The organism is Collinsella tanakaei YIT 12063 (genome assembly GCF_000225705.1).
GTDB lineage: Bacteria > Actinomycetota > Coriobacteriia > Coriobacteriales > Coriobacteriaceae > Collinsella > Collinsella tanakaei.
The window spans coordinates 1-57,671 of sequence record NZ_JH126469.1; the positions used below are offsets into that span (position 1 = coordinate 1).

Annotated in this window: 40 protein-coding genes and 1 tRNA gene (1 of these 41 running past the window's edge); 29 read left to right on the forward strand and 12 right to left on the reverse strand. The window is 58.3% G+C overall.

Features of this window, described 5'->3' with window-relative positions:
• Both HMPREF9452_RS05145 and HMPREF9452_RS05150 read right to left on the reverse strand, forming a co-directional pair.
• A partial coding sequence (locus HMPREF9452_RS05145) for a hypothetical protein (RefSeq protein ID WP_009141069.1) occupies positions 1 to 440 on the reverse strand: 440 nt, incomplete at its 3' end.
• A gap of 424 nt (positions 441 to 864) precedes the next feature.
• Complete coding sequence (locus tag HMPREF9452_RS05150) at positions 865 to 3,717, reverse strand: RICIN domain-containing protein (protein WP_009141070.1); 2,853 nt, start codon at positions 3,715 to 3,717, stop codon at positions 865 to 867.
• Positions 3,718 to 4,617: 900 nt separating this feature from the next.
• Here HMPREF9452_RS05150 and HMPREF9452_RS05155 point away from each other — a divergent pair.
• The 10 genes from HMPREF9452_RS05155 to HMPREF9452_RS05200 all read left to right on the forward strand — a co-directional run bounded on the left by HMPREF9452_RS05155 (position 4,618) and on the right by HMPREF9452_RS05200 (position 20,880).
• Positions 4,618 to 5,958: an FAD-dependent oxidoreductase gene (locus tag HMPREF9452_RS05155; protein WP_009141071.1), complete on the forward strand. Its 1,341-nt coding sequence runs from the start codon at positions 4,618 to 4,620 to the stop codon at positions 5,956 to 5,958.
• A 138-nt stretch (positions 5,959 to 6,096) separates the two neighbouring features.
• A complete protein-coding gene (locus tag HMPREF9452_RS05160; RefSeq protein WP_009141072.1) occupies positions 6,097 to 7,140 on the forward strand; it encodes a winged helix-turn-helix transcriptional regulator in 1,044 nt (347 codons plus the stop codon).
• 179 nt (positions 7,141 to 7,319) lie between these two features.
• The gene (locus HMPREF9452_RS05165) at positions 7,320 to 8,621 is read left to right on the forward strand and encodes a C4-dicarboxylate ABC transporter (RefSeq protein ID WP_009141073.1); all 1,302 of its coding nucleotides are present in this window, start codon (positions 7,320 to 7,322) and stop codon (positions 8,619 to 8,621) included.
• A gap of 146 nt (positions 8,622 to 8,767) precedes the next feature.
• Complete coding sequence (locus HMPREF9452_RS05170; RefSeq protein WP_009141074.1) at positions 8,768 to 10,915, forward strand: hydantoinase/oxoprolinase family protein; 2,148 nt, start codon at positions 8,768 to 8,770, stop codon at positions 10,913 to 10,915.
• Between the two features lie 7 nt (positions 10,916 to 10,922).
• Positions 10,923 to 11,504 (forward strand): hypothetical protein, encoded by a 582-nt coding sequence (locus HMPREF9452_RS05175; RefSeq protein WP_009141075.1) that lies wholly within the window; start codon positions 10,923 to 10,925, stop codon positions 11,502 to 11,504.
• Complete coding sequence (locus HMPREF9452_RS05180) at positions 11,491 to 12,870, forward strand: FAD-dependent oxidoreductase (RefSeq protein WP_009141076.1); 1,380 nt, start codon at positions 11,491 to 11,493, stop codon at positions 12,868 to 12,870. Before HMPREF9452_RS05175 ends, HMPREF9452_RS05180 begins: the two co-directional genes overlap by 14 nt.
• 28 nt (positions 12,871 to 12,898) lie before the next feature.
• Positions 12,899 to 13,858: an ROK family protein gene (locus HMPREF9452_RS05185; RefSeq protein WP_009141077.1), complete on the forward strand. Its 960-nt coding sequence runs from the start codon at positions 12,899 to 12,901 to the stop codon at positions 13,856 to 13,858.
• 380 nt (positions 13,859 to 14,238) lie between these two features.
• Entirely contained in the window at positions 14,239 to 17,868 is a 3,630-nt protein-coding gene (locus tag HMPREF9452_RS05190) for an S-layer homology domain-containing protein (RefSeq protein WP_009141078.1), read from the forward strand.
• Between the two features lie 428 nt (positions 17,869 to 18,296).
• Positions 18,297 to 20,042, forward strand: coding sequence for a dihydropteroate synthase (folP, locus tag HMPREF9452_RS05195; RefSeq protein ID WP_009141079.1), 1,746 nt, complete (start codon positions 18,297 to 18,299; stop codon positions 20,040 to 20,042).
• Between the two features lie 169 nt (positions 20,043 to 20,211).
• Entirely contained in the window at positions 20,212 to 20,880 is a 669-nt protein-coding gene (locus tag HMPREF9452_RS05200; protein ID WP_009141080.1) for a hypothetical protein, read from the forward strand.
• A gap of 7 nt (positions 20,881 to 20,887) precedes the next feature.
• Here HMPREF9452_RS05200 and HMPREF9452_RS05205 read toward each other — a convergent pair whose 3' ends face one another.
• From HMPREF9452_RS05205 to HMPREF9452_RS05210, 3 genes are all read right to left on the reverse strand, one after another.
• Positions 20,888 to 22,201 (reverse strand): ATP-binding protein, encoded by a 1,314-nt coding sequence (locus HMPREF9452_RS05205; RefSeq protein WP_009141081.1) that lies wholly within the window; start codon positions 22,199 to 22,201, stop codon positions 20,888 to 20,890.
• Positions 22,202 to 22,405: 204 nt separating this feature from the next.
• On the reverse strand, positions 22,406 to 22,555 hold the full coding sequence (locus tag HMPREF9452_RS11805; RefSeq protein ID WP_156786182.1) for a hypothetical protein: 150 nt from the start codon (positions 22,553 to 22,555) through the stop codon (positions 22,406 to 22,408).
• 392 nt (positions 22,556 to 22,947) lie between these two features.
• A complete protein-coding gene (locus HMPREF9452_RS05210; protein WP_009141083.1) occupies positions 22,948 to 23,715 on the reverse strand; it encodes a type III pantothenate kinase in 768 nt (255 codons plus the stop codon).
• A gap of 132 nt (positions 23,716 to 23,847) precedes the next feature.
• On the opposite strand from HMPREF9452_RS05210, the gene HMPREF9452_RS05215 reads away from it, so the two are divergent.
• The 4 genes from HMPREF9452_RS05215 (at position 23,848) to HMPREF9452_RS05230 (ending at position 28,382) form a co-directional block, all read left to right on the forward strand.
• On the forward strand, positions 23,848 to 24,525 hold the full coding sequence (locus HMPREF9452_RS05215) for a cytochrome c maturation protein CcmE domain-containing protein (RefSeq protein WP_009141084.1): 678 nt from the start codon (positions 23,848 to 23,850) through the stop codon (positions 24,523 to 24,525).
• A 110-nt stretch (positions 24,526 to 24,635) separates the two neighbouring features.
• Positions 24,636 to 26,855 carry a heme lyase CcmF/NrfE family subunit gene (locus HMPREF9452_RS05220; protein ID WP_009141085.1) on the forward strand — a complete coding sequence of 740 codons (2,220 nt, stop codon included), beginning with the start codon at positions 24,636 to 24,638 and terminating at the stop codon, positions 26,853 to 26,855.
• Positions 26,848 to 27,645, forward strand: coding sequence for an ABC transporter ATP-binding protein (locus HMPREF9452_RS05225; RefSeq protein ID WP_009141086.1), 798 nt, complete (start codon positions 26,848 to 26,850; stop codon positions 27,643 to 27,645). The genes HMPREF9452_RS05220 and HMPREF9452_RS05225 overlap by 8 nt, the downstream gene beginning before the upstream one ends.
• Positions 27,645 to 28,382, forward strand: coding sequence for a heme exporter protein CcmB (locus HMPREF9452_RS05230; protein ID WP_009141087.1), 738 nt, complete (start codon positions 27,645 to 27,647; stop codon positions 28,380 to 28,382). Before HMPREF9452_RS05225 ends, HMPREF9452_RS05230 begins: the two co-directional genes overlap by 1 nt.
• A 102-nt stretch (positions 28,383 to 28,484) precedes the next feature.
• On the opposite strand, the gene HMPREF9452_RS05235 is transcribed toward HMPREF9452_RS05230, so the two are convergent.
• Together HMPREF9452_RS05235 and HMPREF9452_RS11285 are read right to left on the reverse strand one after the other, a co-directional pair.
• The gene (locus HMPREF9452_RS05235) at positions 28,485 to 29,348 is read right to left on the reverse strand and encodes a PDDEXK family nuclease (RefSeq protein WP_187116500.1); all 864 of its coding nucleotides are present in this window, start codon (positions 29,346 to 29,348) and stop codon (positions 28,485 to 28,487) included.
• A gap of 965 nt (positions 29,349 to 30,313) precedes the next feature.
• Positions 30,314 to 32,428 carry a S8 family peptidase gene (locus tag HMPREF9452_RS11285; protein WP_009141089.1) on the reverse strand — a complete coding sequence of 705 codons (2,115 nt, stop codon included), beginning with the start codon at positions 32,426 to 32,428 and terminating at the stop codon, positions 30,314 to 30,316.
• Positions 32,429 to 32,698: 270 nt separating this feature from the next.
• Here HMPREF9452_RS11285 and ccsA point away from each other — a divergent pair, with 270 nt between their 5' ends.
• Positions 32,699 to 33,625, forward strand: coding sequence for a cytochrome c biogenesis protein (gene ccsA / locus HMPREF9452_RS05245; RefSeq protein ID WP_232205027.1), 927 nt, complete (start codon positions 32,699 to 32,701; stop codon positions 33,623 to 33,625).
• A gap of 2 nt (positions 33,626 to 33,627) precedes the next feature.
• Positions 33,628 to 33,819 carry a heme exporter protein CcmD gene (locus tag HMPREF9452_RS05250; RefSeq protein WP_009141091.1) on the forward strand — a complete coding sequence of 64 codons (192 nt, stop codon included), beginning with the start codon at positions 33,628 to 33,630 and terminating at the stop codon, positions 33,817 to 33,819.
• Between the two features lie 197 nt (positions 33,820 to 34,016).
• On the opposite strand, the gene HMPREF9452_RS11290 is transcribed toward HMPREF9452_RS05250, so the two are convergent.
• Positions 34,017 to 34,514 (reverse strand): MarR family winged helix-turn-helix transcriptional regulator, encoded by a 498-nt coding sequence (locus tag HMPREF9452_RS11290; protein WP_009141092.1) that lies wholly within the window; start codon positions 34,512 to 34,514, stop codon positions 34,017 to 34,019.
• A gap of 242 nt (positions 34,515 to 34,756) precedes the next feature.
• On the opposite strand from HMPREF9452_RS11290, the gene HMPREF9452_RS05260 reads away from it, so the two are divergent.
• Positions 34,757 to 34,833 (forward strand) — tRNA-Met (locus HMPREF9452_RS05260).
• Between the two features lie 558 nt (positions 34,834 to 35,391).
• Here HMPREF9452_RS05260 and HMPREF9452_RS05265 read toward each other — a convergent pair.
• Complete coding sequence (locus HMPREF9452_RS05265; protein ID WP_009141093.1) at positions 35,392 to 36,300, reverse strand: MerR family transcriptional regulator; 909 nt, start codon at positions 36,298 to 36,300, stop codon at positions 35,392 to 35,394.
• Positions 36,301 to 36,464: 164 nt separating this feature from the next.
• On the opposite strand from HMPREF9452_RS05265, the gene HMPREF9452_RS05270 reads away from it, so the two are divergent.
• From HMPREF9452_RS05270 to HMPREF9452_RS11295, 3 genes are all read left to right on the forward strand, one after another.
• Complete coding sequence (locus HMPREF9452_RS05270; protein ID WP_009141094.1) at positions 36,465 to 36,662, forward strand: hypothetical protein; 198 nt, start codon at positions 36,465 to 36,467, stop codon at positions 36,660 to 36,662.
• 229 nt (positions 36,663 to 36,891) lie between these two features.
• The gene (locus tag HMPREF9452_RS05275; protein WP_009141095.1) at positions 36,892 to 37,851 is read left to right on the forward strand and encodes an ROK family protein; all 960 of its coding nucleotides are present in this window, start codon (positions 36,892 to 36,894) and stop codon (positions 37,849 to 37,851) included.
• 590 nt (positions 37,852 to 38,441) lie between these two features.
• Entirely contained in the window at positions 38,442 to 44,531 is a 6,090-nt protein-coding gene (locus tag HMPREF9452_RS11295; RefSeq protein ID WP_009141096.1) for a discoidin domain-containing protein, read from the forward strand.
• A gap of 213 nt (positions 44,532 to 44,744) precedes the next feature.
• On the opposite strand, the gene HMPREF9452_RS05285 is transcribed toward HMPREF9452_RS11295, so the two are convergent.
• A complete protein-coding gene (locus HMPREF9452_RS05285; protein ID WP_009141097.1) occupies positions 44,745 to 45,584 on the reverse strand; it encodes an ATP-dependent sacrificial sulfur transferase LarE in 840 nt (279 codons plus the stop codon).
• Positions 45,585 to 45,752: 168 nt separating this feature from the next.
• Here HMPREF9452_RS05285 and HMPREF9452_RS05290 point away from each other — a divergent pair, with 168 nt between their 5' ends.
• Complete coding sequence (locus tag HMPREF9452_RS05290; protein WP_009141098.1) at positions 45,753 to 46,400, forward strand: HAD family hydrolase; 648 nt, start codon at positions 45,753 to 45,755, stop codon at positions 46,398 to 46,400.
• 57 nt (positions 46,401 to 46,457) lie between these two features.
• Here the strand turns inward: HMPREF9452_RS05290 and HMPREF9452_RS05295 are convergent, their stop codons facing one another.
• Positions 46,458 to 47,555: a LacI family DNA-binding transcriptional regulator gene (locus HMPREF9452_RS05295; protein WP_009141099.1), complete on the reverse strand. Its 1,098-nt coding sequence runs from the start codon at positions 47,553 to 47,555 to the stop codon at positions 46,458 to 46,460.
• 881 nt (positions 47,556 to 48,436) lie between these two features.
• Between HMPREF9452_RS05295 and glmS the strand changes: the two genes are divergently transcribed.
• On the forward strand, positions 48,437 to 50,323 hold the full coding sequence (glmS, locus tag HMPREF9452_RS05300) for a glutamine--fructose-6-phosphate transaminase (isomerizing) (RefSeq protein WP_009141100.1): 1,887 nt from the start codon (positions 48,437 to 48,439) through the stop codon (positions 50,321 to 50,323).
• A gap of 115 nt (positions 50,324 to 50,438) precedes the next feature.
• Here the strand turns inward: glmS and HMPREF9452_RS05305 are convergent, their stop codons facing one another.
• On the reverse strand, positions 50,439 to 51,044 hold the full coding sequence (locus HMPREF9452_RS05305; protein ID WP_009141101.1) for a helix-turn-helix domain-containing protein: 606 nt from the start codon (positions 51,042 to 51,044) through the stop codon (positions 50,439 to 50,441).
• Between the two features lie 401 nt (positions 51,045 to 51,445).
• Here HMPREF9452_RS05305 and HMPREF9452_RS05310 point away from each other — a divergent pair, with 401 nt between their 5' ends.
• The 7 genes from HMPREF9452_RS05310 to HMPREF9452_RS05340 all read left to right on the forward strand — a co-directional run.
• Positions 51,446 to 52,066 carry a bifunctional 4-hydroxy-2-oxoglutarate aldolase/2-dehydro-3-deoxy-phosphogluconate aldolase gene (locus tag HMPREF9452_RS05310; RefSeq protein WP_009141102.1) on the forward strand — a complete coding sequence of 207 codons (621 nt, stop codon included), beginning with the start codon at positions 51,446 to 51,448 and terminating at the stop codon, positions 52,064 to 52,066.
• Positions 52,067 to 52,095: 29 nt separating this feature from the next.
• Positions 52,096 to 52,560, forward strand: a complete 465-nt coding sequence (locus HMPREF9452_RS05315) for a PTS sugar transporter subunit IIA (protein WP_009141103.1) — start codon at positions 52,096 to 52,098, stop codon at positions 52,558 to 52,560.
• Positions 52,561 to 52,621: 61 nt separating this feature from the next.
• Positions 52,622 to 52,909, forward strand: a complete 288-nt coding sequence (locus HMPREF9452_RS05320; protein WP_009141104.1) for a PTS sugar transporter subunit IIB — start codon at positions 52,622 to 52,624, stop codon at positions 52,907 to 52,909.
• 68 nt (positions 52,910 to 52,977) lie between these two features.
• Positions 52,978 to 54,357 (forward strand): PTS galactitol transporter subunit IIC, encoded by a 1,380-nt coding sequence (locus HMPREF9452_RS05325; protein WP_009141105.1) that lies wholly within the window; start codon positions 52,978 to 52,980, stop codon positions 54,355 to 54,357.
• Between the two features lie 73 nt (positions 54,358 to 54,430).
• Positions 54,431 to 56,071, forward strand: a complete 1,641-nt coding sequence (gene ilvD / locus HMPREF9452_RS05330; protein WP_009141106.1) for a dihydroxy-acid dehydratase — start codon at positions 54,431 to 54,433, stop codon at positions 56,069 to 56,071.
• An 18-nt stretch (positions 56,072 to 56,089) separates the two neighbouring features.
• A complete protein-coding gene (locus HMPREF9452_RS05335) occupies positions 56,090 to 56,917 on the forward strand; it encodes a Cof-type HAD-IIB family hydrolase (protein WP_009141107.1) in 828 nt (275 codons plus the stop codon).
• A 13-nt stretch (positions 56,918 to 56,930) separates the two neighbouring features.
• Positions 56,931 to 57,671 carry the 5' portion of a phosphoglycerate dehydrogenase gene (locus HMPREF9452_RS05340; protein ID WP_009141108.1) on the forward strand. It continues 240 nt past the right edge of the window, so the window shows 741 of its 981 coding nt (coding positions 1-741); it begins with the start codon at positions 56,931 to 56,933; the stop codon falls past the right edge of the window.

Below are 57,671 nucleotides of genomic sequence, written 5' to 3' on the forward strand. Positions count from 1 at the left end.
GAAGAGAGGCTCTTGCCGGTGACGGTGAAGCCCGCGTAGGCCTTGCCGCCCTTGTAGTCGCCGCCCTTGGCCTCGACGCACACGAAGTAGGAGCCAGGCTCCACGGCATCGGTGCGGGTGGTGGTGGGGCTGCCCTTCTCGTCGGCCTTGACGAAGTACACGCGGTAGTCGTCGTTGCCGGCGAGCTTGATTTCACCGGCGGACACCGGGGTCACGGAAGTGGCCGTGATCTCGGCTTTCTTGCCAGTGTACTCGAGGGTGGCGTCGGTGTCGTTAAGGACGACCTTGCCCTGATTGAACGCCTCGACGGCGCCCTCGGCGAGCAGGTTCACGTTCGCGGCGAGCGCGACCGCAGGGGCGCCGATGGAGAGCGCGCCCACGAGGGAGGCGGTGACGACCGCGGCTACCCTCTTGCTCTTCTTGTTGACGCAAGCTGTCATACGTCTTTCTCCTTCCAAAGGAACAGATAATCGCCAGTTATCGAGAGAAGCGCAGGTAGCGGTGTTTTACGGGTTTTGCGACCTGGCAAACCTTGGATGATCAGCGGGCGATCTTTGGGTTGCGCGTGCTTGGAAGGGCCGGTTGCGGCGTGCGGGGGTCTCACTTTGGGGGCTTATCGTCCAAAAAAGAGCGATACGGATGTGTAGGGGCTCTGTTATTTGGTATGGGCGGTTTCTGCACGCCGGCGCGTGCGGGGCGGATCTTTTCAGCCGTTCCTCGTCCAAAAAAGAGAGGGCAACCCCTAGTTGAATGGGGCTGCCCTCTCTTTGTCTTGGCTGCGCGCTGTGCGGCTGGCGCTATGCGAATGGTGCTGGGCGGACGCGGCGGGGCCGCGGATGATCGCGCTGCCGGCGCGTAACCGCGCTACCGGTACGTGACCACCTTGGTGCCGTAGGGAATGTTGTCGTAGATCCACTTGGCCTGGTCGATGCTCATGCGGACGCATCCGTTGGAGACGTGGACGCCCAGGCGGCCGTCCATTACGCGGAAGCTGTTGGCGTAGTACTGGATGGAGTGGATAAGGTAGTCGCCGTAGAACTGGGTGTAGTAATAGCAGCTATAGCCGTGGTTCTCGCCAAAGGAATAGCCCTTACCGGTGACGGTGAACTCGCCCACAACGGTGGGCGTGCTGGGCTTGCCGGTGCTGCAGGTCCAGTAGGCGTCCATGTTCCAGTACCCCATGCCGCCGGAGAAGATGCCCACGCGGCAGTTGGTGGTGTCTACCATGATGAGGCGGTTGGTGGCGCTAAAGCGTCCCTGCGCGCGCGTGTACATGGACAGCTGCGTTGGGGGCATGGGCGGCACGTAGGTGGTGGGCTGCAGGGTAAAACGCTGGGCGGCGGAGTTGTTGGACTGGTACACCTGCAGGTTTCCGCCGTTTGCGGCGCTTCCGTTGGAGGTGATGCCGCCGGAGACGTCGAGCACGCAGGCGCCGCCCGCGCCCGCCGCGCTGGCGATTTTGTAGCCGCCTGCATCGAACGTGATGCTCCAGCGCTGGGCGGCGCTGCCGTTGGGTTGGTACTGCTGCACGTTGGCGCCGGAGTATGCCGACCCGCCCGCGACGTCGAGCGCCTTGCCGCTGGCGGCGTTGACTATGGTGTAGGTTCCGTCTGCGTTGCGGGCGACGTTCCACTTCTGTGCGCCGGAGTTGTTGGACTGGAATACCTGCACGTTGGCGCCGCTGGCATAGGATGCGTTCGCCACATCGATGGCCAGGCTGGTGTTAGCGACGGTAAGGGTGTAGGTGCCGTTTGGCAGGGTGTCCGTGGTGGACGCGAGCGCGAAGGCCTGCGCGGGGCTGCCGTTTGCCTGCCACAGCTGCAGGCGGGTGCCGTTGGCGGTGCTGCCTGCAGTGAGGTCGAGCACGCGGCCGGGGTGGGCGACGGACTCGAACGCAATGCCGTGCGCGGTGATGACGGGGGTCCACTGTTGGGCGGGGTTCGCGGCGGTCGCGCCTGCTGCGGCGCTGGTGCCCGTTGCTGCGCCGGTGCCCGTTGCTGCGCTGGTACCCGCTGCTGAGCCTGTTGCTGAGCCCGACGCGGCGCGCTGGCTCACCGTGCCGGCGGAGTCCGCGGTAAGGAACTTGGCCGATCCCAGGTTCTGGATGGTGTAGGTGTTCTCCGCTCCCGGAACAAGCGCGATGCGCCAGCGTTGGGCCAGGGTGCCGTTGGATGCGTAGGCCTGCACGGAGGCTCCGGCCGCCTGGCTTGCGCCCGAGACCTCGAGCACGCTGTTGGTGGCCGCGCTTGCGCCCAGGGTGTAGATGCCCTCTGCCAAAAGGTTGGTCTGCTTGGCAAGGGTAAAGCGCTGGGCCGCGCTGCCGTTGGGGGTGTAGGCGTTGACGTTGGCGCCGTTGTAGGATGCCGCGCCATCGATGTTGAGCGCCATGCCCGTCGCTTTGTTGATAAAGGTGTAGCTGCCGTCCGCATTGGCTACGGGCGCCCACAGCTGCGCGGGGTTGACCTCGCTCGCCTGGTACTGCTGCACGTTGGTACCGGGAACAACGTCTGCCGTCTCGACGTCGAGCGCCTTGCCGCTGCCGGCGTTGACTATGAGGTAGTAGCCGTTGCAGTACTTAAAGGTGAACAGCTGGGCAAAGGTGCCGTTGGCGCTCCACAGCTGCGCGTTGGCGTTGTTGTTGCGCGACGCGTTGTAGATGTCCACGCCGCTTGCGGGGGCGCACTGCGGCTTGAGGCTGAACCAGCCCTGGGGCAGGGTGCCGTCTTCCACCGCGGCGGGTGCTGCGGGCGAGGCGTCGATAAAGGTAAAGGTTTGCGCCGCGCTGTGGTTGGAGTCCCAAATCTGCACCGGGGTGGTACTTGCGATTGAGCCTCCGCGCAGGTCAAGAGCGATGTTGGGCGCCAGGGCGGAGACAATGATGCAACGCGTTGGGAACGCGGTGGCGGTGGTGTCGCTACCGGATTCCTCGTCCAAAGAAATCACGATCCACTTTTGCGACCAGCTGCCGTTGGGGGCGTACTGCTGCACCGGGGTTCCCGCGGCGGAGTTGCCCCACTGCACGTCGAGCGCCAGGCCGGATGCGACGTTGATGAACGTGACGTAGCCCGCGTCATCATGCGTGACGCGCCAGCGCTGGGCCCCCGTGCCGTTGCTGGCGTAGAGCTGGATGGTCGCGCCACCTGCCGCGGATGCTCCCTGAACGTCGAGCACGCCGCGCTGGTTGGCTGCCTGCGACGCGGAAGACGCGATGGCGTAGGTGCCATCGGCCACGGCTGCGGCGTGCTGGGCGGCGAGGGCGTCCAGGGCGGCGCGGTCGTTGTCCGGCGCGGGGGTTTCTTCTGCGGGGGCGTCTTGGGTTGTGATGTTATTCGGGGTTGCGGGGGTGGTTACGTTGCCCGCGGTACTGTCGGCGGTACTGTCTGTGGCGGTGCCTGGGGCGGTGGGGTCCGTTGGATCCGCGGGGGCTGCGGTGTTGTCGGAGTCTGAGCCGCCCGTGGAGTTGCCGGAGGTTGCGTCACCGCCGGTGCCGTCAGCGGTGCCGTCTGCATTGGGCGTGCTGGGCGCTGCGGTGCTTTGGTCTGCGGTATCCGCGGCTGCTGCCTGCGAAGGCGCCGGCGAAGACGTTGACGACGTGGTTTGCGCCATGGCGACCAGGGCGGGCGGCATGGCCAGCGAGCACACCAGGGACGCGCAGGCGAGTCCGGCCATAACGCTTGCCCGGGCACCGGGGCGCCAGGTGCGGGAGAGTTTGTTCATGGTATCGACCATCCTATTGCAGGGGTTGCATACAGGTTGAATGATACCGTTGCGGTGGCCGCACTTTTGCCTGGTATCTGCCAGCGGTTGGGTGTTAACAGAGGCAGCCCGCGCCGCACGGATTTCAATCGCTGAAAACGCCCTCTAGTTGGGCTTGGCACTCTGCTAAAAAACGCCTCCAGTTTGACTCGATTGCTAAAAATGAGCTTCAGTTGGAGTTACGCAAGAAGGCCCTTGGATGCGCCGGGCTATCTACCAGCTGCTTCCCCGAGGCGTCTCTTCGTGCGGGGTGGGGCAAGTCCAACTGAAGGCTAAAAGTAGCAGCGCCAAGTCCAACTGGAGCTCGAAAATAGCAACGCGATGCAAACGAAGGCTGATTTCAGCAGAACGCCAAGTCCAACTGGAGGTCAAAAACAGCAGAGAGCGCGATGGGGGTTACCCGTCAAGCAGGCCTACCTGTGCAACCTGCGCGAGCAGCGATCTGGTGACGTGGAGGTCAACGGTTGCGAGGTCACGCTCAAGCCGCTGGGTCACTGCAAGTTTGCAACCGTGTATATTGAGGCGTAGCCGTCGCGGCGTTGCTGCAAGGGGCGCGCAGGCGACCCCGGCCATAACGCTTGCCCGGGCGCCGGGGCGCCGGGTGCGGGGGAATTAGTTCATGGTAACGACCATCCTATTGCAGGGGTCGCATACAGGTTGAATGATACCGTTGCGGTGGTCGCACTTTAGTCTGGCATCTGCCGGCGGTTGGGTGTTAACAGAGGCAGCTGGCATCAAGTAAAAAAGTGGCTTTATTCTGACGCAGTTTTTCTTAGTGGGCTGCATCCATCGCTGGTGTATTATCGAGAGGCTTGCGGAATGCATCTATGGGCTTAATCCTATAAAAGGAAAGGTCTTAAGATGCAAACATACAATTATGCTGGGCGAGAGGTCTCGTCCTACGGTCGCTATGACACCGTCATTGTTGGTGGTGGCACTGCTGGTTCTTCGGCGGGAATTAGCTGTGCTCGTGGGGGTAACTCCACTTTAATTATTGAGAAGGGCCTATATCTTGGCGGAGCTGCTGTTGGCGCCCTGGTGACCCCCATGATGGAGTCGTTTGTTCCTCATGATGAGAATTTCCATTTAATAGAGAAGCGCTTGATATCTTATGGCGTGCCTACTCGCAGCAAACAAATGTCGGAGTATGTTTGGTCGACGCCTGAAAGTAAATCCAGGGCTTTGGAAGAGCTGTATCTGGAATCGGGTGGTGAGATTCTCTACGATGCGACGGTTGTTGATTGCATCGTAGACCGTAATCGTATTATTGCGGTCATAGTTCTTACATCGGGTGGCTTCGTGGCGGTGGAGGCGGAGCAATTTGTCGATGCTTCTGGTGATGCATGGCTTTCAAGGATGTCTGGAGTTCCCGTTGCCCACGGTGATGATCAAGGAAACGACCAGATGTCCTCCCTCAGATTCGAAATGGGCGGCATTGATGTCGAGAAGTATCGTGATTACTGTCTGAGCATCGATGACCATTTTTCTCCTTTGGTCGAAGGTCCTTTTTGGGAATCGGCTATGGTTGCAGGGAAGTCTTTTAAGCTCGAGCCTCTTTTTCGAAAAGGCGTAGAGGACGGCGTATTGAAAGAGCGGGACCTCGTTTACTATCAGTGCTTCTCGATTCCCGGTCAACCCGGTTGCATGTCCTTCAATTGTCCGCACCTTGTAGAGCTCAAGGACAATACCGATCCAAAGATGCGGTCCGTGGAAGTGACTGAAGCGCATAGGATGATTGATCGGCTCGTAAGATTCTTAAAGCGGTGTATGCCGGGATTCGAGGATTCGTATTTGATTCGGTCTGCATCGGCTCTTGGTGTTAGAGAGTCCTATCGTATAAAGGGCAAATACACGCTTACGGAAAACGACTATATCGGTCGAGCGAGGTTCGATGACGCCGTTGCAAGGGCAGACTGGTACATCGATGTCCATTCGGCTACCGACGGCCTTGTTCACATGGATAAGTTCAACAAGGGGGAGTATTACGAAATACCATATCGATGCCTTGTTAATGATTACGTATTAAACCTGATGACCATTGGTCGTTGTATCTCGACTACGTTTTTGGTGCAAGCCAGCATACGCATTCAGCCCACGCTTATCGATTTGGGCGATGCGGCAGGTCGCGCTTGCGCTGTCGCTTTGGGAGAGAAGGTTGATTTGGCGGAATATCGTCCAAGCAAAGTGGTGCAGGTGGATTAACGACTGGTTAACGTTCGCGAAAGTAAAACAACCGCTGAGCCGATTGGTAGGAGGGGGATCCTATAATTCAACTTGACGGAGATATACTTAACCTGCTTATTTCGAACTCCGTAAAAAGGTAGTAAGGGGTGATTGGGAATGCGCCTTAAGGACCTCAAAACAGCGAATCGGCGAAAGGTCGTCGACGTCGTTCTCAATCACGGCCCCTTGTCTCGAATCGAGATATCTAAAGCTGCTGGCTTGTCTCCGAGCACAGTGACTGGTCTTGTATCAAGTTTGCTAGAGGATGGCCTGTTTATTGAGACGGGTAACAAGGCTCTTACGGCAGGGCGTAGCAGGACTGAATTGTCGGTTAATCGCAATCTTGGAGTGATTGCAACTTTGGAGGTTGGCCGTCGCAGCGTTCTTCTGACGTTTTTCGACCTCATGCTTGAGCCCGTGCATTCTGAGGCTATTTCGCGCGATTCACTCGAGGGCAACGCGCTGCTTGTGGCGGTGTGCAATGCCGTGGACCGTGCGCTTGAAAACTCCTCCATGGTGGGTGACTTACTCGGCATGGGGCTACTATACCAAGAGGGCATTCGTGCCGAAGATTGCACGGTAATGTATTCCACCGGTATTCAGGATGCAACGATTTCTCTGAAAGATGCCCTGTTCACGCAGTATAAGATTCCAATCAGGGAAGAGCACTCGCAAGGCTATACCATTACTCAGGTCCTGGATGAGGCTGATCAGGACGTGTCGAATGCCGCCGTTATTTCTATTGGCTCTGAAGTTGTCGTTAGCGTCAAGGTAGACGATGCGCTTGTATCGCTAAAGGGTGGTGCTACGGCTGATATTACGCCGATGGTGTGCGGCGAGGCATATTGCGACAAATCGGATGAGTATGAGGGCGGATGCATCGAGTTCTTGCTATCGCTTGGCGAAGAAGACCGAATTGCTTGCGTATCGCGCGCGGTTGTGTCCCTGTGCTCCCTTTTTTCCTTGGATCGCATGTTGATTTTTGGCCCCGATGAAATTGTGACGGACAAGTTTGTCCAAGGAATCGAACACGTACTGACAGCCGTTTTTGGCCCGGAATCTCCGTGGCTAGAGTGGTTGCGAGGACGACAGCTTGCTTCTTCCGATGTATCCAAAACGTGCGCTGCCGACATACGACGAGCAACGCTTCTTCTAGAATGATGCTTGTTCAGATTATCTGCTCAGATTATTAACCAAGATTCAAATAAATATCTAAGCAGGCCGTTGGGCTTGCCCTCTAAACGTAGCAACGCTCACTAGCTGCATTCCGCAAGCATGCTGGTGTTCGTGGGAACGTAAGGGTCAACCTGCCTCTTGCGAGGCAGAGAAAGGAGGATGGCATGGTACAGGGGTCCCTGATTATCGTGACATTCGTCATCATCGCCGCGTTGATGATGACCAAAAAGCTACCGACTTTGGTGGCGCTTCCGCTTATGGCGGTGGCAATCTGCATCATTGCGGGTGTTCCCGCGGTGGGGGTAGACGAGGATGGAGTGGCGATAGGTTGGCTCGCGTCTGTGCTTGAAGCGGGCACAGTTCGAATGGGCAGCGCAATTATGGCCGTTATCTTCGGTGCATGGTTGGGCCAGTTGATGAATAAGACTGGCGTTACTGAAACGATTATTAAGAAGAGCGCTGAGCTTGGCGGCGACCGCCCTTTGATCATCACTCTTGTCATGGCTGTTGCATGCGCTGTTCTGTTTACAACTCTTTCCGGTCTCGGCTCCATCATCATGGTTGGCTCTATCGTGCTGCCGATTTTGGTGTCCGTTGGCGTTCCCGCAATGAGCGCTGCATGCATCTTCCTTATGGCATTTACAACGGGTCTTACGTTTAATATTGCTAACTGGAATACTTTTGCATCGATTTTCTCGGTTGATGTTGAGGTCATCAAGGGATTTGAGACCTATATGCTTGTGGCAACGGCAGTGGCCACGCTTGTCCTGATCTTTGTTGAGTTCAAGCGCAATGGTGTGAAGTTCGCATTCTCTGCTCCGGTTGAGTCTGCAAAGAGCGGCACTCAGATCGGTGGCGTACGTGGCGCTATGGCGATGTGCTCCCCGTTGATCTCTATCATCTTGGTTGCAGTTTTCAAGTGTCCGGTTTGCCCGGCTTTTATGGCGGGCATCATTTGGATTCTCGTTTGGACGTCCACGGGCTTCCAGAAATCTATGAACCTGCTTGTCAAGACTTGCTACGATGGAATTACCGACAGCGGCCCCGCAATTATCCTGATGGTCGGAATCGGCATTCTGTTCCTTGCGGTTAGCCATCCGATGGTGACGGCGGTGCTCAATCCGTTCCTTGAAGCCATTATTCCGTCCGGCAAGATCGGCTTCATCATTTTCTTCTCGCTGCTTGCTCCTCTTTCGCTTTACCGCGGTCCCATGAATTTGTTTGGACTTGGTAGCGGCATCGCTGCGTTGATTAGCGGCCTTGGAACCATTAATCCGCTTGCTGTTATGGGTGCATTCCTGTCGGCTGAGCGTATCCAGGGATGCGGCGACCCCACAAACACCCAGAATGTTTGGACGGCCAACTTTGTCGAGGTCGATGTCAATTCGATCACGAAGCGCCTCCTCCCGTATCTGTGGGCCATTTCCATCATCGGCGTTATCGTTTCTGCTGTTGTGTATTACTAGTCGTAAAGACGTTTCGTCAAAGTAGGTTCGCAGGCGCGGCAGGCTTGCTTTCTGCCGCGCCGGCGAGGGGCATTGCTTTGAGAATAATGTCCGTCGCCGGCGCAAGACAATCATCTTCGTCAGAGGAATGTGAATTAGGAGGAGCTATGAAGGTTCGCATTGGCATCGATGTGGGCGGTACATTTACAGACGCGGTTGCAATTGATAACGAGACATTCGAGCTGGTGGGTTCGGTAAAGGTGCCGACCACGCATAAGGCAGCGGAGGGGGTCGCCGCTGGTATCGTGCAGGCCCTTCATCGTGTTATGGATGAGTGCAGCATCAAGCCCGAGGATGTTGTGTTTATTGCCCACGGTACCACCCAGGCGACCAATGCTATGCTTGAGGGCGACGTCGCCAAAGTTGGAATCGTCACTTTGGGCAGCGGCCTTCAGGGGGCGAAGAGCAAGAGCGATACGGACATGGGCAAGATCGAGCTTGCTCAGGGTAAGTTCTTGCCCACCGGCAACGAGTATATCGACACAAGCGGCTCTGATCTGAGCACGCAAATTGATTGCGCGCTCGATGCCTTGCAGAAAGATGGCTGCACAAGTTTTGTTGCCGCTGAGGCATTTTCGGTTGATGACCCTGCAAATGAGAACGAGGTTGTTGAAGCCTGTCGCCGTCGTGGGGTGCCGGGGACCGCAACCAACGATATTTCAAAGCTGTATGGCTTAAAAATCAGGACGCGGACGGCGGTTGTCAACGCTTCCATCATGCCGAAGATGCTTGAAGCGGCAAACATGACCGAGGAGAGTATTAAGGGGGCCCATATCGAGAGCCCCTTGATGGTCATGCGTTGTGATGGCGGCGTTATGACTGTTGACGAGGTGCGCAGCCGACCTATTTTGACAATTCTTAGTGGACCTGCGGCGGGTGTTGCAGGAGCCCTTATGTATGAGAAGCTGACAGACGGCCTGTTTTTTGAGGTTGGTGGAACCTCTACGGATATCTCATGCGTTAAAGACGGCAAGGTGATGATTCAATACGCTGAGGTGGGAGGCCATAAGACGTACCTCAACAGTCTCGATGTGCGCACGGTGGGAATCGGCGGCGGTTCGATGGTCCAAATCGAGAACGGAAAGGCGGTGAGCACTGGTCCGCGTAGCGCGCATATTGCCAATCTGGATTACGAAGTGTATACGGATCCGAGCAAGATAGTGAATCCCCGTTTGGTAGCTGTGAGGCCGATGGAGGGAGACCCCGAATACGCTTGCATCGAGTGCGATGGGGGGCTCCGAGTATCGTTGACTATGGCGGGCGCGGCAAATATCGCGGGTTACGTTCGTCCTGAAGACTATGCTTACGGAAATGTAGAAGCCGCTAAGTTGGCGTGGAAGCCCTTGGCAGACAATATGGGCTGCACGGTGGAAGAGGCGGCGCGAAAGGTGATGGATTTCGCTGCCGAGAAGAACGCGCGCGTGGCCTCTCAGCTTATGAAAGATTATAAAATGGACACGCGTACGACGGTATTTGTCGGCGGTGGCGGAGGAGCTGCAAGTGTAGTTCCCCATCTGGCGGAATTCATGGGACATTCTCAGCATATCGCCAAGAACGGTGCCGTTATTTCCACTATCGGTGTTGCGCTGGCTATGGTTCGAGATATGGTCGAACGTAGCGTTTCTGATCCGACTCAGGACGACATTATTGCCGTGCGACGTGAAGCAGAGTTGAAGGCAATTGCTTCTGGCGCCGCTCCGGATTCCATCGAGGTTAGCGTTGAAGTTGACACGCAAAGGAACGTTGTTAGGGCAATTGCTGTCGGCACTACGGAGATGCGCAGCAAGGACCGACTTCAGAAGCGCCTGACGGAAGACGAGAGGCTTTCAATCGTTGCCGATAACCTAAATGTTCCGGTGAGCGAGCTGTCCATTGTTGCCAGAACCGAGCAGATGATGGCCGTGCGACACGAGCGCGTGGAGAAGCGGTTGTTCGGCTTGGTCAAAAAGAGTACGTCCCAAGTTAGACTTGTTGATTCTGAAGGGGTTATTCGACTCCAAAAGACAAACGCGCTTGTTTGCGAGGAGACGGTAGCCACATGGAAAAAGTCGCTCTCTTGGTTGCTCGATGAGCTGACTATTTACAACGACGGTGGCACAAACCTGCCGAATGTGTACATCGTTCTCGGAACGCGCATCATCGATCTCTCCGGGTTGCCTACACCAGAGCAGATTGAGGGCTTGGGCTCGGTAGAGCTATCAAGCTGCGGGGCGGATGAACGAGTGATTCTTGTAGGTACAAAACGAGTCGAATAGGCATAAGATGTCCAAATCAAAGTTCCCATTTCCGGGCAAGAGCTTGGCATTGCGCGAGCTCAAGGCCGATCCATGTTATGTAAAAATTCCTCCAAAGGAGAGAAGGGGCATTGTTGAGCAGGCTTGGAGCATAGGCGAGCTTGCGGCGTGCGACGAGTATCAAAAAACAATGGGATCTAATGATTTTCGAAGCATCTTTGAAGACCGTGGTGTGAGCGTTGAGACTCGGAACGTTGATTACGTGGTGGGAAAGCAGCGGTATTTCAGTGATTATTTGTCAGGGAAAAACCGGGTGACTCTATACGAGAAGTCTATTCGTCTTTGGGCGGAGGAGAACTCTCTTGAATATGAGAACGCCTGCAATCTCATTCTTAGTCACGAGTACTTTCACTACCTCGAATGTAATGGATTGGGCCTAACAAGCCGTATCTATCAAGTTCCGATGTTGCGTATCGGAAGTTTGTCTCTGGGGCGCACGGGAATTCATGCTTTGTCAGAAATTGGTGCGCATGCTTTTGCACGTACGTATTTTGATTTGGTGAACAATAGATCTTCTTGCAAGGAGGGACCTGCCCGTGAGCGTCGTTAACGAATACGATGTCGTTGTAGTGGGCGGTGGGCCTGCAGGCTCTGTGGCGGCAATAGCCGCGGCGCGCAGCGGGGCAACCGTGCTGTTGGTTGAGCAAAACGGCTATTTGGGAGGAGCCCTTACGGCGGCCGGCGTTGGGCCTCAGATGACTTATCATGCTGGAGACACGCAGGTGGTGCGTGGCATTCCAGAGGAAATAGTCCAACGTTTATGTGCCCTGGGTGCCTCGCCGGGTCATATGGCAGATTTTGTGGGATATGCAAGCAGCGTTACTCCATTCAATCCTGAAGGGATGAAGTATGTGCTTGAATCTATGGCTTTAGATGCTGGCGTTACCTTGCTTTACCATACCGTGTTCGTTGATTGCGAAGCAGATTCATGCGAAGGCGGAGAGATTGCGTCGCTACGCTTGTTGAGCAAAAAAGGCTTTATGCGTGTTCAGGCAAAAGTGGTGGTTGACTGTAGCGCAGATGCCGACGTCGCAACCAGTGCAGGCGTGCCTTCATGCTATGGAAGGGAGTCTGACCATCTCGCACAGCCAATGACCATGAACCTTCGAGTGGGGAATGTCGATCGAGACAGGCTGATGGATTTCGTTAAGAGCAATCGTAGCGACATGCTTCCGTCTATTCCGTTTGATGATCTGCGGATTATCCCACGCTCTGGTATCCAAGGTGCCTACTCCATAGTCAAGGCGGCACGCGGTGCTGGAGAGCTGAGCATTGATCGCGATATGGTTCTATGCTTCGAGACCAACACCTTGGGCGAGTACATCGTCAATATGTCTCGAATCATACATCGCTCTGCGGTCGACCCGATTGATCTTACCTATGCGGAGGTCGAGGGCAGGCGGCAGGCGTGGGAGATATACGCCTTCTTAAAGAAACACATCCCAGGTTTTTCCGAGAGTCATATTGTGTCGACTGGTCCCAACATCGGCGTCCGCGAGAGCAGAAAAATAGAAGGTGTGTATAAGTTGACCGCTGACGATCTTTTGAGTAACACGATGTTTGAAGATGCAATTGCCATGGGCGGCTATCCAATCGATGTTCATTCGCCTGATGGTGAGGAGACGAATCATCGATTCCTCAAGAGCGGGAGCTGGTATTCCGTTCCGTATCGCTGCCTGGTGACCCGCGAAGTCTCAAATCTGATCGTTGCCGGCCGATGCGTAAGCGCTACGCATGAGGCGTGTGCTGCGATTCGCGTTACGCCAATTGTTATGGCGATGGGGCAAGCGGCGGGTACGGCTGCGGCGCAAGCTGCCCTAAATAAGGAGCCTGCAAACAGTTTGGATACGAGCGCCCTGCGAGCTCAATTGCGTGCTGATGGAGTATTTTTGGACGAGTATCCATCCGAGAATTAGATGCTGCGCTTTGCGAAAGGGGTCAACCATGAACCAGGCAACCACCCGACAGAGCTCCGAGCCCGCTGCCGACCAGGCCACGGCCGCACCCGCTGCCGACCGCCCGCTCATAGGCGCGATTGAGGCCGGAGGCACCAAGATGGTGCTGGCCTGCGGTTACGCCGATGGAACCATAACGGAGCGCACGAGCATTCCCACGCAGGATCCGGTGCAGACCGTGCCGGTCATGGTCGAGTGGTTCGCCAGCAAGGGCATCGCGGCCCTGGGCATCGCCGCGTTTGGTCCCACGGGCGTCACCCCGTCCTTGTCCACATACGGCCATATTCTGCAAACGCCCAAGCTGGCCTGGCGAAACTTTGACTTCTTGGGTGCCATGAGCCGCGGCCTCAACGTGCCCTGCGGATACGATACGGACGTCAACGGGGCATGTCTGGGCGAGGTCATGTACGGCGCCGCCAAGGGGCTGGATTCGGCCATGTACATCACCGTGGGTACGGGCATTGGCGCCGGCATCTACGCGGGCGGCCAGCTGGTCCACGGCATGCTGCACCCGGAGGCCGGCCACATCACCTTGCCGCGCGTGTCCGGCGACCAGGACTTTAAGTGCGTCTGCCCCACGCATGACAGCTGCTTTGAGGGCCTTGCCGCCGGTCCGGCCGTGGTGAAGCGCTACGGCGTTGAGCGCGCGTCTGATATGGCGGACGATGAGGGCTTTCTTGAGCTTGAAGGCACCTACATTGCCCAGGGTATTCTCAACTACCTGTACGTGGCGTCGCCCCAGCGCATCATTCTGGGTGGCGGCGTGCCGGATCACGCTCCCAAGTTGATGGATCGCGTGCGCGCCAAGGTGCTACAGCTCAACAACGGCTACATCTCCACGCCGGAGTTGGACGATATCGACTCCTACATTGTTCCGCCCGCCTGCGACGGCAACCAAGGCGTGCTTGGCGCCATTGCGTTGGGAGCCCAGGCGCTGCAACAGGCATAGCGCCGCCGCCTGCCGCGGCTGCCGGTTTTCCGTCTTTAGTAGCCGCGCGTGCCGTTGTCGCCGCCCCGCCGCGGAAGCCCCCTCGCAGTTGCCGCGCTCCGCCGCGGGCGCTGCCAACGTTACATCGAGCTTGCTTTCAGGTCGCTTTCCACCACGGAAGGCGGCCGTTTTTGTTAAGAGGGGGCACTGGTTTTTGAAAGAAACGATAACGATTTTGGAAAGATATGGATAACCGTTCAGCGGAGAAACTGCAGCTAAACGGCCAATTCAAGATTGTAAAAAGTGATAGTGAGGGATAACCTAAAACTATGCGTGAAGGAATTGCCTTTCTAGAAATGGGAGGAACTATGAGCGTTTTGCAATTAGGAAGGAGCCGTCCAATGAAGAGTGCTGTTCCAAAGCTGTTGCTGGGAATTGCGCTTGCGTTGTTTGCTGCGCCTCTTTCGGCGTTTGCAGACGGGCAAGCCGAGCCAAGCGTTAGCGACAAATCGTTCTTTGCTAATGGAACCCCAATTTCCATTACCAAGGATGCTCCTAGCGATGCCACTCAGTCTACTATTAGCGGAACGGACAACATTGCTGGAACGAGTGCTTACGTCTCTTGGGAGTACGAGGGCGCTACTTATTATCTGGGGATTTCCAAGGACGCTACGGTTTACGGCGGTAGTGATGGCAGTGCCGGCAAGGTTGTTGTTCCCAATACGAATATCGTAATGACTGGCGGACGAATCTGGAACCTGTTTGGTGGCAACCTTGGTAAAAAGTCCAAGGTTGCGGATGAGTGCTCTGAGGTAACTGGAGACGTATCTATCAAGGTTTCTGGCAAAGATTCGTATGTGTCCAACCTGTTCCATGGAGGCGGCGCCTTTAATTCGTGCGTAAAAGGCGCGGTTGCCATGGAGTTCGATGATGTCGATTTCTGTGATGACAGCAATCCTGCCGCCTTGAGTCCTTATGTAAACGGCGGAGTTTACGGTAACGGCTCGGAGGGTTCTCGCGATATTGATAACGGGGCAATGCAGACCTATGCCGTTGCGAATGAGGTTGAGATAAGCGCAAAGGATAGCGAGTTCTATCTTTTGGGCGCGGGAGGATCTGGCAGCACCAAGGTTGACTCTGGGTCAGTAAAGCTGAATGGCTGCGGAGTTGATTCGCTGTATTTGGGTGGAATCAATGGCGAGGTTTGCCATTCCAATCTCGAACTAAGCGGTTGCACCGTAGCGAACCTAAGTGGCACCAACAGGGGTTTCGTTGGAAATGCGAACGTGGAGATCAGGAACACGACGATTTCGCAGCTGAACACCGGGGCAGAGCCTTATTGCATGCAAAGCGATTCTGGCACGCCTGATGCCGCCGGCGTAACTGGGAAGATGGCCATCTCTATCGATGCAGGCTCCACTGTTACCTCTGCTGCGCTGACCCCGCTTGTCACTCGTAAAAAAGACAGTACTACGGCGGTTTATCCTGGCCTTATCATTAAGGCGCCCGCCGAGAGCCCTTTGGCGCTCTCGATGAAGCCTTTCGAGGCGAATTCCACAACAAAGATCGCTGAGGCCGCACTTCCCGAGGGCAGTGTGCTCGATATGGAAAACGTTAAGCTGTCTATTGCGGCTGAATCTGTGTTTGTAAACGCCGGCACCATTCAGATGGATGGCTCCTCTTCTATTACCGTTGACGAGAACGCAACGTTCTCTGACGCAGGCGGAACCGTTAGTGGCGGAACCCTTACCGGAGAGGTGAGCAAGCCTGTAGTGAGGATTGGCAATCGGGTATTCAGCTCTCTCCAGAATGCGATTAATGCTGCAGTCGCAGGCGAGAAGGTTGTCCTGCTCGTTGATACCGAAGAGAACGTTGAGGTTGGTGCCAATTCCAACATTACAATCAATCTGAACGGCTGCACGCTCAATGGTAAAAAGGTCAATAAGAAGCCTGCCATAAAGAATGCCGGTACGTTGATCATCGAAGATTCCAGCGCTGATAAGACGGGCGTGATTAAGCGTGAGGAAAACGGGGAAACGAGTGCGTACTACGTAATTGACAATGCGGGCACTCTGACTATCGATGGCGGAACTATTTACAACAATTCTGGCGACAATGCGGGCGGCGCCTCGCTTATCAGGAACTGTGGTGATGCGAGTAAGTCCGCAAAGCTTGTTGTAAACGGTGGCAAGCTTCAGCAGGATAACTTCATCTGCATTAAAAATGATGATTTCAGCATTCTGGAGGTAAACGGAGGAGAAATTGTTTCTGCTTCCAATCAGGCCATCCAGAATTGGGATGAAGCTAAGATCACGGGCGGTCAGATTAAAGGCCAAGTTATTACCTGGAGCTACACGACAGTTCCAAACAATGCAACGATGGCAATAACGGGCGGGCATATTGACGGTCCTGTGCAGGCGATTAACTACTACGAAAATGGGACTGCCGCCCAGACGGCTCCGAAGGTCACCATTTCTGGAGAGGCCGAGATTCTGGGTCGGCTTGGGACATATACCCATAACGGTGGCAAAGTGACCGCGACGCAGGACGAGTCTCTTGCGAAGATGACGGTTTCTGGCGGACGGTTTGCCATTAGCGTTGCCGAGCGCTATCTGTCAGATGATATTAAGGCTGAACTGAAGAGCGCTGCCAACACCGTTACTCCCTATAGCTACTATACGGATATGAACCAGGCAATCGAAAAGGCGGCTCCCGGGGACAGCATCACTGCCGTCAATAATTCCGAAGATGCCGCCTTGGTTACGATCGCCTTTAAGTTCAATGACGGCAAAACACCTGACGCTGCGTATAAGGTGCTAAAGGGCGCTAGCGGGATAAGCCTTCCCATGCCCGAGCGTTCTGGTTATACGTTCGGCGGGTGGTTTGACGGCACAACAAAGGTAAGTGATCCGTATACCGCTAATGCAGATGTTGAGCTGACCGCAAAGTGGTCTTCTAATTCCGTTGTTGTTCCTCCGACCCCGTCCGACAAGACCGAGGTCGAGAAGAACCCCGACGGCTCCACCACCACCACGGTGACCAAGCCCGACGGCTCGCAGACCATCACCCACGAGACCGCGACCGGTACCTCGTCGACCGTGACCAAGGACGAGGACGGCAACGTCACGTCCACCGAGGTGACGGTCTCGAAGAAGGACGCCGAGTCCGGCAAGGTGGAGCTGCCGCTCGCCGACGCCAAACCCGCGACGGACGTCGACAAGGCCCCCGAGGTCGAGGTGAAGGTCCCCGCGACCGTCACCGCGGACAAGCCCGTCCAGGTGACGGTGCCCGTGGCCAAGGGCGATGACTCCGAGCCGAACTACGGCATCGTGGTGTTCGCCGTGGACGCCGAGGGCAACGAGACCGTCATCCCCAAGTGCGCCGTGGACGACGACGGCAACGTCGTCTTCGAGGCCATCGGCGACGTCACCATCAAGGTGGTCGACAACGCCAGGGACATGCCCGACGTGACCGACGCCGACTGGTTCGCGGGCGACGTCGTGGACTTCGCCACGGCCCGCGGCATCGTCAACGGCGTCGACATGCCCGACGGCACCAGGCAGTTCAAGGGTTATGACAAGACCTCCCGCGGCATGTTCGTCGCCATGCTGCACAACCTGGAGTCGAACCCCGAGGCGGCCTCCGAGGGCTCCCTCGCGGACGTCCCCGAGGGCGCCTTCTACGCGGACGCCGCCGCGTGGGCGCTGGGGGAGGGCATCCTCTCCGGCGTCGACATGCCCGACGGCTCCAAGCAGTTCCAGGGCGACACGGACGTCACCCGCGAGCAAGTGGCCGTCTTCCTGATGCGCTACGCCGACCACCTGGGCATGGACGTCTCCGAGCGCGCCGAGATCGACTTCCCGGACGCATCCGAGGTGTCCGGCTTCGCCAAGGACGCCATGTCCTGGGCCGTGGCCGAGGGCCTGTTCACCGGCGACGACGTGACCGGCGAGCTCAACCCCACCGACGGCGCCGCCCGCGCGGAGGTGGCGACGGTCCTCATGCGCTTCATCAACCTGATGTACGCGTAAGCGGCGGAAGGGCGCCGCGGGCAAGGCGGACCAGCCGGACCAGCAAGACCGGCTGGGCCAAGCAGACATGTTGATTGGCCGATAAACAATTGACCGCCACGCGGGGCCGGTGCCGCTGCAGGTGCCGGCCCCGTTGCATGGGGTGGTGGGCTTTCGCGTGTATTGACCAAGAAGGGCTTGCAGCAGGCCGGGGCGCCCACCGGCTTATCTAAGGGATGTTCTGAGCCGTGCAAAGCACGGCGAACACATCCCGTGATAAGTCCGGTGGAGCCCCGACCGAACGTCAGCCCCTCCTCGTCCAAATACTCGTCCAAACCCACCACACGCGAACCGCCCGTGCATTACTGGTGCACCCCGCAGACATGTGCCGCCAAACCCGCTCAGTCTGGATACAATAGGGGGAGCTGTACGCGCACGAAAGGGTACTCATGGCAAACGATTCGAAGACATGGCGTTGCGGTAAGTTCGAGCTCAAGTTCGATCGACCCCGCATCATGGGTGTTCTCAACGTCACGCCCGATAGTTTTAGCGACGGCGGCGAGCACTTTGACGCCGACGCCGCCATTGCATACGGCCTGCAGATGCTGGACGAGGGCGCCGACATCATCGATGTTGGCGGGGAGTCCACGCGTCCGGGCTTTACTCCGGTGAGTGCGGACGAGGAGGCTCGTCGCGTGCTGCCGGTGGTGCGCGCGCTGGCGCAGAAGGGCGCCATCGTATCGATCGACACGCGTCACGTGGACGTGGCCAAGGCCGCGGTACGCGTGGGCGCCTCGATTGTGAACGACGTCACCGGTTTTACCGATCCCAAGATGGTGGAGTTTGTTAAGGGCAGCAACTGCGGCGTGATCGTCATGCACGCGGGCGAGCCCACGGAGGAGGCTCCCAAGAGGCATACCGCGGTGCAGCTGGACACCAGCGCCGCCGCGTTTGTGGCCGAGAAGGCCCGCGCCGCTGCTGCCGCTGCTGAGGCTGAGGCCGCGGCAAAGGCCGCCAAGGCCGCGAAGGGTCGTCGCCCCGGCTTGAAGCTGGGCGGCCTGGTTCAGCCGCAGCTTCCCTTTGGCGACTTGCCCAATGGCAGCGAGGCTGCCGAGCAGGAGGCTGCTGCCAAGGCCGCCGCGCTGGCAGCCGCCGAGGCCGAGAAGAAAGCCGCCGAGGCCGAAGCCGCTGCCAAGGCCGCCGAGGAAGAGGCCCGCGCCGTACCCGCTAACGACGAGCTCGCCGCCATCATGGCCCGCAGCGCGCGCCGCGATGCCGCCACGGGGTCGACCTCGCAGCTGCGTCGTTTCACCCTGCCGGATTCCGCACCCATTATGCGCCGCGTCATGGGCTTCCTTTCTGACCAGGCCCGCGCGCTGGTTCACGCCGGCGTGGCCCGCGAGCGCATCTGCATCGACCCCGGCGCGGGTTTTGGCAAAGACGCGAACGAGGACATTGTTATCCAGCGCGAGACCGCCAAGCTGGCCTCGCTGGGCTATCCGCTGCTGTGCGCCGTGAGCCGCAAGCGCTTTGTTGGCGCGGTGTCCGGCGTGGGCGACGTGCACGAGCGCGACGCCGCCACCTACGGCGTGTGCCTGGGCGCCATCCAGCTTGGCGCCAACATTGTCCGCGTGCATGACGTGCGCGGCTTCTCGCAGTTCTTGAACGGCTTTTGGGCCATCGCCCGCCCGCAGCCCCGCCGCGCCTTTGTGGCCCTGGGATCCAACCTGGGCAAGCGCGCGGAGAACATCCGTGCCGCCAAGGCCCTGATCGCGGAGATCCCCATGACCTGCGTTAGCAGCTGCTCGCGCATTTACGAGAGCGAGCCTGCCTACGAGAACCGCCAGGACCCGTTCGCCAACGCGGTGATAGAGATCAAGACCGAGCTGGCCCCGCTGATCTTGCTGGACGAGCTAATGAAGATCGAGAACACCATGGGGCGCAACCGTACCAAGAGCGCCCGCCCCAACGGTCCGCGCATCATCGATTTGGACCTGCTGTGGATGGACGGCGAGGTGCACGGCGGCGACAAGCTGCGCCTGCCCCACCCGTACCTTGGCGAGCGCGACTTTGTGCTGGTGCCGCTCGAGGACCTTATGCATGACCCTGCGCGCTTCTTCCGCTACGAGGGTGTGGACGTGAAGGAGCCCGAGGACCGCGTGGGACACGTGGTGGGCGAGCTGGGCTCGCTGTAGGCGTCGCGGGTGCTGCCGCGGGCGCGGGCGGCGCGGGCGACGCGGGTGCCGTGGCGGCGCGGGCAACGTTTCGGGCGTTGGCTTGATGTGCTGATGCGGGGCGGCTCGACGGGTTCGGGTCGCCCTGATTTGTTGGACGGGGATAGCCCTCCGGAAAGGTTGGTGTGCTGTGGCCGAGGTCGACCAGCTGTGCTGCGAGCTTGAGCTTACGCCCAAGGTGAAGATGATGGAGTTTATCGCCCTGCCGCAGGTGTGCGCCATGGGCGTGGTCGAGTGCCTGCGCCAGCTGGGCCTGGGCGAGCAGGTGGGCATTGGCTGGCCTGCGGACCTGGTGGCGCGCCGCGAGCACCCCGCGGTGCCGGGTGGCGCCAAGCCGCGTGAGGCCATGAGCGCGGATACCTCGTCCTTTGACTTTGACCTGTTTATGGGCAAGGTGGGCGTGCATGCCCACGCGGGCGAAAACGGGCCGGCTGCGAGCGTGACCGTGACGGTCGACATGCCCGTGCTCGAGGGGGCGGCTGCGCGTTGCGGTGCTGCGTTGCCCGCGCGCGAGGAGTTGCGCCGCGCCCTTGCCGCCGCCGTTGAAGCCAAGGTGGACCAGTGGGCGCAGATGCTGGCGACCCGCCCCAGCCCCGGTCCCATGGCTCCTGTGCTTTCCGACTACTTTGACATGGTGCCGCTGCTGGGCCACCAGGTTGCCGCGCTGTCTCCCAACGGGCTGCCCATGGCGATCGGCGCGTTCTCCGGCCTGGATATTTGGGGTCGCGCGTGCGTGACGGCGGCCGACGGCTCCGAGAAGGAGCTGCCCTGCGAGGCCGTGATCATTCGAGCCGTGTAGCGTTGGGCTATGCGCCTAGTGCGCGGATGGGGATGACGTAGACGCCGTCACTGCGGCGATAAGCCACCTCGCCCATGCCCGTAATCACTGCGAGGAACGATGGCTTGCGTACCTGCGACTTATCATTGCCGCAAACTTTGTTGGACAGCCTTATGAGGTTGGCGGCTGCTTGATCCGCCTTTTCAATACTCACCTTGATTTCGAACGCGGCCCATCGTCCATCTGCGCGCTCTACAATCGCATCGGCTTCGAGGCCGGAATCATCATGGTAATAGCGCACGGGGTTTGAGACCGCGTAGTCAAGCGCGCGTGCGTAGACGTCCAAGTCGCGCATGACAAGATTCTCGAAGACCAGGCCAAACGTTTGCCAGTCTTGCAGCAGCGCGTCCGGAGAGAGGCCCAGCAGTGCCGCGGCGAGCGAGGGGTCAGCAAAGTAGCGCTTGGGTTTGACGCGCATGCGCTTGGGGGAGCGCGACGCCGGCACCCAGCCGGGGACCTCATCGATAAGGTACGTGCTGCGGAGGACGTCGACGCATTGGGACACCGCCTTACGATCGCCTTCCGTTGCCATGTCCTCGGATTCATATGCGTAAACGTCGCGGACAAGCGTGTCCACTTTGGTTGATTGTCCTACATTGCGCGCGATGGAGGCGGCGGCGCGGCGCGTGAGCTCCTCATTGCCGCCAAGCTGGGGAACACTTTGCGTGAATACGGATTCCAGGTATTCGCGAACAACTATCTGCGCATTGGCCGCGGTCTGCAGACGTTCTTCTGGCCAGCCTCCGCGAACGGCCACGTGAGCAAGGTCCTCAATGCCGGAGTCACACGCGCACGGCGTGAACTCGTCCTCGAACAGGCCTGCCAAACTGACCTTTGCGTTGGATTCGCCGGTTTCTGCAAGCGTCATGGGATGCATGCGAACGCGACCGATGCGCCCCGCACCGCTGTGTGCTTTTGACATGTTGCGCGGGGTTGATGAACCCGTGAGAATCCAAGCGCCCTTTTCTCCGCCAAGGTCATCGACCGCATGGCGCACGGTGTCCCAGATTACGGGCACACGCTGCCATTCATCGATGACGTGGGGGCGGTCGCCGGCGAGCACATAGGACGGGTCGGCAGAGGCGATCTGCAGGTTTGACCCGCGATCCACGTAGAGCACCGACGAGCCATGGGCTAGGGACGACCATGTTTTGCCGCACCATTTGGTGCCCGACACCTCAACGGCTCCAAACAGGTTGAGATATGCCTCTATTTGGGTGTCGACAATGCGGGGTTGATATGCTGCGGGGCATGTTGTTCGATGCGTTTGAGAAGTGGCCATGCGCTGCCTTTCGCGTCCGTGCTTTGCCAAACATTATACAAGGTAGATATACCCACATTCCAGAATCCGAATGTTTGGTGTACCAAAATCCGAATGATTTAGGTACCAAAATCCGAATGTGAGCTGCTGCTTCAAGCTGCGGGCTGGCGGCTGTGCGGGCTGGAGACCCGGTGGGCGCAGCGTGAAAGCCACCCCTGCGGTTTTTTAGCCGGTGATCTTGTGCCTTCTGTTTCTGCTGCTCGCCGATGACATGGGCAGCACCTCGCCCATATCGATGAGGTTTCGAATGCGGTTGCGCACTTGGTTGACGTTCATGCCGGTGAGATCCTGCAGTTGCTGCGTGCTTAGCCCCATATTCGATGAGGCAGTCCTTGATGTACTGCTCGCCCAGCTTGGCGCTTATTCGCCGTGTACCGGGGATTGGCTTCTGGTCCACGTTACCGATGCCTTCGATTTTTGGGTTCATGCTTGCGCCCGGCCTGTGCAGAATAACCTTGAACTGGTCGAGTCCCGGGCGGAAATGAGCACCGCACTGGGCCTTTTCATGTTGATATGCCTTGCTGGATGCGTGGTAGATGGGGAGGGCGCATGCGGTTCTTACGGATAATTGCATCGATTTTAGATTTAGGCGAGTAGCCAGGATTTTTGGATGCCATTTCCGCAGGCAATGGCTAACCCACCATTCTGGTGTACAAAGGAAAACTCAGAATTGATGCAATTATCCTCAAGAACTGCGCAAGGGAGGGCTATGCCTGCAGCCTGCGGCAGATCTCGCAGATGCCCTTGAGCGTGAGCTGCTGGTCGATCACGTCGAACACGTTGGTGCATGCCGCGACCAATCCGGCGAGGCCCCCGGTGGCGATGACGCGCGCGGACGGCTCGCCCAGCTCATCTTTGATGCGCGCGACCAGGCCTTCTGCCATGGCGGCGGCTCCTACCACGGTGCCGCTGCGAACCGCCTCGACGGTGTTGCGGCCAATGGTGTGCTGCGGGGCCTCGAGCGAGATGCTGGAGAGCTTGGCGGCGCGCGCGGTGAGGGCGTCCATGGAGATGCGGATGCCGGGGGCGATGGCGCCGCCGATGTAGTAGCCGCGCGGGTCAACCACGTCCACGTTGGTGGCGGTGCCAAAGTCCACCACAATAGCGGGCGCGCCGTAGAGGGCCTCAGCCGCCACGGCGTTGGCGATGCGGTCGGCCCCCACCTCTGCGGGGTTGGGGGCGTCTACCTTGGTGACCATCTGCGTGTCCGGGCCCACCTGGATCATGCGCACGCCCAGCTGGGTGGCCACGGCGCGCCACTCGCGCGTGAGCTGCGGAACCACGCCGGCAAAGCAGATGGTGTCCACGCAAGAAAGCGCGAGGCCGCTCATCTGGAAGTAGCCCAGCAAGCGGACCAGGATCTCGTCCTTAGTAAAGGTGCGGTCCGTGGGCATGCGCCAAGATTGGAGCAGCTGGTCTTGGTCAAAAAGGCCCAGGGCGGTCTGCGTGTTTCCCATGTCGATAGCGAGCAGCATATGTGTCTCCAGCCTGTGGCTAAGCTATGCCCGTGACCGTGAATCACGAGCGTGTGATAACGTGACTTGCAGCGCTCATTGTATACTGAGACATTGCATATACTGCCAGATAACTGCATGTGGAGAGACAATATGAACAAGTCTGCAAAGCGTCGCCTTGTGGTGGTTGGCGGCATTGTGGTCATTGCCATGCTGGTGATCGTTGCGATCGCCGGGTCGGGTGGCTCTGCCAGCTCGCTTTCTATCGCCGACGTGCTGGGCGGCAACTATGACGGCAAGAAGGTCCAGGTCTCCGGTGCCGTGGTGGCCGACTCGCTAACCAGCGAGGGTTCCACCGCGGTGTTCAAGATCGCGCCCGAGGGCGTTGACGCGGCCGATTCCGAGCAGGCACTTACCGTTCAATACAACGGCGCCCTGCCCGCGACCTTTGGCACCGGCGTGGTGGCCATCTGCACCGGCACCGTGGACGGTAAGACCCTTGAGGCGTCCGAGATGGTGACCAAGTGCCCGTCCAAGTATGAGAGCGCCGAGGGCTCGTTGACCGTCAAGGGACTGCTTGACCAGCAGGATTCCATGATGTTCAAGGACACCAAGGTGTGCGGCTACGTCAAGGGCGAGATCAACGACGCTCAGGCGGACTTCCGTTTCACCATCGAGTCTCAGGGCGAGACCCTAAAGGTTGTGTACGACGGCGGCCTGGACGAGGCCATCACCGACGGTACCGCCCTGGTGATCTCCGGTCACCTGGATTCCGACGGCGTCTTTGTTGCGACCGAGCAGCCGTCCATCGACTCGTCCATTAAGGTGTAACGCCATCCCATACCGTTTTGGCGCCCCGTGTCGCGTGTGCGAGCGGGGCGCATCTACGTGCATGCTAGTGTGCACGCCAACGTATTATCAATCCCAAAGGAGATACGCGTATGATTCCAACCCTTGGTAACGGGCTGCAAGTCTTTGCGATGGTGCTGTCGCTGCTAAGCGCTGCGGTGCTGATTGGCGCCACCAAGGCTCGCGGGCTTGAGAGCGGCCGCCGCGAGTCGCTGATCAACGCCGGCTACCTTATGGTGTTTGGCACCACCATCGCCCTCACGTTGTGCATCGTCATCATTCTGGTGTGCTTTGTGACCAGCAACTTTAGCCTGGCGTACGTGGTGAGCAACTATCCCAATACGGATAGCGCACTCAAGCCCCTGTACGAGGTATCCGCCGTGTGGGCGGGTCGCCAGGGATCGCTTCTGCTGTGGACCTGGCTCATCTCCGTCTTTACCAGCGTGGTCGCATGGCGTCGCATGCGCGTGACGGACGACCTCTCCAACGCCGCCCTGGGCGTGGCGCAGATCATCGTGGCGCTGTTCGCGGCGACCCTGGTGTTCTCCGATTCCAACAATCCCTTCATGGCGACCGCGCCGGAGTTCCTCAACGCCGACGGCACCCTTGCCGGCACCATTGGCGGCATGAACCCGCTGTTGATGCATTGGGCCATGATCTTGCATCCGCCCGCGACCTTTATAGGCTACGCCGGCATGACCCTGCCGTTCGCCTACGCCATGGCGGCCCTTATTTGCGGCGACATGTCCGCCCGCTGGGTCGAGCTGTGCGACCGCATCGCCGTGTTCAGCTTCATCTTCCTCACCATTGGCATGGCGCTGGGCGCCGTGTGGGCCTACGTGGTGCTGGGCTGGGGCGGCTTCTGGGCGTGGGACGCCGTGGAGAACGCGAGCCTCATGAGCTGGCTCACCGGCGTGGCCATGATCCACAGCTTCACCCTGTACCGCAAGCGCGGCTGCTTCAAGCGCTGGAGCATGTTCAGCGCCACCATCACGTTCATCTTTGTTGTTCTGGGCACCTTCATCACTCGTTCCGGTCTTGTGCAGTCCGTCCACGCCTTTGCGGAGGACCCCGTCTCCACGTATTTCTTCCTCGCCATCATGGTTGCGGCGGGCATGGCGTTCCTTATCGGCATCCTGTATCGCCACGGTCAGATTGTGGAGGACGATGAGATCGAGTCGCTGCTCTCCAAGAACGGCTCGTACTACATCACCAACCTGGTGATGTGCGTATCCGCCGTGCTGGTGGCCTACCTTACGGTCTCCAGCGCGCTGCCCACGTGGATGCCCCTGGGCGGCAGCGTGATCGCGGCGGGCGCCTTCAACGCGGTCGCCCGTCCGGTGGGAACGCTGTTCTGCCTGCTTATGGCCGTGTGCCCCATGCTTGGCTGGCGCAAGACCGATGGCGCCGCCTTCGCTCGCAACATGCGCGTGCCTGCAATCGCGGGCGCGGTGGTGTTTGCGGGGCTGATGTTCTTGTTCGTCACCAAGTTTGTCCCTGAGTACGATGCCATCGTCACCGCGGGCGGTGCTGCCGCCACCGCGCTGACCGAGCAGGGCCCCAAGGTGTACTACTTCGCCCTGACCGTGCTCGCGTTTGCCACGGCGTCGCTGCTGCTTACCAGTAGCGCTTACCTGCTTGTTCGTGGCGTCTCCGTCCGCATGCGCAACAAGGGCGAGAACCCCGTTGTGGCGCTTGCCCAGCTGTTCCGCCACTCGCCCGCGCAGGCTGGCGGGTACCTGACCCATCTTGGCGTCGCGGTTGTGCTGGTTGGCCTGGTGGGATCTTCCATGTACGTGCAGGAGCAGACGCTTAATCTGTCCGCGGACCAGGGCCAGGGCGGCCAGGTGGGCTCCTACGTGCTCACCGTGACGGGCACGCGCGAGTACACGGATTCCGCGTCCGACATGTTTAAGGAAGTACAGCTCTCTGTGACCGATGCCGCGACCGGCCGCGAGCTGGGCACGCTTGCGCCCTCCATGGAGGTGAGCGCCACCAACTCCGGCCAGCAGACCCTGCACGCCGGCGTGCTGAGCTTTCCGCTGGAAGACCTGTTTGTGGCGTTCCAGGGCCTTAACGCGGACGGCACGCTTTCCATCAACGTGAAGATCAACCCGTTGATCATGCTCAACTGGATTGGCGCCGGCATCTCTATCGTGGGCATCATCCTGGCGTTCGCCCCGCGCCGTGCCACGCCGCTGCTGGCTGCGGATGAACGCGCTGCCGCTGAGGGTGCCGGGCGCGCGGCGGGCAAGGCGGGCCGCGGCCGGTCCTCGTCCAAAAAGGCAAAGGGGGCGAAGCACCGTGGCTAGTGCCGGGGCTGGTACCGTGTCTGGTGCCGTGGCTGGTGCTGTGCCTGGTGCCGGGGCTTTGGGGGCTTCCGGTGGCAGCGAGTTGGCGATCGACGCGCGCGGCCTGGTGAAGCAGTTTGGGTCGCGCCGCGGCCTGGACGGCGTTGATTTGCAACTGCCTGCGGGGGCGTTCTTGTCGATCTTTGGTCCCAACGGCGCGGGCAAGACCACGCTGCTGCGCATGCTGGCGCTGCTCTCCCGGCCCACGCGCGGGTCGCTTACCATGCTGGGAGTCGACGCTTTGGAGGAGCCGGACGCGCTGCGCTCGCGCGTTGGGCTGATCTCGCACAAGTCCATGCTGTACGGGGATTTGACCGCGCGGGAGAACCTGGAGTTCTTTAGCTCGCTGTACCCGGGCGGGCCGGATTGCGCGCGCATCGACGAGTTGCTGCGCTTGGTTGAGCTGGACCATCGCCGCAACGACCCCGTGCGCACCTTTTCGCGCGGCATGCAGCAGAGGCTGTCCATCGCTCGCGCGCTGGTGAACGATCCCGACCTGGTGCTTTTGGATGAGCCGTATTCCGGCTTGGATCCTCACGCGGCGGAGCTGTTCGACCAGCTTATCGACCGTGTTCGCGACGGGCGCACCTTTGTGATGGTGAGCCATGACCTGCAGAAGGGTTATGAGATGTGCACCCACGCGCTCATTTTGGCTCGGGGCCAGGTGGTGGTGTGCGCCGAGCGCGCTCAGATTGACGCCGCGGCGTTTCGCGACCTGTATCTGGCGACTGTTGGCGTGGGGGTGGCGTGATGGCGCGCGTGCAGAAAAAACTCGTCCAGAAAAAGCAGGCGCAAAGCAAGTTTGTCCAATACAAGGCCCTGCTCATGAAAGACGTGAGGCAGGAACTGCGCACGCGCGAGATGCTTACGTCCATGGTGGTCTACGCGCTGCTGGTATTGACCATCTACGGCGCGGCGCTGGCGCAGGTGGGCGATAAGCTGCAGGTGGTCTCCTTCGCCGGAGGCCTGCTGTGGGCGCTCATCATCTTTACCAGCCTGCTGGGGCTGAACCGCAGCTTTAGCCATGAGACGGAATCGGGCTGCCTGGAGGGCATTTTGCTGGCGCCCGTGGACCGTGCGGTGGTGTTTCTGGCCAAGGCGACCAGCAACCTGCTGTTCTTGGTCGCGGTCGAGGTTGTGGTAATCCCGCTGTTCTTTTTGTTCTTCTTGTCCGGTGCGCAGCTGGCGGCCACTACGCCCATGATCGCGCTGCCGCTGCTGGTGGGCACGGTGGGCGTGGCAGGCGTGGGCACGCTGCTCTCGACCATGACCATCGATACGCGTGGGCGCGACGTGTTGCTGGCGATTCTGTTCATTCCCGTGGCGTTTCCGCTGCTCTATGCGTGCGTCTCTGCGACTACCGTGGCGTTTATGGGGGTCGAGGGCACGTTTGGAACGTTTTGGAGCTCGTGCGGCATGGCCGCGGCGTACGACGTGATCATGATCGCGGCTGCTTGGGGCCTGTACGAGTTCGCGTTGGACGCGTAAGGGCATTGCGGGTGCTGCGGGCGCGAGGACTGTTGGTGCGGTTGGCGCTCTGTTGTGCTTGGTTTGATACGGCGTTGTCCCTTTCGGGCGGCGCCGTTTTTTCTAGCGCTTCTCGTCCCGGGCCTCTTCTGTTTCCGAGGCATCCGCACTCTCATTAGAGGGCTTCTCGTCCGTAGAGTTCTCGTCCGTAGAGTTCTCGTCCGTTGCTTTGGTTGTCGCAGGTTTAGGAAAGAGGGCGTTCCACAGGCTGGTTCGGCGCGCTTCGAAATCATCGATTTGGATATGAATGGGGCGCCCTTGGATCCGCGCCAAGCGCATCATCGCGATATGGAAGAGCTTGGGGTCTCTCAGCTCTTTACTTGTGATGTTTACGACGCTGACGCCAAGGGCCTCGAGTTCGTTGGTTCGCCGGGAATCTTCTTGCATCGCTTTTGCGGAGGCGTGGTGGAGCGTGCTGCCATATTCAACGTCGACTTTTCCAATCTCAAGGTACACGTCGCAACGGCGCAGGCCGCTTGTTCCGTCTACAAGGTAATCCATGTGTAGGGGGCCTCGATTGTATCCTCCCAAGCGATAGGGGAGGCGCATGACGATTGCCATCTTTGCCTCCTCGGGAGATCGGGCGTTGTCAGCGACGTACCGGAGTGCCTTGAGCGCGATGCCCGCCCCGCGGATGTGACGGTTTGCCTGGGCAAAGTTGGTGAGCTTTTCGACCGTGGTCAGCGGAGATCTAGGTGCTGCGACGGTCTTGAAGGCCGTTTTTCCCTGCTGTACCTCGTCCTCATATTTTGGATTTGGAACAATGGCGTACCAGCCGCAAAGCTCAAATCCCAACTGCAATCGTTGGATGAACGTAAGCCTGCTGCATATGGAGACGTAGAAGTGCTCTATGGAAAGCCCTGTTACGCCCGCACCGAAATCGATGAATTGCTCAACCCCTTTGGGTTCGACGTATCGATGGAACACGATATTTTTGATATGCGGCCGCTTTGCATCCTTTGGAAGAACGATATGCAGGCGGGGCGATGTGGCACCGCAGCTCCTGATTCGCTTGATTGCCGTGGGTCCGTACGTGTTGCCAGCGGGTATGGACAGCTGAGTCTCCTTTGATTGGACAGACCCGGCTGTTCCTGGCGCGGCGAGGGCGCGAAGGCATTCAAGTTCCGTTATGTCGCTTACACAAATATCCATGCACATACCGTAGCGCATGCAAGTGGGTGGGTAGGGGGCCGGAAGAAGAAAAGTGGAACGCTGTCTTTCAAAAGTATTACAGGAATCTATCAAGCGCTGGTAGGGGCGCGAGTGCTGCGAGTTGCGCTGGGGGTTGCCCGGTTTTTTAAGGGCGGTGGCCGGGTCCGTGCGGCTTGGTGGGGCTTGCCGCGTGGTTTTACTTGCGTTTTGGCGCGGTCCTGTCTGCGGTCTTGCCCGCGCGCTGTTTTTGGCCTCCGGTTTGACTTGGGGTCTCTGCTGAAAACAGGCTCCGTTTGCATCCGTCATCTACTTTTTGGGTCCAGTTGGACTTGACGATGCTGAAAATGCGGTCCAGTTGGACTTGGGCTCGGAAGGCCCCGAGGGGTCGTGAGAAAAAGCGCTGGATAGGAGCCCGGAGCACCAGGCTCCCGGCGGCGCCAAGTTTAACTGGAGGTCATTTTTAGCGTCGGAGGTAAACTGGAGCCCGTTTTCAGCAGAACGCCAAGTCCAACTGGAGCCCGTTTTCAGCAGAACGCCAAGTCCAACCGGACCGCGTTTTCAGCAGTGGCCCGCGTGCGGCCGACGAGGAGCCCATACTGGGAGTGCGCGCGGACGCGAGAAGGGGCGAATAGCAGAGAAGGAGGGGTGCAAGGCCCCTCCTTCTCACGTGAAGCTATGTTCCGCGTGGCTTGAACGCGTGGTCCGGGCGCGGGGTCCGGGCGCGGGGCCCGAAGTGCGTGCTAGATCAGGCCAAACTTGATCGCGCTCGAGAGCAGGGCGGCCATCATGCCGCGCGAGCAGTTGACGTCGGGTTGGATCTGGCGCCCGCCATCGACGTCGACGCCGTTGATAAGCTCTTTGTTGATGCACCAGGCGACGGACTTGCGCGCCCACGAGCTGGTCTTGTCCGCATCAGGCATGGCTTCGAACTTGGTCATGTCGACGTTTTCCACCTCGTCCTCAGAAGCGAGGATGTTGGCGAAGATGCAGCACAGTTGCTCGCGCGTAAGGGGCTGGCCAACGCCAAAGACCTCGTCCGAGAAACCGTTGATGTAACCCTTGTCATATGCCCAGTTGACGCCGACGGTGTACCAGTCGTCCAGGACGTCTTTGTGAGGGGCGCGTGGTGCAGAGGTGTCGCTCTTGCCCAGGTAGTTGTAGAACACGGCGGCGGCCTGCTCGCGCAGGAGGTCGTTGTTGGGACCAAAGGTGCCGGTGCCGTCGTCGTAGCCGTGCATGATGCCGCGGCGGGTGATGTCGAGCACGGCGTCGTAGAACCAGTCGTCCGGCTTGACGTCGGGGAACTGGGCGGCGTCGATGATATTTTGCAGCTCGACCAGGGCGGCCGCGACGTTGAGGGCGCCGTGGCTACCGCTCAGTTCGCTTCGGTCGTTTTCGGCGTCCACCACGGGCTCGGCGGTGGCGTAGAGGGCCTGGCATACCTGGTCAACGGTGGCGTCCGGGTTTTGGGCAAACATCAGCGCGGCGGCGGCAGAGACCATGGGCGACGCCATGGACGTGCCGGTCATGCGGTTGTACTTGCCGTACTTGACGTTGCCGATGGTGGTGTCGCGCGGGTAGGTAGACCAGATGGATGCGCCGGGTGCGGAGATGTCCTTGGCCTTGTTGTAGTCCGAGAACGCCACGTTTGAACCGGTGGGGGTGAGGGCCGTAACGGCGATGCACTCCTCAAAGTCCGCGGGGTAGATGTTCTCGGTATAGGCGGTGTCGACCTTGTTGCCGTTGCCGGCGGCGCACACGGTGGCGATGCGGTAGTCGTTGCGGGCGGTGCGGATGGTTTCCTCAAGCAGGCGGTCGTTGATGTCGCTGCCGTAGTAGCCCAGGCTCATATTGATAACGTGCAGGTTGTCAACGGCGCCGGAGCTCACCAGCGTCATGATGTACTGGTACGCGGAGATGATCGCGGTGGTGTTGGACTTGGGCGAGGCGTCGTCGCTAAAGACCTTGACGGGCAGGATTTTCGCGTTGTAAGAACCGCCGGCGATGCCGATGGAGTTGTTGGCGGTCGCGGCGATGATGCCCGCGACGTGCGTGCCGTGACCCACGTTGTCGCCGTCACCGGTAAGGGCCTTGTTGTAGTAAGAGTCCCATGCAAGCGAGGTTAGGACGTTCGCCTTGAGGTCGTCATGGTTCAGCATCACGCCGGAGTCCAGCACGGCGACGGTGACATCGGCGTCCGCCTTGGCCATGTTCCACGCCTCGACAAAGTGGGACGAGTACAGGTAGTACTGGTTGGGGTCCTCGTCCGGATTAGAGTTCTTGGCCCAGGGATCGTTGGGCATTTGGTCGACGGCCAAGGTGGACACCTCGCTGGCGGACGTCGCGGCGCGGGCGGCGTCGGTGCTTGCGGCAGAGGCCAGCGGCTCGTCGATCACGGGCTCGATGAGGTTGTACACGTAGTTGAGCTGGGCGGATTCAACGCTGTCCAGCTCAAGGGCGTCTTCAAGCGCCTCCTGGTCAGAGACTCCCTGCTCTGGCTGCACTTCAAGGGCGATGTCGCCGTCGGCGGTGGTGATCTGCTGGGTCACGTTCAGGCCTGCTTGGTCAAGCTCTTGGAATGTGGACGAGGAGTCGAGCATGGAGATGTCGCCGTTTGCGCGCCCGTCGCCCAGGGACTGCAGTTCGCGTTCCGCTGTGTTTGTCAGCGTAACGATGACGCCGTCGGTCTCGGGCGAGGTGGATGCCTGGCCTGCAGCGGCTGAGGCAGCGGTTGAGGGGGCTGCGGCTGCCGCGCCGGTGCCTCCGTTGTCCGCGCGCGCGGAGAGCGGCGCCAGGCCAATGCTCAGGGCGAGCGCGGCGGTCGCAAGGAGGCGGATGTGGGTGAATTGCTTCATACGGTACTCCTAAAAGTGGCAAGCTCAAGGCAAGTAAAAGCAGCGTGCAATTAGGATTATTGTAGCAACATTAGCCTTTTAAGCGCCCTTGCGAACAGGGATTGACGTGCGGGTGCAACCCGGCGCGACTGCGACCCGGCATGCCGCCTGCAAAGCGGGTCTTCGAAACGCTCGACACGTTTCGGTATCGCAACGCAGGACGAATCGGCTACCATAGGGAACGTTCTTATATATATGAGAGGGGAGAGATACGTGAGAGGGGAGAGAACGTTGCAATCAAAGGCAGATAGGCTCGTCCCAATACTGCTGGTACTTGGTGCGCTGCTTACCGCAGTCGACGTAGCATGGACCTTTACCCTGGCGCCGCTGGTGCAGGGCGCGGTTCTGTCCGAGCCCACTGTGATCGCGGGGCAGGTTGTCACCACCAAGCTGTTGCTGAGCCAAAAGATCTTCTACCTGCACGTGCCGGTGGCGATCGCGTCGTTCGCGATCATGTTCTTTGTGGCGTACTACGGCGTGAGGTTCTTGATGACCAAGGATCGCAAGTACGACCTTCGTTCGCAGACCGCGGCGCAGGTTACGTTGGTGTTTATCATCGCCACCATGGTTTCCGGTGATCTGTGGACCCGCTTTGAGTGGGGCGTGTGGTGGGTGTGGGAGCCGCGGCTTACCACGTACTTCATCTTGATGTTGCTGGTCATTGGCTACTTTATCCTGCGCAACGCCATCGAGGACCCGGAGCGCCGCGCCCGCTTCTGCGCGGTCTTTGGCATTGTGGCGTTCATCGATGCGCCCATCTCGTTCCTCATCACGCGCATGGTGCCCTCGTCGATTCACCCCGTGGTGTTCCGCACGGACAGCGGCCTGCCGCCCATGATGCTCATTCCGTTTTTGCTGGGCCTGTTTGGCATGCTCATGATCGGGTTCGCCCTGTACCGTTACGCGCTGCGCGTCCATACGGATGCGCTAGTGGTGGACGAGCTTAAAGAACAGCTGGAAGAAATGGACGCCCGCTCTACCCGCGTTGCCGCGGACGATGCCCTGGCACGCCTACGCGCCGCCGCCAGCTCTGTCGCCCCCGCTGTAGCCGACGCCTCGCCCGCAGCTCCTGCCGCGTCTTCCGGCTCGACTGCTGCGGCCCTTGACTCGGCGTCCGCGACCGCCAGCCCCGCCCATTCCGCATCTTTGGAGGACTAGCCATGGATTCCATCTTGTCCGAGGTCTACTCGACCGTACTGCCCGCCGCCCCCTACGTGCTGGCCGCCTACATTGGCATTTGGCTGGTTTTGTTCATCTTTGTCCTGGCGCTGTGGCGTAAATCCAAGCGCACCAGCGAAGACATCGAAGCCCTCAAGCAGGCGCTCGAGGACCGCAAAGACAGCCAGCGCTAGCACTCAAGCAGCGTTAACAACAAGCAAAGCGCCGGTCGCGCGGATCCCCGTGGGGGAGCGCGGCCGGCGCTTTTATATTAAGTGCGTGGACGATGAGCGTATCTGGACGATGAACTGCTGAGTGGAGGGTTTCCGGGCGCAAGAGCGTTTGACTAAAGCTTTTCGCCCCTCAGCGCGACTGCCGCCAGTCGCAGCCGCTACTTGGCGTTGCCGGCGGCGTCGTTTGCCGCCTTGAGCTCCTCTCCCTTGCGGTTAAGGTCCTCGATGGCGCGATCGACAAAATCGGCGAACTGCTGGATCTCCTCGTCCGAAAAATCATCAAAGCAATCAATGTCGCCGTGTCTGTCAACGCGCTTGCGTCCCGCATCCGTTATGGAAACGGAAAGCGTGTGAGCGCCGGCGCCCGTGGCTTCGCGCGTAATGTATCCGGCACGCTCGAGCTTGACCAGCATCTCGCCAAGCGATTGCGGCGTGATGCCCAGGCGCGAGCTCATGGTGCGCTGCGGCATGTCGCCGGTCTCTGCGAGCACGGAGAGCACGCGGCCCTGGCCCGTGATGGGGTTGGCTGCGATGTCGCCGGTCTGGCGGCGCAGCGCGTTGTGCCACTTCTGTATGGCTCGCTGGAGCTCCGCGAGCTTAAGGAGCAGCTCTTGGCGACTTGTTTGTTGAGTGCTCTCTGGCGTTTGCTGGGACAAGGTCGGCCTCCGAAAGGATGGTTACGAATGTTGCTATTTTCTAGCAACATTATCGATAATAGCGTGGCGCGAAGCGATATGGTTTGAAAACAGGATAAAACCTGACACATTTAAGCAAATTAAGGGATATATGAAGGAAATGTAAAGACCACTCACGGGTTTTAATTCACGCAAGATTTCTCTTGCTTTGGATGAGAAGCCTGCGTAATATACTTTCTTGCGCACACGGTGCGTCCAGACATTGCGGGGTGGAGCAGTCTGGTAGCTCGCCGGGCTCATAACCCGGAGGTCGTAGGTTCAAATCCTGCCCCCGCGACCAAGAACTTGCAGCTCGTCGGCTTAGTCGGCGAGCTTTTTTCATGCGTATTGATTGGGTGCCTTTTGGGTGTTAAGGCCATGGGCGCTCGAGCTACCCGATTTCGTTTTACGAGAGCCGGCTCGGGACGGCGCTTTCTCCGGTGCGTGGCGTGACTTGTTGGGTCACTTGGGTGATGAATCATGCTGTAAAGCGACAATGTCGCGACAGGAAAACGACGCTGTCGCATTGAGGATTGCGATGGCATCTCGCCGTACTCATAACGTGGAGGTTGCAGGCTCAAATCCTGCTCCTTCGATCAGGAACTTGCAGCTCGGAGATCTAACGGTCTCCGAGCTTTTTCGCATTCGTGCTACGCGCGGGGCCATATCCCTTTCAATGACCTTTTCAACAGATGAGGCGCTCTCAAGAAGGGTGTTGCTATTAGAAGAATGTGGCCATGAAATTACAAAGAGCGATGCGTAATGGCCGGAACCTCATGCAAATAGCGGCCATCTATGCGTGGCAAAGCGCAGGTTGGGCGTGCGAGCCATGCCGCAACGAGGCTCCCGGCCAAGGCCATCATGCCTCGCGGCTCGGGAGGGCTTGCGGTTGGGAGGCCCCGTCGGTCGCCGCGTACACCGCATCGCGCAGAAAGCGAGCGGCACCTTCTCCGCAAGGTCCGTCATAGTAGGCGGTAAAGCGCTCGTCCGCTACGTACATGTCCGCCATGTTGCGGTGCGCCTGCGCAGAGTAGATGCCGTCCGGCCAAAACGCGCGCAGCCAGGTCGCGTGCATCTGCGCCAGGCGCCGGGCCGCGGCATCGGCTGGGTCGCCCTGCTCCATCGCGCGAGAGAGCTGCTTTAAAATCTCCTCGCCCAGCTCATTGACGTCATCCCATTCTTGCTGATCCATCTGCAACAGCTTCTCATTGGCGGCATTCACGGTTTTGTCGCCGTACCTAGCACGAACCTCCTGGCCGTACACGCGCTCGTTCTCGTCCACGGCTTGCTGCTTCAAGGCCTCAAACTTCTGCCTGTCGCTCTGCTGCTTGCCCAACTTGTTCTGGTTCTTCATGTCGCGGTGCCCTTCTAATCGGTCGATGGTATTTTCCACGGTGAGGATAAGCTGGTCTAACTCATGGCGCCTGCGGTGCAGGGCGGAGAGGTGCTCGCGCATAGCGGACGCCTGATCGCGGCCATCCGCATCCAGAAGCGTCGCGATGTTCGCCAGCTCAATGCCAAGGCCTCGGAAGATCAGGATCTGCTGCAGGCGCTCGACGTCCGCTGGGCGATATACGCGGTAGCCGTTTTCACGCCGCGCCGGCACTAGCAGGCCAATCTGGTCGTAATGGTGGAGCGTCCGCACGCTCACTCCGCTGATGCGCGCCAGCTGCGCGGGCGTGTAGCCGCCGCCGTGAAGCTCGCCGCCCCCGTCGACGTTGCTACCGTTATGGCGAGCGGCGTCGTAATCCTCAAAGTTCCCAATCATGGCGTTACCTCCTTGCTATGGCAGTATGCGCTATGACGCGGCGAAAGGGTCAAGGCTTGCGCAAAAGTTTGTCCGCACGAATAGCTACCATATAAGTAAGTTATATCCGCACGCGCCACATTGGTGCGGGCAAGCGCGTTCAAGAAGCTTCAAGGGGGCGTCTTATGGGTTTGGGGGACGATATTTTCAAGCGCACGTTCGACAACTTTTTTTACGAGGAACAAGGGCGCGATACGCATGCAGCGGGCGGCAGCAACAGCGATCTTGGTTGCGGCAGCGTTCTCATGGCGATGGTGCTGATCATAGGTGCCATCGTGATCGGGTTCATGCTGATCATCTGGTTCCTGGAGAGCAGGGGCTAGGGGGTCCGCGTCCAACAACCCCCATCCTTCCACGTACGAGTCCATCCGTGGTCCCACCTGCGACCCTGCCTGCGCGCCCGTCCGCGTGCCCGACCGCGATTGCGTCTGCGAGCCGGGGGCTACCAGCGGCAGATGCGTTGCAATAAACCCCTATTCCAGAGGATAGAATGATGCAAGTGTGCACACGCCGCGGCGGGTCCTCCGCTGCGGATTTCGGGAAGGAATCAACATGAAGCGCGTTTTTGGTGTCGACCTGGGCGGCACAACCATCAAGTTCTCCATCATTGACCAAGCTGGCAATTTCATCGACCGTTGGGCCATCCCTACCAATACGGAGAATGGCGGCGCGAGCATTCCGGGCGACATCATCGAGTCCCTTAAGAGCAAGATGGCGACCCTGTTCGAGCGCGGCGAGACCATCGAAGCCATTGGCGTGGGTGTCCCCGGCCCCGTGAATGGCGACGTCGTGGAAGTCGCCGTCAACCTTGGTTGGAACAACATGCCCCTGGGCCACCTGCTGCAGGAGGGCACGGGCCTGCCCGTCACCCTGCTCAACGACGCTAACGCAGCGGCGCTGGGCGAAGCCTGGATGGGCGGCGACTCCGCGTTCCGTGCCAGCACGGTTGTCTTTGTGACGCTGGGCACCGGCGTGGGCGGCGGCGTTATCGTGGACGGCAAGGTTCTCAACGGCCAGCACGGCTGCGCGGGCGAGGTTGGCCACATGCCCGTTATGGCGGCGGATACCCGCCAGTGCGGTTGCGGAAAAACCAACTGCCTTGAGTGCTACTGCTCTGCCACCGGTTTTGTGAAGACCGCCAATGATCTCTATGAGGCGGCCGGCGACACGCGCGCCTACACCGAGGGCAAGGACGTTTTTGACCAGGTGGCTGCGGGCGATGAGATCGCCATCCAAGCGCGCGATATCACGGTTGATTATCTCGCGCGCGGCTTGGCGGCGATCATGAGCACCGTCGACCCGCAGGAGGTCATTGTGGGTGGCGGCCTGTCGCATGCGGGCGATTTGCTTATGGGGCCCTTGGCAGAGAAGTTGGACGAGTACGTGTTCCCCGGCACGCGCGGCAAGTACGTGCTGCGTCGCGCCACGCTTGGCAACGACGCGGGTGCTCTGGGCGCAGCCTTCCAAGCGTTCCAGATGCTTGCGGCGGGTGCTGGCGAGCAGATGATCTAAGGCGTCTGGCTTCGCGGTGAAGTTCTGCGGTGCCTCCGTAAAACGCTGAGACTGACATTTCATTCGCAGTCGTTATTGTTGCTGCCATCTACGTGAAAAAGCCCGGGTGCTCATTGCCTTTATAAGTGAGTGCCCGGGCTTGTTGTGTAACGTAGCCGCATGCTGCTGGCTTGCCGCCATATGGGGTAACGCGGAATTTGCCTCTTTAAGGGCAGGGAAGGTCGCCGTGGTCCTTATGCGCCACACTGATTAAAATGATATAAATCTGAAAGAATATGCATATCATGAGAACGGTTACAGATGGCTCTATGATTATCTACTGGTATGTAACCAGTAATACCAAGTTGTTATTTATGCAGGTACAATGTTGTAAACATATTATCTGGTAGGTACCAGTGAGCAACCGTTTGGCGCTAATTTGGAACCGTTTGCCTATGGAATTAATTGTATTTTCCTTTCCTTCTGTAGGATGTGCACGTTCTATATGGGTGGATTTTATCTAACGGATGTCAGCGACTTCTTTCTCCAAAGTTTTGCTTTGCACGCTAGGGGGACATCCAAAAATCCCAAACATGGAAAGGGAGGTATGGATGAAGAAGTCTAGGTTGGCTTCAGCTGCCGTTGCGGCGGTTGTGGTTGGAGCCATCGGTTTCTCCGTCCCCGCGTTTGCGGCGTCCGGATATGGCGCCGTTAACGTGGAAAAGAACGACAACGTCGTAACCATCGGTAACGACGCTCTGTCTCGTACGTTTAGCATCAAAGACAACAAGCTGAAGCCTGGCAAGATCGACAACAAGCTTGCGGGTAAGGGCACTGCTTTCGATCCTCAAAGCGGTTCCGAAGAGTTTGTCATTCAGCAAATGGTGACCGCCGAGCGCCTGGAGCCCAAGCCGGGTGACCTGACCAGCATCATGCCTGGTGCTTCTTCTGTTCGTGTGGAGGTTGGTTCATCGACTTCAGGCGAAGGGGCTTCTGCTGCGAACGCTATCGATGGAGATGCAGACACGTACTGGTGTTCAAGCGAGGAGGCCTCGAATCTCGATGGCCAGTATCTGCTAATTGATTTCGGGTCGAATAAGTCCGTCAAAAAAGTCGAATACACTCCGCGATGCGATGCGACCGAAAAATATGACTGCACGGGACGTATTCTTGAGTATGTTCTTGAGTATTGGAACGGCTCGGAATGGGCAGAGGCTAAAAAGGGTTCTTTCTCCAGCGAAAAAGAGGTCGGGAAACAGACGATCGAGCTGGAAAATGAGGTAAAGACTACCAAGCTGCGCCTTCGTGCAACAAGCAGCTACCATTGGCAAAATGAGAATCGAAACAAGGCGATGAACGTCGCTGAGCTTGATGCTTTCGATGCAAAGGGTTCGTCTCTTGTTAGGGGTCAGGCTGCAGAGGCTTGGGAGATAAAGGCGTCCTCCAATCAGCCTGGCGACGGCAGCGGGCCGAGTGCGCTTATCGACGGAAAGACCAATACGTATTGGCATTCCGGCTATCAGGCGGGCAATGAGGGCACAGTTAACAAGATGCCCGTTGATGTGACTATCGACCGCGGCGATGCGGGCAAGAATGTTGCGTTCCAGACTATCGGCTATACGGGCCGACAGGCTACAAATGGCGCAAACACCAACGGTAACGCAAAGAAGTTTGAGGTTTACGCTTCGAACGATGAGGGCAAGCTTTTCGAGAAAGAGAACAAGAAGGGCTCTTTCAAAGTTAACTATGCCGGTGCTTACGATGGCTCAAATCCCAAGATGATCTACTTCGGCCTCAACGAAAAGGTCGAAGATGCTCGCTACGTCGGCATTCGCTTCACTGAGGGCACTGGTGGTTCCTTCGCCGCCGGTTCCGAAATCGCTCTCTACGATGGTAAATTCACCTCTGTTCCCGAGTCGGACAAGGGTGCTATCAAGGCAAGCGATCTTGAGATTGAAAACGTTGAGATCGGAGAGGCCGAAGGCGAATCCGGTAAGATGGTGACCTTCGATTTCAAGCCGTTCCAGTTCGGATCCGACGCCGATGCTGAGCTTGAGATGAAGGTCGTCATGAACGATGGCGATCACTACATGCGCAAGTGGCTCGAGCTCAAGACTGACGACGAGGATACCCGCATCAGCTATATCGATGGCGAGCATCTTGCCGTTGATGAGGGCGAGAAGGACTGGACTGTCCCCAACACGCAGGGCATCGTGGCTATGGAGGCTGCTAAGGCGGTTCTTGGTCAGCCGTTCTACGTCAACGGAATGTTCTTCGGATCTGAATTCCCCGAGACGGACACGCAGATTGTCGAAGAAATGGGTCGTTCTCGCTATTGGACTGGCAAGAACTTTGCTGATTTCAAGCGCGATAATCAGCTGACAAAAGACGGCGAATATGTGACCTGGCAGACCGTTTGTGGCGCCACGCATGATGACGGCGATGACATGAACGTCATCCAGGCAGACTTCTTCGATTACATCGATGATATTTCCAAGCCCAGCGAGTTCCGCATCCAGTACAACTCCTGGTTCGACAACATGATGTTCATCGATGACGAGAACATCATCGAATCCTTCAAGGCTGTTGATAAGCAGCTTTCTGAGACCGGCGTTCGTCCGCTCGAGTCCTATGTTGTGGATGACGGCTGGAACAACTATCGTCCGGCCGAGGGGCAGTTGACCAGCGATGCCGATAATCGTAGGAACGGCGAGGGCATCAACAAAGATGGCTTCTGGACGTTTAATACTAAGTTCCCTCAGGGCCTTACGCCCTCCAGCAGCCTGGTGCAGAAGCTGGGCTCTAACTTCGGCGTTTGGATTGGTCCGCGCGGCGGCTACAACTATTACGGCGAACTTGCTGACATCATGACCAAAGCGGGCAAGGGCTCCAAGGCCGGCGGCTCTATCGATGTTGCTGACCAGCGCTATGTCACCGAGTTTGGCAACATGGCTGTCAAGTGGATGCAGGACTACGGTGTTAATTACTGGAAATGGGACGGCTTTGCTGACAATGGCCAGTATCATGCGTTCGCTTCCGGTGAGGATTATGCTGCATATAATGAGGAGCACCATCATATGGTGGGTGGTCCTAGCAACTTCTATCACTCTACCGACCTGTGGGAGAAGTGGATCGTTCTGTTCGAGCGCGTGTGGGAGACCGCCAGCGAGGAGGAGATCAACGATCTCTGGATTTCGCTGACCTGCTACGTCAACCCGAGCCCCTGGTTCCTCCAGTGGTCCAACTCCGTGTGGATGCAGTGCGTCGCTGACCGTGGCGAGCGCACCAATGGCACGCTTGATGACAAAATGAACGCCATGCTCACCTATCGTGATGGCGCGTATTGGGACTTTGTTAAGAATCACGAGTTCCAGTTCCCGCTGGCGAACATCTACAACCATGACCCCATCTACGGCAAGCAAGATACGGGCATCAACGCCGACTCCATGGATGGTGAGCAGTTCCGCAACTACCTGTATATGATGGGCACCCGCGGCACCGCATTCTGGGAGCTCTACTACTCCGATTCCATCTTCGATACGGAGAAGTACCTGGTTAACGCCGACTTCCTCAAGTGGGAAGAGGAGAACTTCGACATGCTTCGCAACGCGAAGATGTTCGGTGGCACCCCCTCTTCTACCGCGACGCTTTCTGGTGATCCTACCGGTGCTGCCGGTGAGCAGAACGCCTACGGCTTCGCTGGCTTCAACACTGCGGGCACCGAGGGCATCATCTCCATGCGTAACCCTGCCGCAACCACCAAGACCATCAAGTTCAAGCTGGACGAGAGCATCGGTGCAAAGGCCAATGGCACTTGGTTCCGTTCCATCGACCATTCTTATGGCCATAATGGTGCGAAGATCACCGAGTCCAAAGAGACTTATGCCGCCGGTGAAGAGGTGAGCATCGAGCTTCAGCCGGGTGAGGTCCAGATCTGGCATCTGTCTCAGAAGAAGGACACGACGGCCCCCGAACTCGAGAAGCTGTACGCTGAGAACAACAAGACTCTGCGCGTTCAGACCTCCGAGCATGTTCAGGGAGCCTCCTTCGAGGTGACCGTAGACAATGAGAAGGTCGCTCTGTCCGACGATGCTGTAAAGGCTTATGCCGATCTCAAGACCTTCGACATCACTCTGCCTAGGGCCTATAAGGACGGCGCTAAGGTCAAGGTTAAGGCCGTAGCCGGTGCCGATTCCGTTGGCAACAAAATTAAGGGTTCTGTCACTCGCGTTGCCTACACCGATGGTGTGGTTGTGTCCGCTGATTCCATCACCGACACTCAGATTTCCTCCGCCAAGCGCTCCGTTGAGGGCAAGAACGGCTTCTCCGTTGCTGCCATCGCTGAGACCGTGACCCCTGGTGCCACCGTTGCGCAGGGCAATGCCTGGAGTCTCTCCATCAACAACGACAGCAAGGTCGTCTTTACGGTTAACGGTGTCTCCGCCGTCTCCGATACTGTCGTTAAGGAGCTCTCCACCATCACCGGTGTTCGCGAGAACAATGGCATGCTGAAGGTCTACGTCAATGGCGAGATCTCCGGCAACGGTTACGACGCAAAGAAGACGCTCGATTACGGCGTGAAGGCAGCTGCCATCACCGTTTCCGATGCTTCCGCGTTCAGCAGCGTTAAGGTCTACGACAAGTCCCTGGGCTACGACGAGGTTCCGGCTTCTCCGCTGGCTGACCTTATCAAGACCGTCGAGGGCGTTAAGGACCGCGTTACCGGTGACTCCTGGACCAAGGCAGGCATGGACAGCCTGATCACTGCTGCAAAGGAAGCTCTCAAGAGCGATGCCGCTGCACAGAAGGTCGCTTACGAGGCTCTGCTTAAGGGTTATAAGTCTCTGATTCCTGGCCAGGGCGACACTTCTGCTAAGAACATCGCCAAGGGCATTGCTCCGACGGCTTCTTGGCTGCCCGGCAGCGATGAGACCAGCAGCGTTGTTAACGCTGGCTCCCCGCTGGCAAAGGCGACGGACGGTGCATACAACTCGAGCGAAAACGGACAGTATGCAATCTTTGGTAACGACGCTGCCAAAGAGCCTGCGTACATGCAGGTCGATTTGGGTGCCGAGTGCGTAATCAACGATGTCCAGCTTTGGCGCTATTGGAAGGACGGCAGGACCTATGCCGATACCGCTCTGGTTGTTTCCGACAGCGCGGACTTCGAGAGCAAGCAGGTTCTGTATTACTCCCACTCGGGTGAGGACAAGGATCCCTTCGGTCTCGATGTTGACGCTTCCGACGAGCTCTACGCAGAGACTTCCGCTGGGAAGAGCATCTTCACTGCGAACGGCGAGAAGGCTGTGACCGCCCGTTATATCCGTCTGTATGGCAATGGTAGGGTTGGAGACACTGGAGCCACTGGTGGTGATAACCACGTCATCGAGCTGCAGGTCAACGGCTACAAGAAAGCTGACCTCAAGGATCCGTACGGCATGGAGAAGCTCGAGGCCCTCATGGCTGATGCCAAGAAGGCTGTCGACAGCGGCAAGTACACTGATGCCTCAATTGCCAAGGTCAAGACCGCTCTCGACGTCCTCGAGCCCATGGTCGAGAAGATCAAGGCTGAGCAGAAGACTGGCAACTACACCCAGACCCTGGGTGAGGTGAGCGATGCCCGCGCCGCGCTTGAGCTGGCCATCAAGCAGCTTGAGACTCGTCCCGTCGCTCCCGCACCGGATCAGGGCGAGGACAAGGTGACGGTTGAGAAGCACCCCGACGGATCCCAGACCGTGACCACCACCACTAAGGACGGCACCAGCACCAAGGTGGACGTAGACGCCAAGGGCAACGTGACCGCTGTTGACGTGACCGTTTCCAAGGACGCGGCCAAGGACGGCTCCGTTACCCTGCCCATGGATGCTCTGGAGCAGACCTCGTCCAAAAAGGCGCCGGTCATCTCCGTTAAGGTTCCCGCTTCCGTGAACAAGGATTCCCAGCTTGTCGTGACCATTCCCGTTGCCAAGGACAAGGGTGACAAGACCGTCGATCCCGGCTTGGTTGTTGTGATGGTGGACAAGGGCGGCAAGGAGACCGTGCTGCCCAAGACCGCGGTGGGTGCAGACGGCGTGACCGTTGCCATTGACGGCAGCTGCGACCTTAAGGTTGTGGACAACGCCAAGAAGATGTCCGACGTGTCGGCTTCTGACTGGTTCGCCGAGGGCGTTGTTCCGTTTGCGACCGCCCGCGGCATTGTGAACGGCGTGGAGCTTGCGGACGGCACCCGCGTGTTCGATGGCTACGGCAAGACGTCGCGCGGCATGTTTGTGGCCATGCTCCACAACCTGGAACTCAACCCCAAGGCTGCCACCGAGGATAGCCTGGCCGATGTTCCGGCCGACGCGTTCTACGCTGGCGCTGCCGCATGGGGCGTTGAGAACGGGCTGCTTTCCGGCGTGGATATGCCCGATGGCTCCAAGCAGTTCCAGGGCAACGCCGACGTTACCCGCGAGCAGGTGGCCGTGTTCTTGATGCGCTACGCTGAGTACCTGGGTATGGATGTTTCCGCGCGTGCCAAGGTGGACTTCCCGGATGCTAACGAGCTTTCCGACTTCGCTAAGGTCGCCATGAGCTGGGCTGTGGCAGAGGGCTTGTTTACGGGCGATGACACCACGGGCGAGCTCAACCCCACCGACGGCGCCGCGCGCGCAGAGGTGGCGACCGTGCTGATGCGCTTCATCAACCTGATGTACGCGTAAGACCGCGAGGCGTCGTGTGTAATCGCGCTTCACGCAAGGCAAGCGCTTTGGCAGGTAGACCCCGCCTGTCATAGGGGCAAAAAGGCAACGGGCCGGTTCCGCATCGCGCGGGGCCGGCCCGTTTGCTGTTTGGCGGGTTGTGGCGGCGCCGTGGCACGCGGGGCGCCACCGGCGCGTGGGGTGCCGCTGGCCGGCGCGCCGCTGCTTGCGTGGCTACGCGTTCATGGCTCCGCTGCGGTAGAGGCGCGCCGTGGGATCGATCGAGGCTACGGGCGAGGCATCGTCCAAAGACGCAACCGCTTCAAGCTGGGCGAGCACTTGGGAGGGAAGCGAGACGCAGTCGCCGTCGCGCGTGCCGCCAAGACTGCTAAGCAGGTCTAAGTCGTGGGCGCAGGCGTCGATGCGCAGCGAGGACCCGTTGACGCGGGCGCGAACCTGGATGAGCCCAAGGCTGGACAGCAGGTCCTCGCAGCGGCGGATGGTGCTCAGCAGCGCAGGCGTAAGGGCCTGCCCGCGGGCGACGCGTGTGGCGAGGCATGCTCCGGAGGGCAGGCTCCATACGGGATAGCCCCATTCGCGGAGCAGGTGCCGCTCCTCGTCCTTATGCCAGCCGGTCTCCAGAAGGGGCGAGCGTACGCCCAACTGGGCGATGGCACGCATGCCGGGGCGATAATCGTGCGCGTCGTCGGCGTTGCTGCCCTCGACCACCGTGGCGGCGCCCAGTTGGCGGGCGGCCTGGACAATGCTTGTGAACCCGGCGAGCTTGCAGTGGTAGCAGCGCTCTTGCGGGTTGGCGGCAACTTGGGGATTTGCAAAGGGGTCCAGCTTGATCACGGTCACGGGCAGCCCCAGCTGGGCGACGGCCGCGTTGAACGACTCGCGTTCCGGCGTGCCCAAAAACGGCGTATCAAGGTGGATGAGCTGTGCGTTGTTAGGTATGAATCGTGCGCAGGCGGCGGCGAGAAACGTGCTATCGACCCCGCCGGAGAACCCGACGGCGACGGTCCCCATGCTTTGCAGCAGATCTTTGAGTGCGTTCAACTTGTTTTGCATGGTGGGTCCTCTATTCATTGGATGAACGAGTGCGAGCACGCAGCGGTGCGTGAACGCTGGGCGCTTGATGTAACGGATTGGGTGGCGTCCAATTGTTGGTGCGCATTATGGCACAATGGCGCCAACGCGTGGACAATGCGACGAGAATTTAAGAAGGGGTGTGACCGCATGGTCAAGGCAGTCATTTTCGATATGGATGGAACGCTGGTTGATAGCGAGCGCCTGGGACGTAAGGCGTGGGCGATGGCTGCGGAGCGTCTTGGATTTGAGGGCGTGACAGAGCAGGTTATCTACTCTTTTATTGGTAGAACCAGGCCGGATGTTTTGGCGAGCTTGACGGATGTACTGGGAAACGCCCAGGATGCGCAGCGCGTGTTCTTCTTGTCGCGCGAGATTCGCCATGGCGAGCTGGGCGACCAGCTTGAGCTTAAACCCGGCGCCATCGAGTGCCTTGAGGCCTTGCGCGCGGCGGGCGTGTCCTGCAGCGTGGCGACGTCGACCTTTAGGGATTTGGCCGAGCCCACGTTGGAGCGCATGGGCCTTCTTGGCTACTTTAACCATGTGACCTGCGGTGGCGATGTGGAAAACGGCAAGCCCGCGCCAGACATCTTCCTGCGCGCCATGGAGCTTGAAGGGGTCGACCCCGCGGAGTGCGCGGTGGTGGAGGACTCGCCCAACGGCGTGCGCGCGGGCTTTGCGTCGGGCGCGAGCGTGTATTTGGTGCCAGACTTGATCGAGCCCAGCCAGGAGATCCTTGGCATGTGCCGCCGAGTCTTGGGCAGCCTGGCAGAGCTGCCGGCAGCGTTGTCGATCTAGCGCTGGACCGCGGTTGGCCCGCGGTGGCCCGGCGCCGGACGCGATGGCTCCGGTCTGCTACAGGTACGTGCCCAGGTTGAGTGCCGTCTCTGCCGACTGCTGGTGCGCGGTCTTTGCCACAGTGCTTTGGCGGGCAAGCAGAAACGGGCGGATCATGGTTTGATGGCATGGGTCCTCGTTCGCGAAATCTTCTGGCTTAGCCTCGCCGGACGCCAAGGCGCGCCTGCGTTCGATTTGGTCGATAAGGAACTGCACGCCGCGGCGGCCAATCTCATAGCCCGGAGGAGCGCAGGTGGTAAGCGGCACGCTGCCGCTCCATGCCAGCGGGTTGCCGTCGCAGCCCGCCACCGCAATGTCGTTGGGAACGTTAAGGCCCGCGTCCTGCACGCCTGCGATAACGCCGGTTGCCAGCACGTCGGTAAGGGCGAGGATAAAGTCCGGTCGACGGTCCGCGGGCAGCTTGGCGAGGCGCTGGGCGATCATGAAGCCGTCGCGCGCAAGGTTCCACTCGCCCTCGTCCAAAAACTCAAAGGAAGCCTGGGGGTTCGCTGCCGCCACGCGCTCTATGCCCTTAACGCGAAGCGCCAGCTGCATGTATTCGCTTGTGCCTATGACCGCGACGCGCTGCGATCCGCATGAGATGGCGTGCTCGGCGATGAGCTGCCCTTGCGCCAGGTTGTCCGCCGCTACAAAGTAGCCGGGCTGGTCGCTGTGGATGTCCAGGTAGACCGTTGGCACGGGGAAGGCCTCGCTGTAGGGGCTCCAGTCGCCAATTGCCATGGGCTGCACCAGCACGCCGGACATCTGCGTGCCCATAAAATAGCGAAGGTAGTTGTTTTCCAAGATCTCGTCGTTGTCTGCGTTGGCGATCAGCAGGCCGTATCCGTGGCGGCGGGCCTCGCTGTGGGCGCCGTTGGCGATCTGCAGGCTAAAGCCGTGATCAAGGCGCGGCAGCACCAGGCCAAACGAGGCGTTGTGGCCACCGGCGAGCATGCGCGCGCTTTGGTTGGGCATGAATCCCAGGCGGCTCATGGCCTGCCGTACCGCGTCGAGCGTGCTGGGCTTGAGCTTGTCGGGGTGGTTGAGCGCGTTGGAGACGGTTCCCAGCGAGACGCCTGCCTCGTTGGCGACATCTTGGATAGTGACTTTAGCCATGGCGGTCCTTGTGCAGAGGCGCGCGGCGGTTTGGATGTGTCTTCGCGCGCGGTTTGACGCGTATATGCAGCGGTTGATGCGTAATTGATACGCTTCAATCTTGCTTGCTAGTCTATCACGTTTGCCTGGGGAGTTGCTGCGCGGGGGCGCACGTTACATGGATGGGGGCGGCGCTGGGCGCTTGGCGTGAGGCCTGGCGCGGGGTTGGGCACTGGTTGGGTGCGGGATTGGGAACGGGTTGGGCGCTGGTTGGGCGCGGGTTGGGCGCGGGGTTGGGCGCTGGTGCTGTTTTTGGCCTCCGGTTGGACTTGGGCTTCTGCTGAAAATGGCCTCCGGTTGCGCTCGACTTCTACTTTTTGGGTTCAGTTGGACTTGGCAATGCTGAAAACGCGGTTCAGTTGGACTTGGGCGTGGAGGCCTTAAGGGACTGTGCGGGGAAACGCGAGGTAGGGGCCTTGTTCGCCCGGAGGGCTGACCGCGCCAAGTCCAACTGGAGCTTATTTTCAGCACCCGGCGTGAACTGGACCTCTTTTTTAGCAGAGCGCCAACTCTAACTGGAGGGCGATTTTAGCAGTTGCCCTGCAAGAACCTGAACGTGGCTTCGTATTGGGAGGGTGCACGGGGGGCAAGAGGGGCGGATGGCATGGAAGGAGGCGAAACCGCCATCGCGCACAACTGATATTTAATATGTGTAACCAGACGTTAATAAAAGCGCGCGGCTTTCTTTTTACAATAATACGCCGGCATTGAAAAAGCGCGCGAGCCCTCGCCCGGTCAGCCTTCCAGAAGCACGCGGTCGCCGCCCTCCAAAGGGGTGCGGTGGTGCCAGGGCGGCCTTGGCGGCGATGGCTGGCGCGCCTTCTATTGTTGGAGAGAACGCTATGTGTGGAATTGTGGGCTATACCGGAACTGCCGGCGCGGCTGCCATTTTGACCAGCGGGTTGTCTAAGTTGGAGTACCGCGGGTATGACTCGGCGGGCGTTGCGCTCGAGCGGCCGGACGGATCTGGCCTTGAGGTGGTGCGCCGCGTTGGAAAGGTCGCCATGATGGGGCAGGCGCTGGCGGCGGCGGGCGAGATCGACCAGACGGGCGCCGCTGTTCCCGGCTGTGCTACCTGCGGCATCGGCCACACTCGCTGGGCTACGCACGGCCGTCCTACAGAGGAGAACGCGCATCCGCACACCAGCTGCGACGGGCGCATCGCCATTGTGCACAACGGCATTATCGAGAACTTTGCAGAGCTGCGCGAGGAGCTTGTCGCCCGCGGCCACGTCTTTAAGAGCGAGACGGATACCGAGGTTTTGGCCCACCTGCTTGAGGAGGCATACTACGGTTGTGACGGCAAGCCGGGCTCGCATGACTTGGTTTCCGCGCTGCGCCAGGCGTGCGAGTGCCTGGTGGGCGCCTATGGCGTGGCGGCTGTGTGCGAGGACGAGCCGGGCGTGATCGCCGTGGCGCGCAAGGACTCGCCCATTGTGATCGGTTGCTGCGAGCAGGGCAGCTACGTGGCATCGGACGCCATCGCGATCATGGACGCCACGCGCGACGTGGTGGTGCTGGAGGACGGCGTGTTCGCGCGACTCACCCCGCAGGGCGCAACCTTCACCAACGCTGCGGGCGAGGCCGTCGAGCCGCCGGTGACGCACATCGACTGGAGTGCGGATGCCGCAGAGAAGGGCGGCTATCCGGATTTTATGCTCAAGGAGATTTACGAGCAGCCGCGCGTGGTGCGCGATACGCTGGCGGGCCGTCTTGCCGGCGGTGCGCTGGCTATTGACGAGCTGGGCCTGACGCTTGAGGAGCTCAACCTTATCGACCGCGTGTACGTGATCGCATGCGGCACCAGCTACCACGCGGGCCTTGTTGCGAAGAACCTTATCGAGGGCTGGGCGCGCATTCCTTGCGAGGTGGAGGCTGCCAGCGAGTTCCGCTACCGCAACCCCATTATCACCACGTCTACCCTGGTGGTTGCGGTAAGTCAGTCCGGTGAGACTGCCGACACCCTGGCCGCCATTCGCGACGCGCGCATCAAGGGGGCCAAGGTCTTTGGTATCACCAACGTGGTGGGCAGCCCCGTGGCGCGCGAAAGCGACGGCGTCATCTATACCAAGGCAAACAAAGAGGTGGCCGTTGCGTCTACCAAGAGCTTTATTGGCCAGGTGGTGTCTTTGACGCTGCTGGCCATGCTGCTGGGCCAGGTAAAGGGTCGCCTGAGCCAGGCACAGGTACGTCTGCTGTTCCGCGAGCTGGGCGATACCGTGCAGCAGATCCAGCGCATTTTGGACCAGCAGCGGCCGGCGATCCACGATGCCGCGTTGGCTTGCAAGGATGCCTCGTCCGCTTTATTTGTTGGACGAGGAATGGGCGCCGCAATTAGCTATGAGGGCGCGCTCAAGCTCAAAGAGGTGAGCTACCTGCATGCAGAGGCATACGCCGCGGGCGAGATGAAGCACGGTCCCATCGCTTTGATTGAGCCCGGGTTCCCCGTGATCGCCGTAGCGACCAAGAGCCCCACGTATGACAAGACCGTCTCCAACCTTAAGGAGTGCGAGGCCCGAGGCGCGTCCCTTATTGTGGTCGCCACGGAAGGGGATAAGGACATTTGCGCGATCGCCGACCATGTGATCTACGTGCCCGCCGTGCGCGATGCGTTTAGCCCCATTACCGCGACGGTTCCGCTGCAGCTGCTGGCGCGCGAGGTCGCCCTGCTGCGCGGATGCGACGTGGACCAGCCGCGCAACCTTGCCAAGAGCGTGACGGTGGAGTAGGGGGAGCGCCTCTGCGGTTGCGCAGCTGCTGCGGCGCGCACAATAAGTCTTGGTTTTGGATTTGTCATAATGAGAAACGTAAAGGGGAGGGGCTGCATCTGCCACCTCCCCTCTTTTATAGCATGACCCAGGGTAAACGAGACCCGGGCTCGATAATCGCGAGAAGCGTGATAAGCAAGAAGGCAAGGACGACGCCAAGGACGAATTGCAAAGCAACCAGCTTGGGGCTTTTCCCTGCCTTACGCTTTAGCACAAAGGCCGAATGAGAGCCGTCTGCCGCTTCAAGCGCCTCTCGATATGCCTTTGCCCTAAGAGAAGTCTTACTCCTTCTAGAAGCCACGAGTACCAAGAAAATGGCGAGCAGCAGAGCTTTGACCACGTTTGCCGCGGCGGGAACGCTATCGGGAGAGAGCTGCGAGGTTGCGACGAGGCCCGCGGTGCAAACAAGTGCGAGAGCGGTAAGTGTTGCCATGCAGAGGGTCTCCCGTGTCTCTGCGACATGGATCGCCGCCATCATTGCATCGATATCTTTGTCGATAATGGATGAGATTTTAACCCGCAGCGCAGTGGCGACTGCTGTGAGATGAAATTTGCTCGGGTAGTCCGAGCAGGATTCCCAGCTCAATATGTCCTCGGGGGAGACGCCAATCGTGCTGGCGAGCTCTTCCTGCGTCATACCTCGGTCCAATCTGAACTCAGCTAGTTTCCGACCGTATTCCATGATGCCTCCGTAAGCTAACGATTTGATTCATACATTTTGAGCCATACATGTGAAGAAATAGTGGAGAAATAAGTGGATTAGTGTAAGAAATATACAAAAGATAGCGAAATATATACATAATGAAATTACCCCAACAATAAGGGATTAACTAAGTGAAATAAGCTGTTTCAAAATACGTAATAAAAGAAGATACAGATATATATAGCTATACTACCTGCGTAAATAAGAAAAAACTTGTAGGAATAGCAGGTTTAATAGCAAAGTCTCTATCTATGTAATCGAGACAAAATAGGCGATTTGTAATATGTAGAAACAGTGCAAATAGTCCTAAGTTGGAAAACAAAAAAATACGTATTAATATCTGCGGCGTACAGACGATAAGCGTCGAAAGGAAGATATCAATGAGCGGGATGCTACTTCCAAAAGTTACCGTCATTTTGAGGGGATACGAGACAGAGCAGGTTCTGTGCGTTGTGGAGCAGCTGGTTGGGACAAAGGTGAACTCCATTGAGGTGGCAAGCAATTCTCCGCATGCCATGCAATCTATTGCTGCGGCTCGCAAAGAGTTTGGAGCAGAGGTTCGCGTAGGAGCAGGCACTGTTACCAATCTTGATTTGGCAAAGCAGGCGGTTGATGCTGGAGCCGAATTCATGCTGTCTCCCGTCATGTTTACTAAAGAGATGTTTGACTTTGCTAAGAAGAATGAGGTTATTACGGTGCCCGCCGCGTTCAGTCCCAGCGAGATCAAGATGATGTTCGATATGGGTGCCGACATTGTTAAGGTGTTCCCGGCGGGGCAGCTGGGTCCCGATTATGTCAAAGCTGTGCAGGCGCCCCTTGGGAAGCTTCCGCTTATGGTTGTGGGTGGCGTCGGAACGGGCAACGTCCAGAGCTTTTTCGACAAGGGCGCCACATACGCTGGTATCGGTTCGGGCATTTTTGATCCGGAAGATATCAAGACATGCAATAGCAAGAATCTTGCAGCCGCTATCAAGCGACTTGAAGAAAACGTTTGTTGGTAAGCCGCGTGCGGCCTGAAGAAGGGAAAAGAATGGCGGATCTGAGTCTCGATAGTTCATTGGTATTGCGTATCAAGGGAGACGACCTGACGACTGAGGACGTGGAGCGTGCCATGGCGGCGGAGCTCGAGCGTCAAGGCTATGCCAAGGACACGTTTACCAACGCGATTTTGGAGCGCGAAAAGATATTTCCGACCGCTTTGGACATGGGCGGCATCAACGTTGCTATGCCTCACTGCGATGTTGCGAACGTGAATAAGGCGGCGATCTGCATTGGTGTTCTCGAGCATCCGGTGGCGTGGTATCGCATGGATGATCCTGAGACGACGTGTGAGGTATCGCTTGTGACCATGCTTGCCCTTACCGAGGCGCACGCTCACTTGGAAATGCTTCAGAAGGTCATTGCGCTTGTGCAAAACCAAGAGCTCATCGAAAAGGTTGTAAAGGCTGAGAGCGAAGAAGAGATTTTCGATTTGGTTCGCGATCAGCTCATCTAATTCGAGTTTGGAATCATGCGCCCAAAGGGGGCGTTGAGAGAAAGATGGAAAGGAAACTCTCATGGCTACGAAACGTGTTCTGATTGCATGCGGCAACGGCGTTGCGACTTCTACCGTGGTTGCATCCAAGGTTAAGGACTACTGTGCTGACCATGGCGTTGATATTCAGGTCACTCAGTGCAAGATGCTTGAGCTTCACAGCAAGGCGAACGACTACGACCTGGTTGTTACCTCCGGCAAGTTCAAGGATCCCGATGTCACCACTCCGTGCATCATGGCCATTGCGTTGCTCACTGGCATTAACGAGGAGGCGACTCTCCAGAAGATCGTTGAGGCTCTTAAAGAGTAGAGAAGTCTAAATCTAGACACCCTCACTATTAGCCCCCAAAAGAGTAATTTCTATTTGGAAGGAGCGCTATGGACGCATTCCTTAATGGCGCATATGCAGTATTCCAGGCATTTATTGGTGCAGGTGCGTATGTAATGCTTCCCTTCATCATCATGGTGATCGGTTTGATTTTCCGCCTCCCCATTGCGAAGGCCTTCAAGAGCGGCATTACTATTACTTGCGGCTTTGTTGGCATTAACTTGCTGGTGAACCTGCTTAAGTCCGCTGTTAGCCCTGCGGCAGCAGCCATGGTCGCCAACTTTGGTCTCAACCTCGACGTTACCGATGTCGGCTGGGGTGCAATTTCTTCGGTGACGTGGGCGTCCCCAATCGTTGCTTTCCTGGTTTTCGAGATCCTCGGCATCAACATTTTGCTTCTGGTTCTCAAGAAGACGAATACTATGGACGTCGATATCTGGAACTACCATCATATGATGATCGTGGGCATCCTGGTTTTCTTTGTGACCCAGAATATCATTTGGGCAATAGTTGCTACCGCCATCACTGCGGTCATGACGTTCAAGTTCGCCGACTGGACCCAGCCTCTTATCGAGCATTTCTTCGGTATTCCCGATGTGACGCTTCCCACCATTTCCTATACTTCTTCAATTATTATCGCTGCTCCGCTGAACTGGCTTATCGACCGTATTCCGGGTCTCAACAAGGTCAACTTCTCCATCAAGGGGGTTCAAAAGTATCTTGGTGTTTTTGGCGACCCCATGATGCTGGGCTTCATCCTCGGTTGCGCGATGGGCGCTCTTGCACTGTTCCCGTTTGACCAGATTTTCCTTACTGGTATCAACGTAGCTGCCGTTATGGTTCTCATGCCCAAGATGACTGCTATGTTTGTTGAGGGTCTCATGCCCATCTCTTCTGCCGCTCAGAAGTTCACGAGCGAGAAGTTTGGCGGCCGCGCCCTTTCCATTGGTCTGGATGCTGCCGTTGTTGTCGGCAACCCCGAGGTCATCACCACCGCACTCATCATGATTCCGGTGACCATCCTGCTGGCCTTCATCCTTCCCGGCAATCGTATGATGCCCTTGGCGGACCTCGCAGTTGTGACCTTCCGTGTCGCTCTTGTTGTGGCCCTGTGCCGTGGTAACGTGTTCCGTTCCATTCTCATTTCCATTCCCGTTATGGCTGCGATTCTTTATGCCGGCACGTTCGCCGCTCCGTTCATGACCGAGATGGCGCAGTCCGCTGGTCTGGCATTTGATGGCCAGATTGCTTCCATGGCGGGCCCCTCGCTTACCCAGACTGCCATCATCTTCTGGAGCTGCATCTCTGAGAACGCGATTATCGTCGTTCCAGCTCTGGTTATCGCCTTCATCGCCATCTGGTATGTGGTCGAGAAGAAGATCACCATGGAGAAGATTGAAGCTTACGCTGCCGAATACGACGAGATGTAAGAAGAGTACATACCTATAAGGGACGAAGGGCGGTTTGCTCTTCGTCCCATTACAAAGAAAGGAGGTGTCCTATATGGAGCGTGCAATTGATAAGCTCGAGCCGTTTCAGCGAGCGATTTCCAAAGCGCATCTTGCATCGGCGGGTATATCCATCGATTCTCTTCAGGACACCAACAAGCCTTTGATTGCAATTGCCAACAGCTGGAATGAGGTTTGCCCCGGACACGAGCCGTTGCGTCAACTCGCGGCCGAGGTAAAGAAAGGCGTTCTCGAGGCGGGTGGAGAACCGATCGAGTTCAACACCATTGCAATGTGCGATGGAATCGCTCAGGGGCATGCTGGAATGCGCTACTGTCTTCCTCATCGCGAAATCATTGCTGATTCGTGCGAAGCTATGATTGTGGGAGAGGGGTGTTTCGATGGTGTTGTTTACCTAGGAAGCTGCGACAAGATTATTCCGGCAATGCTTATGGCTGCGGCGCGCATCAACCTTCCGTCTGCCCTGGTGACCTGTGGGCCTTGCTATGACGAAATTAAGCCTTCTGAGTCCAAAGCGCTCCGCGCGCGATTCCTTGCTGGCGAGGCAACTGAGCGTGAGGTTATCGAAGGCACGCTAAAATACTACACTGGTCCGGGCGTGTGCCCGTTCCTCGGAACCGCGAATACCATGGGCTGCCTAACCGAGGGCCTCGGCATGATGCTTCCCATGGGGGCTCTCTGGCCCTCCTCTACGAGTCAGAGGCGATTCAGTGCGCGCCGTACCGGTGCCGCCGTGGTGGATATGGTTCGCCGCAACATCAGGCCCTCCGATATTATGACCCAGGCCGCCCTTGACAATACGGTCAAGCTGCTTGCTTCCATCGGCGGTTCTCTCAACGCTTTGATTCACCTGCCCGCTTTGGCCAAAGAACTTGGTTTGAGCTGCACGTGGTCGCAGGTTGCTGAGATTACCTCCAGGACCCCGGTGATATGCAATGTGGTGCCGAACGGCGATATCTCTTGCATTAATCTATACAAAGCAGGAGGAATCCCCGCCGTTCTTAAGACCATCGAGGGCGACCTGGACACCTCAGTGATGACGGTGACGGGTAAGACTCTGGGAGAAAATCTTGAGGGCGACATCCTAATCGACCGCTCTGTTATCCGAACCCAAGATGATTCTAATTCTGTTGCGAAGGGCATTCAGGTGCTTTACGGCAACCTTGCACCGGAGGGCGCACTGGTTAAAACGAGCGCTGTGCCCGCTGACCAGCATGTGTGGTCTGGCGTCGCACAGGTCTTCAATTCAGAAGAGGAAGCTTTCGTCGCATATAATGCTGGGGATATTAGGCCTGGAACTGGTGTGGTAATTCGCTATGAGGGTCCCAAGGGTGGTCCGGGAATGAAGGAGCTTCATCGCGTTACCGAGATTATGAAGGGCATCCCTAACTCCGCTGTCATAACTGATGGCCGCTTCTCTGGAGCGTCTGGAGGTCTTTCAGTCGGATACCTTTGTCCCGAGGCGTACGAGGGGTCACCCATTGCTTTGGTGGAGAATGGCGACGTGCTCAACATTGATCTTACCCGCGACTTGATTGAGGTTGAGGTAAGCGATGAGGAGCTTGCCAAGCGTAGAGAGAAATGGGCGCCGGTCGTTCATGAGAACAACGGTGGGCTGCTCGAGCGCTACGCTAAGTCTGTAGGTTCTGCGAAAACGGGTGCCGTTGTTCGTTAATTACATTTAGGAATAAATATGGTCAAGATGGTCTTTTCCGATTTGGATGGAACGTTTTTAACGCCCGATAAGATCATTACGGCCGAAAACAGGAACATGCTGGACGTCGCGTATGCTCGTGGCGTCCAGTTTGTTCCTTGTACAGGCCGCAATCTAAGCGATATTCCTTCGGAGCTGCTGGCTCATCCAAGTGTTTCGTATGCGGTTTGTTGCAATGGCTCTCTCGTGGTGAATGCGAAAACTGGTCGCGTCTTGCAAGAGACTCCCATTGAAAAGCGCACAGTTTTGGGGCTGTACAACGAGCTGTCTAGCCTCCAAATAACTTTCGATGTTTTTGCGGATAGGCGCGTTTATACCGAACGTAGTCGTTTTGGGTACATTGATACAGTGGAATTGTCGGGACCTACAAGGGACTTCATTAAAGCTGGTAGAACATTGTTCGATTGTTCAATGGAAGAGCTGATGACGCAGACGGGCCCCGTTTGTCGACTCAATATTTTTTACCATACCAAAGAAGATTGCGATCTTGTGTGGGATGCTGTTGACAGACGTGCTGAACTCAGGAGGAGCACGTCTCTCCCTTGCAACGTTGAGATAACTGACGCATGTGCTCACAAAGGAGCCGCCCTTGAATGGCTTTGTGGATTCTTAGGCGTTTCCACGGCTGATGTGGTGGCATTCGGTGACAATGAAAATGATACGACCATGTTGCGCGCTGCTGGAGACGGTGTGGCGATGGAGAATGCCGTTCATGCCTGCAAACTTGCTGCCGACCACCTCTGTGCGAGCTGCACGGAGTCCGGAGTGTCGCGATATCTAATGGGTCGTTTGGGCTGTTTAACGTAGGGAGGATTCGGGGTTGTCCTGCGGTTTGATCGTTGCGTCTTGCGCCGTTACGTTTGGTATTTTTAACAAGTTTCCTGTGGAGCGTCTTGAGGACGCAGGGTGTGAGGTCCGTTTGAATCCTTATGGACGCCCTTTGACTCCCGCCGAGATCGTTGAGCATGCTAAGGATGCCGACGTTATTATTTTGGGTAACGACCGCCTCGACTCTGCCACTATTGGCAAGCTTTCCAATCTCAAGCTTGTCGTTCGCCATGGAGCGGGTTTAGATAATATCGACTTCTCTGAGCTTGGCAAGCGGGATATTACTGTGGCAAACACCCCTGGTGCCAACAAAGAGGAAACTGCTGACCTCACCTTTGCCCTCATTCTTGATTTAGCTCGCATGGTGACTCAGAGCATTAATCAGCTCAAGGGTGGCGTATGGAATAAAATTCCAGGCAGAACTCTTTATGGTAAGACAATTGGCATTATTGGTGTAGGCGCTATAGGCATGGCGGTTGCCAGCCGTGCCATGGGGTTCGGGATGGATATCTTGGGCAACGACATCGTCCAACGTGATGAGGCCGCACGCTTCGGGCTTCTATATACGAGCCTCAATGAGCTTCTCTCCGCTTCGGATGTTGTGACAATTCATGTGCCTCTGACTTCGGCGACCAAGAATTTGATCGGAGCTCGGGAGCTGAAAAGAATGAAGCCGGATGCGCTTCTGATTAACACGGCCCGTGCGGGGGTCGTTCGTGAGGCGGCTCTTGAG

Bases quoted from the DNA above. Each gene is read 5' to 3' on its own strand.
- HMPREF9452_RS05150 (WP_009141070.1), bottom strand. From the start codon at position 3,717: ATGAACAAACTCTCCCGCACCTGGCGCCCCGGTGCCCGGGCAAGCGTT.
- HMPREF9452_RS05155 (WP_009141071.1), top strand. From the start codon at position 4,618: ATGCAAACATACAATTATGCTGGGCGAGAGGTCTCGTCCTACGGTCGC.
- HMPREF9452_RS05160 (WP_009141072.1), top strand. From the start codon at position 6,097: ATGCGCCTTAAGGACCTCAAAACAGCGAATCGGCGAAAGGTCGTCGAC.
- HMPREF9452_RS05165 (WP_009141073.1), top strand. From the start codon at position 7,320: ATGGTACAGGGGTCCCTGATTATCGTGACATTCGTCATCATCGCCGCG.
- HMPREF9452_RS05170 (WP_009141074.1), top strand. From the start codon at position 8,768: ATGAAGGTTCGCATTGGCATCGATGTGGGCGGTACATTTACAGACGCG.
- HMPREF9452_RS05175 (WP_009141075.1), top strand. From the start codon at position 10,923: ATGTCCAAATCAAAGTTCCCATTTCCGGGCAAGAGCTTGGCATTGCGC.
- HMPREF9452_RS05185 (WP_009141077.1), top strand. From the start codon at position 12,899: ATGAACCAGGCAACCACCCGACAGAGCTCCGAGCCCGCTGCCGACCAG.
- HMPREF9452_RS05190 (WP_009141078.1), top strand. From the start codon at position 14,239: ATGAAGAGTGCTGTTCCAAAGCTGTTGCTGGGAATTGCGCTTGCGTTG.
- folP (WP_009141079.1), top strand. From the start codon at position 18,297: ATGGCAAACGATTCGAAGACATGGCGTTGCGGTAAGTTCGAGCTCAAG.
- HMPREF9452_RS05205 (WP_009141081.1), bottom strand. From the start codon at position 22,201: ATGGCCACTTCTCAAACGCATCGAACAACATGCCCCGCAGCATATCAA.
- HMPREF9452_RS11805 (WP_156786182.1), bottom strand. From the start codon at position 22,555: ATGGGGCTAAGCACGCAGCAACTGCAGGATCTCACCGGCATGAACGTC.
- HMPREF9452_RS05210 (WP_009141083.1), bottom strand. From the start codon at position 23,715: ATGCTGCTCGCTATCGACATGGGAAACACGCAGACCGCCCTGGGCCTT.
- HMPREF9452_RS05215 (WP_009141084.1), top strand. From the start codon at position 23,848: ATGAACAAGTCTGCAAAGCGTCGCCTTGTGGTGGTTGGCGGCATTGTG.
- HMPREF9452_RS05220 (WP_009141085.1), top strand. From the start codon at position 24,636: ATGATTCCAACCCTTGGTAACGGGCTGCAAGTCTTTGCGATGGTGCTG.
- HMPREF9452_RS05230 (WP_009141087.1), top strand. From the start codon at position 27,645: ATGGCGCGCGTGCAGAAAAAACTCGTCCAGAAAAAGCAGGCGCAAAGC.
- HMPREF9452_RS11285 (WP_009141089.1), bottom strand. From the start codon at position 32,428: ATGAAGCAATTCACCCACATCCGCCTCCTTGCGACCGCCGCGCTCGCC.
- HMPREF9452_RS05250 (WP_009141091.1), top strand. From the start codon at position 33,628: ATGGATTCCATCTTGTCCGAGGTCTACTCGACCGTACTGCCCGCCGCC.
- HMPREF9452_RS05265 (WP_009141093.1), bottom strand. From the start codon at position 36,300: ATGATTGGGAACTTTGAGGATTACGACGCCGCTCGCCATAACGGTAGC.
- HMPREF9452_RS05270 (WP_009141094.1), top strand. From the start codon at position 36,465: ATGGGTTTGGGGGACGATATTTTCAAGCGCACGTTCGACAACTTTTTT.
- HMPREF9452_RS05275 (WP_009141095.1), top strand. From the start codon at position 36,892: ATGAAGCGCGTTTTTGGTGTCGACCTGGGCGGCACAACCATCAAGTTC.
- HMPREF9452_RS11295 (WP_009141096.1), top strand. From the start codon at position 38,442: ATGAAGAAGTCTAGGTTGGCTTCAGCTGCCGTTGCGGCGGTTGTGGTT.
- HMPREF9452_RS05285 (WP_009141097.1), bottom strand. From the start codon at position 45,584: ATGCAAAACAAGTTGAACGCACTCAAAGATCTGCTGCAAAGCATGGGG.
- HMPREF9452_RS05290 (WP_009141098.1), top strand. From the start codon at position 45,753: ATGGTCAAGGCAGTCATTTTCGATATGGATGGAACGCTGGTTGATAGC.
- HMPREF9452_RS05295 (WP_009141099.1), bottom strand. From the start codon at position 47,555: ATGGCTAAAGTCACTATCCAAGATGTCGCCAACGAGGCAGGCGTCTCG.
- glmS (WP_009141100.1), top strand. From the start codon at position 48,437: ATGTGTGGAATTGTGGGCTATACCGGAACTGCCGGCGCGGCTGCCATT.
- HMPREF9452_RS05305 (WP_009141101.1), bottom strand. From the start codon at position 51,044: ATGGAATACGGTCGGAAACTAGCTGAGTTCAGATTGGACCGAGGTATG.
- HMPREF9452_RS05310 (WP_009141102.1), top strand. From the start codon at position 51,446: ATGAGCGGGATGCTACTTCCAAAAGTTACCGTCATTTTGAGGGGATAC.
- HMPREF9452_RS05315 (WP_009141103.1), top strand. From the start codon at position 52,096: ATGGCGGATCTGAGTCTCGATAGTTCATTGGTATTGCGTATCAAGGGA.
- HMPREF9452_RS05320 (WP_009141104.1), top strand. From the start codon at position 52,622: ATGGCTACGAAACGTGTTCTGATTGCATGCGGCAACGGCGTTGCGACT.
- HMPREF9452_RS05325 (WP_009141105.1), top strand. From the start codon at position 52,978: ATGGACGCATTCCTTAATGGCGCATATGCAGTATTCCAGGCATTTATT.
- ilvD (WP_009141106.1), top strand. From the start codon at position 54,431: ATGGAGCGTGCAATTGATAAGCTCGAGCCGTTTCAGCGAGCGATTTCC.
- HMPREF9452_RS05335 (WP_009141107.1), top strand. From the start codon at position 56,090: ATGGTCAAGATGGTCTTTTCCGATTTGGATGGAACGTTTTTAACGCCC.